This is a genomic window from Micromonospora sp. LHW51205 (assembly GCF_003315815.1).
In the GTDB taxonomy this organism is placed as follows: domain Bacteria; phylum Actinomycetota; class Actinomycetes; order Mycobacteriales; family Micromonosporaceae; genus Micromonospora; species Micromonospora chalcea.
The window spans coordinates 855,445-897,206 of sequence record NZ_QMEZ01000003.1 but is presented as its reverse complement, the minus strand read 5'-3'; the positions used below and the strand labels follow the sequence as shown (position 1 = coordinate 897,206).

The following is a 41,762-nucleotide window of genomic DNA, read 5'->3' as shown; positions in this document are numbered from 1 at the left end:
GGACGATGGCGTCGGTGGACCTGTCGGCGGAGGCGGTGGCTGAGCGGCTGTCGGCGTTCCCGGGTGTCGGGGTGGCGGCGGTGAACGGTCCGTCGACGGTGGTGGTGTCGGGTCCGCCGCAGCCGGTCGCCGACCTGGTGGAGGCGTGTCAGGCCGACGGGGTGCGGGCGCGGTTGATCCCGGTGGACTACGCGTCGCACTCCGTGGCGGTGCAGGAGGTGGCGGAGCGGTTGCGCGCCGACCTGGCCGACGTGACGCCGCGACAGGGCAACGTCCGGCTCGTCTCCACCCTCACCGGGGAGTGGGTGGACCCGTCCTCGATGTCGGCGGACTACTGGTACGACAACCTGCGGCAGACCGTCCAGTTCGAGGCCGCCGTCCGGGTGGCCGTCGAGGCGGGTCACACGACGTTCGTCGAGATCTCACCGCATCCGGTGCTGACGATGCCGGTCACGGCGATCCTGGACGACGCCGGCGTGACCGGGCACACGCTGGGCAGCCTGCGGCGCGGTGACGACGACGCGACGCGGCTGCTGACCAACCTGGCTACCGCCCACGCGATCGGCCTGCCCGTCGACCTGACGGCCGTCCTCGCCGAGACCGACGTGGTGGCACTGCCCACCTACGCCTTCGACCGCAGCCGCTTCTGGCCCACCGCCGTGACCGGGCAGGACGGCGCCGAGGAGACCCCGAGCGGCGTCGACGCCGCGTTCTGGGCGGCCGTCGAACGCGAGGACCTGGCCGCGCTCGCGGAACTCACCGAGCAGGACGCGACGGAATCCCTGGAACGGCTGGGCGGGGCCCTGCCCGTGCTCGCCTCCTGGCGACGCCGGCAGCGCAGCCGGTCCGCCCTGGACGACCTGCGCTACCGCAGCGTCTGGCAGCCGTACACCGGCACGCCCGTCAGCTTCCTCCCCGGCGCCTGGTGGGTGATCGCCGACGCGCGGCACCGGGAGGAGGGCGAGGCCGCCGTCGCCGAACTGTCCCGCCGGGGCGCCGACGTCCGGCTGGTGTCGCTGCCGGAGAACCTGACCGACCGGGCCGCCCTCACCGCGCACCTGAGCGGTGTCACCCGTACCTCCGACGGCGGAACGGCCCCGGTCGACGGGGTGCTGTCCCTGCTCGCCCTCGCCGACGGCGCGGTCGACGACACCCAGCCGGTGCCGCCGTTCCTCGCCCGGTCGCTGGCGCTGATCCAGGCGCTCGGGGACCTCGACGTCGCCGCGCCGCTGTGGTGCGTCACCCGGGGCGCCGCCGGCACCACCCGGGGCGGCACCGCCGGCCGCCCGGAGCAGTCGCTGCTCTGGGGCCTCGGCCGGGTCGTTGCCCTCGAACACCCCGAGCGGTGGGGCGGCCTGGTCGACGTACCGGCCACCCTGGACGACCACGGCTGGGACCTGCTCTGCGCCGCCCTCGCCGGCCTCGACGGCGAGGACCAGCTCGCGGTCGACGGCGCCACCATCCTGGTACGCCGGCTGGTGCGGGCACCGGGCGGCGAGGCGCCCACCGACGAGGCCGGCTACCCGGGCACGACGCTGGTCACCGGCGGCACCGGCGCGCTCGGCGCGGAGGTGGCCCGCTGGCTGGCCGCCCGGGGCGCCGAGCACCTGATGCTCGTCAGCCGCCGCGGCGCGGACGCCCCCGGCGCCACGGCACTCGTCCGTGAGCTGACCGGGGCGGGCACCCGGGTGACCGTCGCGGCCTGCGACGTGGCCGACCGGGCCGCGCTGGCCAAGCTGCTCGACGAGGTGCCCGCCGACGCGCCGCTGACCACCGTCGTGCACGCCGCCGGCGTGCTGGAGGACGGGGTGCTCGACGGGCTCACCCCCGACCGGCTCGCCACCGTCCTGCGACCCAAGGTGCTCGGCGCCCTGCACCTGCACGAGCTCACCCTCGGGCGGGAACTGCGCGCGTTCGTGCTGTTCTCCGCGATGGCCGGCCAGCTCGGCGCCGCCGGTCAGGGCAGCTACGCCGCCGCCAACGCCTACCTCGACGCGCTCGCCGAGCAGCGGCACCGCCAGGGCCTGCCGGCCACCTCGGTCGCCTGGGGCCCCTGGGCGGCCGGCGGGATGGCCGCCACCGACCAGGCCGTCGAGGAGCGCCGCCGGCGTACCGGCGTGGCCCGCCTCGACACCGCGCTCGCGCTCACGGCGCTCGCCCAGTGCGTCGCGCGGGGCGAGCCGACGACGATGGTGACCGAGATCGACTGGGCCCGCTACGTGCCCGGCTTCGTGGCCGTGCGGCCCAGCCCGCTCATCGCGGGTGTGGCCGAGGCACGGCGGGCCGTCGCCGAGCGGGCCGAGGACACCGGCGTCTCCGCGGAGTCCCTCGCCGCCCTGCTCGCCGGGCAGACCGACGCCGAACGACGCAAGACCCTGCTGGAGCTGGTACGCGGGCAGGCCGCCGCGGTGCTCGGGCACGCCTCGATGGACGCCGTCGAGCCGGACCGGGCGTTCCGCGAACTCGGCTTCGACTCGCTGACCGCCGTGGAGCTGCGTAACCGGCTCGCCGCGGCGACCGGCGTGCGGCTGCCCGCCACCGTGGTCTTCGACTACCCGACCGCCGCCGGGCTGGCCGAATACGTGCGGGCCGCGATCGTCGACGGCGGCGTGGCCGGGGTCGCACCGGTCTTCGGTGAGCTGGACAGGTTGGAAGCGGCACTCTCCGGCTCGGCGCCGGACCGCAGCGCCCGAATTCGGATCACCGAACGGCTGCGGGCGCTGCTGGCCTCCCTCAACGAGGCCGACGCCCCGGCGGACGGCGACACCGTCGCCGAGAAGCTCCAGGACGCGACGCCGGACGAGGTCTTCGACTTCATCGACCGCGAGCTGGGGATGTCCTGACGTGATCGCTGCTGCGACGACGGGTCAACACAAGGAGTGCGCGGTCCATGGCTGACGAGGCGAAGCTTCTCGACTACCTCAAGCGGGTCACCGCTGACCTGCACCAGGTGCGCCAGCGCCTGCGCGAGGTGGAGGCCGGTGAACAGGAACCGGTCGCCATCGTCTCCATGAGCTGCCGCTTCCCCGGCGGGGTGCGCTCTCCCGAGGACCTGTGGGAGGTGGTCGCGTCCGGCCGGGACGTGGTCACCGACTTCCCCGAGGACCGCGGCTGGGACCTCGGGTCGCTCTACGACAGCGACCCTGAACAGAGCGGCACGTCGTACACGCGGCAGGGCGGCTTCGTCCACGACCTGGCCGACTTCGACCCGGGCTTCTTCGCGATCTCCCCCCGCGAGGCGCTGGCGATGGACCCGCAGCAGCGCTGGCTGCTGGAGACATCGTGGGAGGCCCTGGAGCGGGCCGGCATCGACCCGCACTCGCTGCGCGGCAGCCGCACCGGCGTCTTCGCCGGCAGCACCGGCCAGGACTACGGCACCGTGCTGATGGGCGCCGCGCAGGGCCTGGAGGGGCACCTGATGACCGGCAACGCCGGCAGCGTGGTCTCCGGCCGGATCGCCTACACCTTCGGGCTGGAGGGCCCGGCGGTCACCATCGACACGGCCTGCTCGTCCTCGCTGGTCGCCCTGCACCTGGCGGGGCAGGCGCTGCGGCAGCGGGAGTGCACCCTGGCGATCGTCGCCGGGGTCACCGCCATGTGCACCCCGGCCGCCTTCGTCGAGTTCTCCCGGCAGCGCGGCCTCGCCGCCGACGGCCGCTGCAAGGCGTTCGCCGCCGCCGCCGACGGGACCGGCTGGTCCGAGGGCGTCGGCGTCCTGGTGCTGGAGCGGCTGTCGGACGCGCAGCGCAACGGCCACCCCGTCCTCGCCGTGGTGCGGGGCAGCGCCGTCAACCAGGACGGCGCCTCCAACGGCCTGAGCGCCCCGAACGGGCCGTCGCAGCAGCGGGTGATCCAGCAGGCGCTGGCCAACGCCGGCCTCGCCACCGGCGGCGTGGACGTGGTGGAGGCGCACGGCACCGGCACCCGGCTCGGCGACCCGATCGAGGCGCAGGCGCTGCTCGCCACGTACGGGCAGGACCGGGGGGACTCGGCGCCGCTGCTGCTCGGGTCGGTCAAGTCGAACATCGGTCACGCCCAGGCCGCCGCCGGTGTCGCCGGTGTGATCAAGATGGTGATGGCGATGCGGCACGGCGTCGTACCGCCCACCCTGCACGTGGACGAGCCGACGCCCGAGGTCGACTGGTCGGCCGGCGAGGTGTCGCTGGTGACCGAGGCGACGCCGTGGCCGGCGGTGAGCCGGCCGCGCCGCTCGGCCGTCTCCTCGTTCGGGGTGTCCGGCACGAACGCCCACACCATCCTGGAGCAGGCTCCGGAGCCCCAGCAGTCCCCGTCGGCCGCCGCCGCGTTGCCGGTCGAGCGGCCGGTCGTGCCGGTGCCGGTGTCGGCCCGGGACGCGGCCGGCCTCGCCGCGCAGGCGGGCCGCTGGGCGGCCCGGATCGCCGCCGACGAGACCCTGCGGCCCCTGGACGTGGCCTTCTCGTCGGTCACCTCACGCTCCACCCTGGAGCACCGGGCCGTGGTCTCCGCGACCGGCCGCGACGACCTGCTGGCCGGGTTGCGTGCCCTGGCCGCCGGGCAGCCGTCGGGTGCGGTTGTCGTGGGCCAGGCCGGCGGCCGGGGTCCGTTGGCGGTGCTGTTCTCCGGCCAGGGTGCGCAGCGCGCCGGCATGGGCCGGGAGTTGTACGCCGAGTTCCCGGTGTTCGCCGCCGCGTTCGACGAGGCGTGCGGGCACCTGGACAGGGCCCTGCCGCGCCCGCTGCGCGAGGTGCTCTTCGCCGAGCCGGGTTCGGCTGAGGCGGAGCTGCTGGATCAGACGGTGTTCACGCAGGCGGGGTTGTTCGCCGTCGAGGTGGCGCTGTTCCGTCTCGTCGAGTCCTTCGGCGTCGCCCCCGACCTGGTCGGCGGCCACTCGATCGGTGAGGTCACGGCTGCGTACGTGGCGGGGGTGCTGTCGCTGGAGCACGCCTGTGCGTTGGTGGCGGCGCGGGGCCGGTTGATGCAGGCGCTGCCGACGGGTGGCGGGATGCTGGCGGTCGCGGCGGCCGAGGCCGATGTGGCGGCGGCGCTGGACGGGTTGGCCGGTGTGGGGGTCGCGGCGGTCAACGGTCCGCAGGCTGTTGTGGTCTCCGGTGCCGTTGAGGCCCTCGACGAGGTGGAGCGGGTCTGGAAGGACCGGGGTGTGCGGACGCGTCGGCTCGCGGTCAGCCACGCGTTCCACAGTCCGTTGATGGAGCCGATGCTCGCTGATTTCCGGGCCGTTCTCGACGGGTTGGAGTTCGCCGCGCCGGTGCTGCCGGTCGTGTCGAACGTGACCGGTGCCCTGGCCGGCGATGAGATCCGCACGCCGGAGTACTGGGTGCGGCACGTGCGCGAGGCGGTGCGGTTCGCCGATGGGGTGACGGCGCTGCGGGCGGCGGGTGTGGATACGTTCCTGGAGGTCGGCCCGCGTAGCGTGCTGACCGCGATGGCGGCCGACATCCTGCCCGCCGACGACGCCGTGCTCGCCGTGCCGGCGCAGCGCGCGGACCGGCCCGAGGTGCACGGGCTGCTGGCCGGGCTGGCCGAGTTGCACGTGCACGGGGTGGCGGTCGACTGGCGGCAGTGGTTCGCCGACACCGGCGCGCGGCGCGTGGACCTGCCCACGTACGCCTTCCAGCACCAGCGCTACTGGCCCGAGGCGGGCGCCGGGTGGACCGGCGACGTCACCGCCGTCGGCCTGCGCCCCGCGCAACACCCCCTGCTCGGGGCCGCCGTCGGCGTCGCGCACGCCGAGGGATTCCTGTTCACCGGCCGGCTGGCCCGGCGTACCCACCCGTGGATCTGTGACCACGTCGTCTTCGACACCGTGCTGCTGCCCGGCACGGGCTTCGTCGAACTCGCCCTCCAGGCCGGCGCGCACGTCGGCGCGGACCACGTCCGCGAACTCACCCTGGAGTCGCCGCTGATCCTGCCGGAGACCGGGGGCGTCGACATCCAGCTCTGGATCGGCCCGGCCGACGAGACCGGCTGCCGGTCCGTGTCGCTGCACTCCGCCCAGGACGGCGAGCCGGCCGAGGGCGCGGGCGAGCGGACCTGGACCCGCAACGCCAGCGGCGTGCTGGCCAGCGGCCCCGCCGCCCCGAGCGGCCCCGCCGGCTGGTCCGACCTGACCACCTGGCCGCCGCCGGGCGCCACCGAGGTCGGCACCGACGACCTCTACCTGAACCTCTCCGCCCAGGGCTACGACTACGGTCCGTCCTTCATCGCCCTGCGCTCCGCGTGGCGGCGCGGCGACGACCTCTTCGCCGAGCTGGCGCTGCCCGAGGCCCCCGCCGCCGAGGCCGGCGGATACGGCCTGCACCCGGCCCTGCTCGACGCGGCGCTGCACACCCTCGGCCTGACCACGCCGGCCGGAGAGCCTTCAGGGGCGGGCATGCCCCCGGGGTACGGCCGGCTGCCGTTCTCCTGGAACGACGTCGCCCTGCACGGCGCCGGGGCCGCGGCGGCCCGCGTCCGGGTCTCGCACACCGGCCCCGACAGCATCTCGCTGCTGCTCACCGACGTCACCGGTGCGCCCGTCATCTCCGTCGGCTCCCTGGTCCTGCGGCCGGTCTCCGCCGACCAGCTCCGCACCGCCTCCGGCGGCGGCACCGAGTCGCTCTTCCAGGTCGATTGGGCGCCGCTCGCGCTGCCCGCCGGCCCGTCCACTGTCGACTGGGCGGTCATCGGCGACGCCGCGGCGCTCACCGACGCGGTCGCGGCCACCGGCACGGCCGTGGCGGCGTACCCCGACCTGACGGCCCTGGCCACGGCGATGGACGACGGGACGGACGCGCCCGGCGTGCTGGTCCTGCCGTTGCTCGACCCGCCCGCGTCGGCGGACGTGCCGCGCGCCGTCGCCGAGGCGACCCACCGGGTGCTTGCCGTGCTCCAGCAGTTCCTCGCCGAGGAGCGCTACGCGGTGTCCCGGCTGGTGGTGCTGACCTCGGGCGCGGTCGCCACCGACCGGGACGCCGACCTGACCGACCTGGCCGGCGCCGCCGTGATCGGCCTGCTCCGTTCCGCCCAGTCGGAGAACCCCGACCGGTTCGTGCTTGTCGACGTCGACGACGTGGCCGGCTGTGCCGCCGTGCTCGTCCCGGCCGTCGCGACCGACGAACCGCAGGTCGTGATCCGCGCGGGTGTCGCCGCCGGCGCCCGGCTCACCCGGGTTCCCGCCCCGGCCGAGCCGCCGGCCGCCCCGTTCGACTCCGACGGCACCGTCCTGATCACCGGCGCCACCGGCACCCTCGGCCAGCTGATGAGCCGGCACCTGGTCAGCACGTACGGCGTCCGGCACCTCATCCTCACCAGCCGGCGCGGCCGCGCCGCCGGGGGCGTCGCGGAGCTCTGCGCCGAGCTGGAGGCGCTCGGCGTGAGCGTCACCGTCGCCGCCTGCGACGTCGCCGACCGCGCCGCCGTGGCCGAGCTGCTGGCCGGCATCCCGGCGGAGCACCCCCTCACCGCTGTCGTCCACGCCGCCGGCGTCCGCGACGACGGCGTCATCTCCTCGCTCACCCCCGAGCGGATGGACGGCGTGCTGCGGCCCAAGGTCGACGCCGCGTGGCACCTGCACGAGCTGACCGCCGACCTCGGCCTGAAGGCGTTCGTCTCGTACTCCTCGCTGGCCGCCACCGCAGGCGGCCCGGGCCAGGGCAACTACGCCGCCGCCAACGCGTTCCTCGACGGGCTGGCCCACCACCGCAAGGCGCGCGGCCTCGCCGCGCTCACCCTCGCCTGGGGCCTCTGGGCCGACCGCAGCGGCATGACCACCGAGCTGGACGACGTCCACCTCAACCGGATCTCCCGCTCCGGGGTCGCCGCCATGGAGGCCGAGGAGGGGCTCGCGCTCTTCGACGTGGCCTGCCGCACCACCGACGCCGCGCTCGTCCCGGCCCGGCTGGACCTCGCCGCGATGAAGGTGCAGTTCGCCGGCGGGAGCATCCCGCCGCTGTACCGGGCGCTGATCCGCACGCCCGCGCGCGCCGCCGCGGCCACCACCGGCGCGTCACTGGTGCAGCAGCTCGCCGGGCTGGGCGACGCCGAGCGGGCCGCCGCGCTGGTCGAGATCGTCCGCGGGCAGGCCGCCGCCGTGCTCGGCTACCCCGACCCGGCGGCCATCGAGCCGCGCCGGGCGTTCAGCGAGTTCGGCTTCGACTCGCTGACCGCCGTCGAGATGCGCAACCGGCTCAACAACGCCTTCGGGATGCGGCTGCCGGCCACCCTCGTCTTCGACTATCCGACCCCGCACGACCTGGCGGGCTTCCTGGGTACGGAGATCGCCGGCACCCCGGTCCCCGTGCGACACGCGACGACCACCGTGCCGGTCGGCGACGACGAGCCCCTCGCGATCATCGGCATGGCCTGCCGGCTGCCCGGCGGCGTGTGGTCGCCCGACGACCTGTGGCGGCTGGTGGTCGACGGCGTCGACGCGATCAGCGACCTGCCGACCGACCGTGGCTGGGACCTCGACAGCCTCTACAGCCCCGACCCCGACGCCCCCGGCACCTTCTACGCCCGCGGCGGCGGCTTCCTCAGCGGCGTGGACCGGTTCGACCCCGGCTTCTTCGGCATCTCGCCCCGCGAGGCCCTGGCCATGGACCCGCAGCAGCGGCTGCTGCTGGAAACCACCTGGGAGTCCTTCGAGTCCGCCGGCATCGACCCGGCCGACGTACGGGGCAGCAGCACCGGCGTCTTCGTCGGCACCAGCGGCCAGGACTACGGCTCGCTGCTCGCGTACTCGCCGGAGGCCGCCGAGGGCTACATGCTGACCGGGATGACCAGCAGCGTCATCTCCGGCCGGGTGGCGTACACGTTCGGGCTGGAGGGGCCGGCGGTGTCGCTGGACACGGCCTGCTCCTCGTCGCTGGTGGCCCTGCACTGGGCCGGTCAGGCGCTGCGGCGCGGCGAGTGCGACATGGCCCTCGCCGGTGGCGTGATGGTGATGGCCACCCCGACCGCCTTCGTCGAGTTCTCCCGGCAGCGCGGCCTGGCCGCCGACGGCCGGTGCAAGTCGTTCGCCGCGTCGGCCGACGGCACCGGCTGGTCCGAGGGCGTGGGCATGCTGCTCGTGCAGCGGCTCTCCGACGCGCGCCGACAGGGCCGCACCGTGTACGCGGTGGTGCGCGGCTCGGCGATCAACCAGGACGGCGCCTCCAACGGGCTGACCGCCCCGAACGGTCCGTCGCAGCAGCGGGTGATCCGCCAGGCGCTGGCGTCGGCCCGCCTTACCACGGCCGACGTGGACGTGGTCGAGGCGCACGGCACCGGCACCACGCTCGGTGACCCGATCGAGGCGCAGGCCCTGCTGGCCACGTACGGGCGGGAGCGGCCCGCCGACCGGCCGCTGCTGCTCGGCTCGATCAAGTCGAACATCGGCCACGCCCAGGCCGCCGCCGGGGTGGCCGGTGTGATCAAGATGGTGCAGGCCATCCGGCACGGCCTCGTCCCGGCGACGCTGCACGTGGACGAGCCGTCCCCGCACATCGACTGGACCTCCGGCGCCGTCGAGCTGGCCACGGAGTCGCGGCCGTGGCCGGTGGTGGACCGGCCGCGCCGGGCGGCGGTGTCGTCGTTCGGCATCTCCGGCACGAACGCCCACGTGATCATCGAGCAGGGTGACGAGCCGGTCGACGCCGCACGCGTGGACACCCGGCCCGGCCTCGTGGATTCCGGCGTCGTGGCATGGCCGCTGTCGGGGCGGTCGAGGGAAGCCCTGACCGGCCAGGCGGCCCGGCTGGCCCGGCACGTACGCGAGCACGGCGAGGTCGATGCGGCGGCGGTGGGCTGGTCCCTGACGACGACCCGGTCGACGTTCGACCACCGGGCGGCAGTGGTCGGGTCGAGCACGGAGGAGTTGCTGGCGGGGCTGGACGCTCTGGCGTCGGGGTCGCCGGCCGGCAACGTGGTCGCGGCGACGTCGTCGTCGCACGGTGCGGGCCCGGTGTTCGTGTTCCCGGGTCAGGGTGCGCAGTCGGCGCGGATGGCGGCCGGTCTGGTGGGTCGTACGCCGGTCTTCGACGCGCGGTTGGCGGAGTGCCAGCGGGCGTTGGCGCCGTATCTGGACGTGGACCTCGTGTCGGTGCTCACCGGTGACGACGAGTCGTGGCTGGCGCGGGTCGAGGTCGTGCAGCCGGTGCTGTGGGCCGTCGGCGTCGCCCTCGCCGCCGTGTGGCAGCACGCGGGTGTGGTTCCGGCGGCGGTGATCGGCCACTCGCAGGGCGAGATCGGCGCGGCGTGCGTGGCCGGGATCCTCTCCCTGGAGGACGCGGCGAAGGCGGTGGCGTTGCGCTCCCGGGCCCTGACCGCGCTGCGCGGCACCGGGACGATGGCGTCGGTCGACCTCCGCGCGGACGCGGTGACGGAGCGGCTGCCGGGCTTCCCCGGGGTGGGCGTCGCGGCGGTGAACGGCCCGTCGACGGTGGTGGTGTCGGGTCCGCCGCAGCCGGTTGCCGACCTGGTGGAGGCGTGTCAGGCCGACGGAGTGCGGGCGCGGTTGATCCCGGTGGACTACGCGTCGCACTCGGCGGCGGTGCAGGACGTCGCGGAGCGGTTGCGCGCGGACCTGGCCGACGTGAGCCCGCAGCCGGGGCACACTCGGCTCGTCTCGACGTTGACGGGGGACTGGGTCGATCCGTCCTCGATGAACGCCGGCTACTGGTACGACAACCTGCGGCAGACCGTGCAGTTCGACGCCGCCGTGCGCGTCGCTGTCGCCGCCGGGCACACCACGTTCGTCGAGATCAGCCCCCACCCGGTGCTGACGATGCCGGTGACGGCGATCCTGGACGACGCCGGCGTCACCGGGCACACGCTGGGCAGCCTGCGCCGCGGTGACGACGATCCGACGCGGCTGCTGACCAACCTGGCTACCGCCCACGCGATCGGCCTGCCCGTCGACCTGACGGCCGTCCTGGCCGGGACCGACCCTGTCGCCCTGCCCACGTACGCCTTCGACCACCAGCGGTACTGGGTCGAGCCGCCGGCGCACCGGGCGCAGGACGTCAGCTCCGCCGGTCTCCAGGACGCCGGGCACCCGCTGCTCAGCGCCACGCTGACGTTCCCCGACAGCGAGCGGATGGTCTTCACCGGGCGGCTGTCGGTGCGTACCCACCCGTGGCTCGGCGAGCACCGGGTGATGGACAACATCCTGCTGCCCGGCACCGCCTTCGTGGAACTCGCCACATACGCCGGTGCGCAGGCCGGCTGCCCGACGGTGGAGGAGCTGACGCTGCTCGCCCCGCTCGTCCTGCCCGAACTCGGCGCGCTCCAGGTGCAGCTGACGGTCGGCGACCGCGACGACGACGGGCGGCGCACCGTCCAGCTCCACTCCCGGCCCTACCGGGACGGCTCCGACGAGATCCTCGCCGACGTCGCCTGGACCTGCCACGCCACCGGCCTGCTCGGCCCGCAGCCGGCCGACGCCGCGCCCGCCTTCGACCTGGGGGTGTGGCCGCCGCCCGGCGCGACGCGCGTCGAGTCCGACGACTTCTACTCCGGCATCGAGGCGACCGTCTTCGGATACGGGCCGGCGTTCCGGGGTCTGCGTGCCGCGTGGATCCGCGACGACGAGGTCTTCGCCGAGGTCGAGCTGCCCGCCGGCCACCACGCCGAGGCCGGCCGCTTCGGCGTGCACCCGGCGCTGCTCGACGGCGCGCTGCAGGCCATGTCGATCGGCGGCTTCCTCGGCCGGATGGGCGACGGCGCCGACGCCGGCGTGCCCCGCCTGCCGTTCGCCTGGACCGGGGTCTCCCTGCTCGCCGCCGGGGCCACCGCCCTGCGCGTGCGCGTCGCCGCGGCCGGCGAGGTCGGCGTCTCCTTCCAGGTGGCCGACGCCACCGGCGCCCCGGTGCTGCACGTCGACTCGCTGATCATGCGCCGTGTCTCCGGGGACTCCCTCGGCGCGGCCCGCTCCGGCCGGCACGAGTCGCTGTTCCAGGTGGACTGGCCCGTGCTGCCGGTGCCCACCGGCCCCGTGCCGGCGGCCATCCGCTGGGTGGCGCTCGGCGACGACCTGGTGCTCAGCGCGGCCTGCGAGGCGGCCGGTGCCCGGGTGCGTACCGACGTCGGGCTCGACACCCTCGGCGACCTGCTCGCCGGGGGTGAGCCGGCGCCCGAGCTGGTGATCGTCCCGGTCGGCGACGCCGGGAACCCGTCGGACCCGGAGCTCGCCGCGCAGGCGCGCGCCGCCACGCACCGTACGCTCGCCGCGTTGCGGACCTGGCTCGCCGACGACCGGTTCGCCGACTCGCGGCTGGTGCTCGTCACCCGGGACGCGGTCGCGGCGGGGGAGCAGGAGCAGGTGAACCTGTGCCAGGCCCCGGTCTGGGGCCTGCTGCGTGCCGCCCAGCTCGAACACCCGGGCCGGTGCCAGCTCGTCGACCTCGACGACGCCCCGGACAGCGCCGCCGCGCTGGCCGCCGCCATCGCCTCCGGCGAGCCGCAGCTCGCCGTGCGCGACGGGCAGGTCCGCACCCCACGGCTCGGCCGGGTTCCGGCCGGTGTCGAGCCGCTGCCCGGCGGGATCGACCCGGCCGGCACCGTGCTGATCACCGGCGGCACGGGCGTGCTGGGCCGCATCCTGGCCCGCCACCTCGCCACCAGCCACGGCGTACGGCACCTGCTGCTGGCCGGGCGGCGCGGCGCGGCGGCCGAGGGGATCGGCGACCTGGTCGACGAACTCGCCGGCACCGGTACGGAGGTGACCGTCGCGGCCTGCGACGCCGCCGACCCCGAGGCCCTGTCGGCGCTGCTGGCCGGGGTGCCTGCAGCGCACCCGCTCACCGCCGTGGTGCACGCCGCCGGCGTCCTCGACGACGGCGTGCTGGAGTCGATGACCCCCGAACGGGTGGACGCGGTCGCCGTGCCGAAGATCGACGCCGCCTGGCACCTGCACCGCCTCACGGCCGACGCGAACCTTGCGGCCTTCGTCCTGTTCTCGTCGGCGGCGGCCACGCTGGGCAGCGCCGGCCAGTCCAACTACGCGGCGTCGAACGCCTTCCTCGACGCCCTCGCGGCGCACCGCCGGGCACGCGGGCTCGCCGGCATCTCGCTCGCCTGGGGCCTGTGGGCGCAGGCCAGCGGCATGACGGGCCACCTCGGCGGCGACGACGTGCGGCGGATGGCCGAGCAGGGCGCCACCGGCCTGGCCACCGAGCAGGCGCTGGATCTCTTCGACGCCGCGTGGCGGCTCGACGCGGCAACCGTCCTGCCGATGCGCCTGGACGTCGGGACGCTGCGCGGGCAGGCGGAGACCGGCACCCTCGCGCCCATGCTCCGGGCCCTGGTCCGGGTGCCGCTGCGACGCTCCATGGACGCCACCGGTGCCCGCTCCGGCGGGGTGCAACTCGGTCGGCGGCTCGCCGGACTGGCCGCCCCGGAGCGGCTCAAGGTGGTGCTCGACGTGGTACGCGCGAACATCGCCGCCGTCCTCGGCCACGCCGGCTCGGACGCGGTCGACCCGAACCGGCTCTTCACCGACCTGGGCTTCGACTCGCTCACCGCCGTCGATCTGCGCAACCGGCTCAACAGCCTGTCCGGCCTGCGGCTGCCGGCGACGCTCGTGTTCGACTACCCGACGCCGACGGCGCTCGCCGAGAAGCTGACGAGCGAGATCGCCGCCGACGCGGCGCCCTCCACCCAGCCGCTCTTCCAGGGCATCGACACGGTGGAGAGCCTGCTCACCGCCATCCCGCTCGACCCGGCGGCCCGCGCCCGGTTCACCGCCCGGATGCAGGACCTGCTCGCCAAGGCGTCCGACCTGGCGGCCGGGCCCACCGTCGAACCGGACCGGCCAGACCTCGACTCGGCCAGCGACGACGAGATCTTCGACTTCATCAGCAAAGAGTTTGGAATCTCCTGAGATGACCAACCTTCGGACCGAGGCAGGGGCCACCCGATGAGCGACGACAAGCTGCGGTACTTCCTGAAGCGGGTGACAGCCGACCTGCACGACACCAAGCGCAAGCTGCAGACCGTCGAGGCCCGCGACCAGGAGCCGCTGGCCATCGTCTCGATGAGCTGCCGCTTCCCGGGTGGCGTGCGGTCGCCGGAGGACCTGTGGGAGCTTGTCGCCGACGGCCGGGACGCGCTCACCGAGTTCCCGGACGACCGGGGCTGGGACCTGGAGGCGCTCTACGACCCCGACCCGAACAAGCCGGGCAAGAGCTACACCCGCATCGGCGGGTTCCTCGACGGCGCCGGTGACTTCGACCCGTCCCTGTTCGGGATCTCGCCGCGTGAGGCCCTCGCCATGGACCCACAGCAGCGGCTGCTGCTGGAGACGTCCTGGGAGGCAGTCGAGCGGGCCGGCATCGACCCGCTGTCGCTGCGCGGCAGCTCCACCGGTGTCTTCGTCGGGCTGAGCACCTCGAACTACGGCATGGGTCTGCCGAACGTGCCCGAGGGCGTCGACATGTACATCGGCACCGGCAACACCACAAGCGTGGCGTCCGGCCGGATCTCGTTCACCCTCGGCCTCAACGGCCCGGCCGTCACCGTGGACACCGCCTGCTCCTCCTCGCTGGTGGCCCTGCACCTCGCCGTGAACGCCCTGCGCCGCGGCGAGTGCGACCTGGCCATCGCCGGTGGCGTCACCGTCATGGTCACCCCCGGCGTGTTCGTCGTCTTCTCCCGGCAGCGCGGCATGTCCGTCGACGGCCGGTGCCGGGCCTTCGCGGCCGGCGCGGACGGCACCGGCTGGGGCGAGGGCGGCGGCGTGCTCGTCGTGGAGCGGCTGGCCGACGCCGAACGCAACGGCCACCCGGTCCTCGCCGTGATCCGGGGCAGCGCCCTCAACCAGGACGGCGCCTCCAACGGGCTCACCGCCCCCAACGGCCCCTCTCAGCAGCGGGTCATCCGCCAGGCCCTCGCCAACGCCCGGCTCGGCTCCGCCGACGTCGACATGGTCGAGGCGCACGGCACCGGCACCACCCTCGGCGACCCGATCGAGGCGCAGGCGCTCATCGCCACGTACGGGCAGGACCGCCCGGCCGACCGTCCGCTGTGGCTGGGCTCGGTGAAGTCGAACATCGGCCACACCCAGAGCGCCGCCGGCGTCGCCGGGCTGGTCAAGATGGTGATGGCGCTGCGTAACGGCGTCATGCCGGAGACCCTGCACATCGACGAGCCGTCCCCGCACGTGGACTGGACGGCCGGGGCGGTTTCCCTGCTCACCGAGTCCAAGCCGTGGCCGGAACTGGACCGCCCCCGCCGCGGCGGCGTCTCCTCCTTCGGGGTCAGCGGCACCAACGCCCACGTCATCCTGGAGGAGTACCGCCCGCGCGTCGCCGAGGCGGCGACCGTCGACGGCGGGCAGGCGGACGGGACCGGCGCCGTCGAGCCCGCGCGCCGGCCGGGCCTGGTCGCGTCGGACGTGACCCTCTGGCCGGTGTCGGCCCGGTCGAGGACCGCCCTGGGCGGGCAGGCGGCCCGGCTCGCGGACTTCCTGCGCAGGCGCGGCGAGATCGATCCGGCGGCGGTCGGCTGGTCGCTGGCCACCACCCGCTCGACGTTCGACCACCGTGCCGCCGTCGTCGGGTCGACCGCCGACGAGCTGCTGGCCGGGCTGGACGCCCTCGCCGCCGGCCAGCCGGCGGGGAACCTCGTCACCGGTACGGTCACCAGCGCCGGCGCAGGTCCCGTGTTCGTGTTCCCGGGTCAGGGGGCGCAGTCGGCGCGGATGGCGGCCGGGCTCGTCGGTCGTACGCCGGTGTTCGACGCGAAGCTGGCCGAGTGCCAGCGGGCCCTGGCGCCGTACCTCGACGTGGACCTCGTCGCGGTGTTGACCGGTGACGACGAGTCGTGGCTGGAGCGGGTCGAGGTCGTGCAGCCGGTGCTGTGGGCCGTCGGCATCGCCCTGGCGGCCGTGTGGCGCGCGGCGGGCGTCGTCCCGGACGCGGTGATCGGTCACTCCCAGGGCGAGATCGGCGCGGCCTGTGTCGCCGGGATCCTGAGCCTGGAGGACGCCGCGAAGGCAGTGGCGTTGCGGTCGCGGGCGCTGACGGTGCTGCGGGGGACCGGGACGATGGCGTCGATCGACCTGTCCGCCGACGCGGTCACCGAGCGCCTGGGGGAGTTCCCGGGCGTCGGAGTCGCGGCCGTCAACGGGCCGTCCACCGTCGTGGTGTCCGGCCCGCCGCAGCCCGTGGCCGACCTCGTGCAGGCGTGCCAGGCGCAGGGCGTCCGCGCCCGGCTGATCCCCGTGGACTACGCGTCGCACTCCGAGGCCGTGCGGCAGGTGGCCGAGCAGCTCCGCGCGGACCTGGCCGGCGTCACCCCGCGGGCCGGCCACACCCGGCTGGTCTCCACCCTCACGGGCGAGTGGGCCGACCCGCTCACCATGGGCGCGGAGCACTGGTACGACAACCTGCGGCAGACCGTGCAGTTCGACGCCGCGGTCCGTACGGCGGTCGCCGCCGGGCACACCACGTTCGTCGAGATCAGCCCGCACCCGGTGCTGACGATGCCGGTCACCGCGATCCTCGACGACACCGGCGCGAGCGGGCACACCCTGGGCAGCCTGCGCCGGGGCGACGACGACGCGACCCGGCTGCTGACCAACCTCGCCACCGCGTACGCCGTCGGCCTGCCCGTCGACCTGGCGGGCGTCCTCGCCGAGACCGAGGTCGCGCCGCTGCCCACGTACGCCTTCGACCACCAGCGGTTCTGGCTCGACGGCAGCGGCGGGCCCGACCTGGAGACCCTGCTGTCGGGCATGAGCGGCGACCCGGGCGACGCGGGCTTCTGGGCCGCCGTCGAGAGCGGGGACGTCACGGCGCTCGCCGAGACCATCGCCACCGAGGAGACCCCGGCACACGAGGTTCTCGACGCGCTGCTGCCGGCCCTGCCGATGCTCACCTCCTGGCGCCGGCAGCGGCGCCGGCAGGCCGACATCGACAGTTGGCGCTACCAGGACACCTGGAAGCCCCTGACCGGCGTCGCCAACCGGGGCATGGACGGCACCTGGGTCGTGGTCATGCCGACCGGCGACATCATCGAGCCCTGGCAGGACGCCTGCGTCGAGGCGATCGCGGCGGCCGGCGCGACGCTCGTGCCGGTGGCCGTCTCCACGCCCGACGTCGACCGCGACCAGTTCGGCAAGCTGCTGCAGGAGGCGCTCGCCGCCGGACCGGGCGGCGACGCCACCGCCGACGTCGCCGGCGTGGTCTCGCTGCTCGCCTTCGACGAGCTGGCCCACCCGCTGTACCCCTCCGTGCCCGGCGGCTTCGCCGCCACCGTCGCGCTCTTCCAGGCCCTCGGCGACATCGGCCTGCGCGCGCCGATGTGGAGCGTCACCTCCGGCGCCGCGTCGGTAGGCATGGCCGACCTGCTGCGCGCCCCGGCGCAGTCGCTGGTCTGGGGCTTCGGCCGGGTCGCCGCGCTGGAGCACCCGCAGCGCTGGGGCGGCCTCGTGGACCTGCCCGAGGCCGTGGAGGACCGCTGTGCCGACCTGCTGGTCGCGGCCCTCACCACCGCCGGGGACGAGGACCAGATCGCGGTACGCCCGAGCGGCCTGCTCGCCCGCCGGCTCACCCGCGTCCCGCTCGGCGACAGTCAGCCCGCCAACCCGTGGCAGCCGTACGGCACGGGGCTCGTCACCGGCGGCACCGGCGCGCTCGGTGGGCACGCCGCCCGCTGGCTGGCCCGCAGCGGTGTGGAGAACATCGTCGTCGTCAGCCGGCGGGGCATGGCCGCGCCCGGCGCGCAGCAGCTCGTCGACGACCTCACCGCGCTGGGCGCCCAGGCCACAGTGGTCGAGTGCGACGCCTCCGACCGCGACGCCCTGGCCGAGCTGATCGAGGCGATCCCCGCCGAGTACCCGCTCACCGCGGTCGTGCACGCCTCCGCGGTCCTCGACGACGCCATGATCAACGACATCCGGCCCGAGCAGATCGAACGGGTGCTGCGGGCCAAGGTCGACGTCGCGTACAACCTGCACGAGCTGACCCTCGACCACGAGCTGTCCGCGTTCGTCATGTTCTCGTCCTTCGCCGGCAGCGTGGCCAGCTCCGGCGTCGGCAACTACGCCCCGAGCAACGCGTTCCTCGACGCGCTCGCCCAGCACCGCCGGGGCCTCGGCCTCACCGCCACCTCCGTCGCCTGGGGGGCGTGGGCCGGCGGCGGCATGGCCGACGGGCCGCTCGGCGAGCTGCTGCACCGCCACGGCGTACCCGAGATGACCCCGGAGGCGGCGATCACCGCGCTGCACCAGGCCGTGGACCACGGCGAGGCGTTCCTCACCATCGCCGACATCGCCTGGGAACGGTTCTCCGTCGCGTTCACCGCCACCCGGCCCGGTCCGCTGATCAGCGACCTGCCGGACGTGCGGCGGCTCGCCGCCGCCGAGGCGATGGACAGCGTGGAGGTCGGCGACGGCCCGGAGTCGTTGCGGGAGCGGCTCGCCGGGCTGCCCGCCGCCGAGCGGTTCGCCGTGCTGCTCGGCCTGGTCCGTGGCCAGGTCGCCGCCGTGCTCAACTACCCGTCCGCCGACTCCGTGGACGAGCATCGGGCGTTCCGGGAGCTGGGCTTCGACTCCGTCACCGCCGTCGAGCTGCGTAACCGGCTCGGCGCGGCCACCGCCGTGGCCCTCCCGGTCACCCTGGTCTTCGACTACCCGACCCCGACGACCCTGGCGGAGTACCTCTACGCCGAGGTCGCCCACGACGACGTGGTCACCCCGAACGCGCTCCTCGACGATCTGGACCGGATCGCCGAGGGCCTCGACGTGGTCGCCCGGGACGAGGCGGCCCGGGTGCGGGCCACCGTACGCCTGCAGGCGATGCTCTCCCGGCTCGGCCAGGACAGCGGTGGCGCCGACATCGGCCGGCACCTCGACGACGCCACCGACGACGAACTGTTCGCGATGGTGGACAAGGACCTCGGCATCTCCTGACCCAGCTCCAGCTCTCTCCCGTCTCTTTCGAGGAAGCGGCACTCCGATGGCCAACGAAGACAAGCTCCGCGACTACCTCAAGCGGGTCATGGCTGATCTCCACGACACCCGCCGCCGACTCAGCGAGGCCCAGTCCCAGGAACTGGAGCCGGTGGCGATCGTGGCGATGAGCTGCCGGTTGCCGGGCGGGGTGCGCAACCCCGACGACCTGTGGGAGCTGTTGCGGGACGGCCGGGACGCCGTCGCGCCCTTCCCCGACGACCGGGGCTGGGACCTGGAGCGCCTCTACCACCCCGACCCCGACCACCCGGGCACCTCGTACGCCCGGGAGGGCGGGTTCGTCGACGGGGCCGGCGACTTCGACTCCGCCTTCTTCGGCATCTCGCCGCGCGAGGCGCTGACCATGGACCCCCAGCAGCGGCTGCTGCTGGAGACCTCCTGGGAGGCGGTCGAGGCCGCCGGCATCGACCCCGCCTCGCTGCGCGGCAGCCGGACCGGGGTGTTCGTCGGCACCAACGGGCAGGACTACGGCACCCTGCTGATGATGTCGCCCGACGGCGACGAAGGGCACTCGATGACCGGGGGCGCGGCGGCCGTCGCGTCGGGCCGGGTGTCGTACGCCCTCGGGCTCGAAGGACCGGCCGTATCCATCGACACGGCCTGCTCGTCGTCGCTGGTGGCGCTGCACCTCGCCGTACAGGCGCTGCGGGCGGGGGAGTGCGACCTGGCGCTGGCCGGCGGGGTGACCGTGATGGCCACCCCGGGCCTCTACATCGGATCCAGCCGGCAGCGCGCACTCTCCACCGACGGGCGCTGCCGGTCGTTCGCCGCCGCCGCCGACGGCGCCGGGTTCTCCGAGGGGGTCGGCTGGCTGCTGGTCGAGCGGCTGTCGGACGCCCGCCGCAACGGCCACCGCGTCCTGGCTGTGGTCCGCGGCACCGCCGTCAACCAGGACGGCGCGTCGAACGGGCTGACCGCGCCCAACGGGCCGGCCCAGCAGCGGGTCATCAGCCAGGCCCTCACCTCCGCCCGGCTCTCCACCGCCGACGTCGACGTGGTGGAGGCGCACGGCACCGGCACCAGGCTGGGCGACCCGATCGAGGCGCAGGCGCTCATCGCCACGTACGGGCAGGACCGTGACGAGGCACCGCCACTGCTGCTCGGCTCGGTGAAGTCGAACATCGGCCATGCCCAGGCCGCCGCGGGCGTGGCCGGCGTGATCAAGCTGGTGCTCGCCATCCGGCACGGCCTCGTGCCGGCGACGCTGCACGTCGACGCGCCGTCGCCGCACGTCGACTGGACGGCCGGCGCGGTGGAACTGGTGACGCAGGCCCGCCCGTGGCCCGAGACGGGCCGGGTACGCCGGGGCGCCGTCTCCTCGTTCGGCATCTCCGGCACCAACGCTCACGTGATCATCGAGCAGTCGGCTGAGCCGGTCGAGTCGGATGCGGGTGGGCGTGGGGCGGGGTTGGTCGCTTCGGATGTGGTGGCCTGGCCGGTGTCGGCGCGGTCGGGGACGGCGTTGGCCGGTCAGGTTGCCCGGCTTGCGCGGCACGTGCGTGAGCGGGGTGGGATCGATCCGGTGGAGGTGGGCTGGTCGTTGGCGGCTACCCGGTCGGCGTTCGACCATCGCGTCGTTGTCGTCGGGTCGTCCGTCGAGGGGTTGCTTGCCGGGCTGGATGCCTTCGCTGCCGGTCAGCCGGCGGGGAACGTGGTCACGGGGGTGGCGTCGAGTCCGGGTGCGGGTCCGGTCTTCGTGTTTCCGGGTCAGGGCGCGCAGTCGGCGCGGATGGCGGCGGGGCTGGTGGGTCGTACGCCGGTGTTCGACGAGTGTCTGGCGGAGTGCCGGCGGGCGTTGGCGCCGTATCTCGATGTGGATCTCGTGTCGGTGCTCACGGGCGAGGACGAGTCGTGGCTGGACCGGGTCGAGGTGGTGCAGCCGGTGCTGTGGGCCGTCGGTGTCGCTCTGGCGGCGGTGTGGCGTGCGGCGGGTGTGGTTCCGGACGCGGTGATCGGTCACTCGCAGGGTGAGATCGGCGCGGCGTGTGTGGCGGGCATTCTGAGCCTGGAGGACGCGGCGCGGACGGTGGCGTTGCGGTCGCGTGCGCTGGCGGTGCTGCGGGGTACCGGGACGATGGCGTCGGTGGACCTGTCGGCCGAGGCGGTGGCCGAGCGGCTGCCGGCGTTTCCGGGTGTCGGGGTCGCGGCGGTCAACGGCCCGTCCACCGTCGTGGTGTCGGGTCCGCCGGAGCACGTCGCCGGCCTTGTCCAGGCGTGCGGGGCCGAGGGTGTTCGTGCCCGGCTGATCCCCGTGGACTACGCGTCGCATTCGCCCGCGGTGCAGGAGGTCGCCGAGCAGCTTCGGGCGGACCTGGCCGGTGTCGGTCCGCGGGCCGGTCACACCCGGCTCGTGTCCACTCTCACCGGGGACTGGGTGGATCCGGCGGTGATGACCGCTGACTACTGGTACGACAACCTGCGGCAGACTGTGCTCTTCGACGCGGCCGTGCGGACGGCTGTTGCTGCCGGGCACACCACGTTCGTCGAGATCAGCCCGCACCCGGTGCTGACGATGCCGGTCACCGCGATCCTCGACGACGCCGGTGTGAGCGGGCACACCATCGGCAGTCTGCGTCGTGGTGACGACGACGCGACCCGGCTGCTGACCAACCTCGCCACCGCGTACGCCGTCGGCCTGCCCGTCGACCTGACGAGGGTGCTGCCCGCCGCGGCCACCGTCGACCTGCCCACGTACGCCTTCGACCACCACCGGTACTGGCCCGCGCCGCCGCTCTTCCTCACCGCGGCCGACGCCGCCCCGGACATCGACCGCTGGCGCTACCGGGTCACCTGGCGGGCCCTGCCCGACCTGCCGCTGACCTGGCTCGCCGGCACCTGGCTCGTGCCGGTGCCCGCGGCGCTGGGCGACGACCCGCTGGTCACCGACGTGCTGTCGGCCCTCGGCAACTTCGGCGCGGACGTCGTCCCGGTGGAGCTGGACGTCACACACGACCCGGCGGCGCTGGCCGAGCGGCTGAGCGCCGCGCTCACCGGCCCGGACGGACCCGTCGCCGTGCTCTCGCTGCTGGGTCTGGACGAGCGGGCGCACCCGGAGCACCCGGCCACCTCGCTGGCCGTCTCGGGCACCGCCCTGCTGGTGCAGGCGCTCGGGCTGCTCGGCGTCGAGGCGCCGCTGTGGTGCGCCACCCGGGGAGCCGTCGTGGCCTGCGCCGACGACCCGGCGCCGCGCCCCGCCGCCGCCTCCGTCTGGGGGCTCGGCCGCGCCGTCGCCCTGGAACACCCCGCCCGCTGGGGCGGCCTGCTCGACCTGCCCGACGTGCTCGACGCGCAGGCCGGCGCGCTGCTCTGCGCGGCGCTCGGCGCCAGCGGTGGCGAAGACGCCTTCGGCGACGACGGCGCGGAGCAGTCCGGCCGGGGCGAGGACCAGCTCGCCGTCCGCGCCTCCGGCGTCTTCGTCCGCCGCCTCACCCGGATCACCGAACCCGAGCCGGTCGACTCCGGCGACGCGGACGACACCCGGCGGATGCGCGGCACCGTGCTGATCACCGGTGGCACCGGCGGACTGGGCGGGCATCTGGCCCGCTGGGCGGGCCGCTCCGGCGCCGCGCACGTCCTGCTGGCCAGCCGGCGCGGCCCGGACGCCCCGGGCGCCGCCGAGCTGGAGGCGGAGCTGACCGGTCTCGGCGTACGGGTCACAGTGGCCCGCTGCGACGTCGCCGACCGGGCACAGGTGGCCGACCTGCTCGCCGCCGTCCCCGCCGACGCCCCGCTGAGCGCCGTGCTGCACACCGCCGCCGTCCTCGACGACGGCATCGTCGACACCGTCACCGCGCAGCGCCTGCACACCGTCGCCGCGTCGAAGTGCGTCGCCGCGCTGCACCTGGACGAGCTGACCCGCGACCTCGACCTGGACGCCTTCGTGCTCTTCTCCTCGGTGGCCGGAACCACCGGCAACGCCGGGCAGGGCGCGTACGGGGCGGCCAACGCCTTCCTCGACGCCCTCGCCGAGCGGCGCCGGGCCGAGGGACTGCCGGCCCTCTCGGTGGCCTGGGGCGCCTGGCGCGGGGCCGGCCTGCCCGCCGAGAACGAACGCGCCCAGGAACGGCTGCGCCGGGGCGGCATGATCGGCATGGACCCGGAACTGGCCGTCGAGGCCCTCGCCCGGGCCCTGCGCCGCGACGAGCCCACCACAGTCGTCGCCGACATCGACTGGGCCCGTTTCGCCCCCGCGTTCACCCTGGTACGGCCCAGCCCGCTGATCGGCGACCTCGCCGAGGCCCAGGAGGCGACGCAGCCGGCCGGGCAGCAGGAGGCCGCCGAGGAGGAGACGGGCGTACCGTCGGCCCTCGCCCGGCGGCTCGCCGCGCTCGCGCCGGGGGAGCGCACCGCGACACTGCTGGAGCTGGTGCGGCAGTGCGCGGCGACGGCCCTCGGCTACGGCGCCGCCGACGACATCCCGGCCACCCAGCCCTTCCGCGACCTCGGCCTGGATTCGCTGACGGCAGTCGACATGCGCAACTTCCTGGCCGCCGCCACCGACCTGCGGCTGCCCGCGACGCTCGCCTTCGACTATCCGAACCCGACGGTGCTCGCCGCGCACCTCGGCGAACTGCTCACCGGGATCGTCCCCGACGCGACCACCCCCGCCCCGGCCGCCGCGGCCGAGGACGACGACCCGATCGCCATCGTGGCGATGAGCTGCCGCCTGCCCGGTGGGGCGGACACCCCGGAGCAACTGTGGCAGCTCCTCGCCGCCGGCGGCGACGCCATCGGGGAGTTCCCCACCGACCGGGGCTGGGACCTGGACCGGCTCTTCGACTCCGACCCGGAGAAGGAGGGCACCAGCTACGCCCGTGAGGGCGGCTTCGTCACCGGCGCCACCGACTTCGACGCCGGCTTCTTCGGCATCAGCCCCCGCGAGGCCCTCGCCATGGACCCGCAGCAGCGGCTGCTGCTGGAGGCGTCCTGGGAGGCGGTCGAGCGGGCCGGGATCGACCCGCACACGCTGCGTGGCAGCGCCACCGGCGTATTCGTCGGCACCAACTACCAGGACTACCGCAACCTGATGTTCAGCGCCGAGGGCGCCGAGGGGCACCTGATGACCGGCAACGCCGGCAGCGTCCTGTCGGGCCGGGTGTCGTACACCCTCGGGCTGGAGGGGCCCGCCGTCTCGGTCGACACCGCCTGCTCGTCGTCGCTGGTCGCGCTGCACTGGGCCTGCCAGGCGCTGCGCCGCTCGGAGTGCTCACTCGCCCTGGTCGGCGGCGTCACCGTCATGTCCACCCCCGGGGTGTTCGTCGGCTTCAGCCGGCAGCGGGGCCTCGCCCCGGACAGCCGGGTCAAGGCGTTCGCCTCCGCCGCCGACGGCACCGGCTGGGGCGAGGGCCTCGGCCTGCTGCTCGTCGAGCGGCTCTCCGACGCCCGCCGCAACGGTCACCCGGTGCTCGCGGTCATCCGGGGCAGCGCCGTCAACCAGGACGGCGCTTCCAACGGCCTCACCGCCCCGAACGGGCCGTCGCAGCAGCGGGTGATCCGGCAGGCGCTCGCCAACGCCGGCCTCGCCCCGGCCGACGTGGACGCCGTCGAGGCGCACGGCACCGGCACGAAGCTCGGCGACCCGATCGAGGCGCAGGCCCTGCTCGCCACGTACGGCCGGGAGCGGCCCGCCGAGCAGCCGCTCTGGCTCGGCTCGATCAAGTCGAACATCGGTCACACCCAGGCCGCCGCCGGTGTCGCCGGGATCATCAAGATGGTGCTGGCGCTGCGGCACGGCTACCTGCCGCAGACCCTGCACGTGGACGAGCCGACCGACCAGGTGGACTGGAGCGTCGGTGCGGTCGAACTGCTCCGCGAGGGCCGCCCCTGGCCGGTCACCGACCACCCGCGCCGCGCCGCCGTCTCCTCGTTCGGCATCAGCGGCACCAACGCGCACACCATCCTGGAGCAGGCCCCGGAGCCGGTCGAAGCCGAGCAGCCGACCGGTGACCCGGCGCGGCTGCCGGTGGTGCCGGTGCTGCTGTCGGGCCGTTCGGGGCTCGCGCTGGCCGCCCAGGCGCAGCGCTGGTCCGAGCAGCTCACCGGGCTGGAGGCGCCACGTACGGTCGACGTCGGCTGGTCGTCGGCCGTCGCCCGGGCCGCCCTGGAACACCGGGCCGTCGTGCTGGCCACCGACCGGATCGCGCTGGGCGCCGGGCTGCGCGCCCTCGGCGCCGGCGAGGACGCGCCGCTGGTGGTCACCGGCGTGGCGGTGCCCCGGCCGAAGGTGGCGTACCTGTTCTCGGGGCAGGGCGCCCAGCGGGCCGGGATGGGTCGCGAGCTGGCCGAGGCGTTCCCCGTCTTCGCCGCCGCCCTGGACGAGGCCTGCGCCGCCCTCGACGCGCACCTGCCCCGCCCGCTCAGGCCACTGCTCTTCGCCGAGCCCGGCACGCATGAGGCCGAGGCGCTGGACCGCACCGAATTCACCCAGCCGGCGCTGTTCGCCGTGGAGGTGGCGCTGTTCCGGCTGTTCGAGGCGTGGGGGGTCCGCCCCGACGCCGTCGCCGGGCACTCGATCGGCGAGATCGCGGCCGCCCACGCCGCCGGTGTGCTCTCCCTGGCCGACGCCGCCGAGCTGGTCGCCGCCCGGGGCCGGCTGATGCAGGCGCTGCCGGCCGGGGGCGCGATGCTCGCCGTCGCCGCCACCGAGGCCGAGGTGACCGCCACGCTCGGTGAGCGGGCCGACCGGGTCTCCGTCGCGGCCGTCAACGGCCCCGCCGCGGTCGTGGTCTCCGGGGCCGGCGACGCCGTCGAGGAACTGGCCGCCCAGTGGGCCGCCCGGGGTGTCCGGGTCCGGCGCCTGGCGGTCAGCCACGCGTTCCACAGTCCGCTGATGGATCCGGTGCTCGACGACCTCGCCGCCGTCGCCGGACGGCTACGGTACGCGGCTCCGAGCATCCCGATGGTCTCCACCGTCACCGGCGCGCCGGTCGACGCGGCGGAGATCGGCGCGCCCGGCTACTGGGTGCGCCACGCCCGCGAGGCGGTACGCTTCGCCGACGCCGTCGTGGCACTGCGCGAGCGCAACGTCACCGGCTACGTCGAGATCGGCCCGGACGGGGTGCTCACCGCCCTCGCCCAGGCCGTCCTGGCCGAGGCCCCGGCCGGCGGCCGGGCCCCACTGGTGGTGCCCGCCCTGCGCCGGGACCGCGCCGAGCCGAGCACCCTGCTGCGCGCGCTCGCCGCGCTGCACACCCACGGCGTCTCCCCGGACTGGTCCGCCGTCTACGCCGGTACCGGCGCCCAGCGGGTCGAGCTGCCCACCTACGCGTTCGACCGGCAGCGCTACTGGCCGGAGCCGCCGCCGTGGGCCGCCCTGGTGGCCGCCGACGAGGCCACCGAGGTCGAGCGCCGCTTCTGGGCCGCGGTCGAGGCCGAGGACCTGGAGTCGCTGGCCCGCGACCTCGACGTGCACCGCGACCAGCCGTTCGGCACCGTGCTGCCCGCCCTGTCGGCGTGGCGCCGGCGCGGCCGGGAGCAGGCCCTGGTCGACGGCACCCGCTACCGGGCGGTCTGGGAGCCCATCGCGGAGACCTCGCAGGAGCAGGACCCCGGCCGGTGGCTGGTGCTGCTGCCCGCCGACCGGGCCGACGACCCCGACCTGCACTCCTGCACCTGGGCCCTGGGTGCCGAGGTGAGCATCGTGCCCGTGGACACCGCCGCCGACTCCGAGGAGCTGTGCGGCGGGTTCGCCGACGTGCTCACCGAGGCGCTCGGCGCGGGCGACGGGCCGCTGTCGGTCCTGTCCTTCCTCGGCCTGGACGACGCCCCGCACGCCGAGCACCCGGCGCTGCCGCGCGGCCTCGCCGCGACCGTGCACCTGCTCCAGCAGCTCGTCGACCTCGACGCCTCGGTCCGGCTCTGGTGCGTCACCCAGGGCGCCGTCGGCCTCGGCGACGGCGACGCCCCGGCCAACCCGCGGCAGGCGATGCTGTGGGGCCTGGGCCGGGTGGCCGCGCTGGAGCAGCCCGCCCGCTGGGCCGGCCTGGTCGACCTGCCCACTGACCTGGAGCCGTGGACGGCGATGCGTCTCGGCGGCATCCTCACCGGCGGCGGCGTGGAGGACCAGCTCGCCGTCCGCGAGTCCGGGGTGCTGGTGCGGCGGCTCGTACCGGCCACCACCACCGACGGGGAACTCACGCCGTGGCAGCCCCGGGGCACGGTGCTGATCACCGGCGGCGCCGGTGCGCTCGGTGGGCACGTGGCCCGCTGGGTGGCCGCCGAGGGCGCGCAACGGGTGGTGCTGACCAGCCGGCGGGGGACCGGCACCCCGGGCGCCGCCGAGCTGATCTCCGAGCTGGCCGGGCTCGGCGTGGACTGCCGGGTGGTCCGCTGCGACGCCGCCGACCGCGCCGCCGTGACCGACCTCCTGGCCGATCTCCGGCGGGAGGGGCCGCCGCTGCGCGCGGTGGTGCACGCCGCGGGGGTCAGCGAGGTGGTGCCGCTGGCCGACACCACCCTGGAGGACCTGGCGTACGTCATCGCCCCGAAGGTCTGCGGCGCCGAACACCTCGACGAGCTGCTCGGCGACGCCGAACTGGACGCGTTCGTGCTCTTCTCGTCCATCTCGGCGGTGTGGGGCAGCGGCGGACAGGGCGCGTACGCGGCCGGTAACGCCTACCTGGACGCGCTCGCCGAGCGGCGACGCGGCCAGGGCCGGGCGGCCACCTCCATCGCCTGGGGACCGTGGACCGAGTCGGGCATGTACACCGAGGGTGCGGCGGAGCAACTGCGCCGCCGCGGCCTCCAGGTGATGCCGCCCGGCGTGGCGATGGCCGGGCTGCGGCACGCCCTGGCGGTCGGCGACAGCTGCGTCACCGTCGCCGACGTCGACTGGGCCACCTTCCAGCCGCTGTTCACCTCGCTGCGGCCCAGTCCGCTGCTGGCCGACCTGCCGGCCGTACGCGGGCTGGCCGCCGCCCCCGCCGAGGCGCCGGAGGCGGTCGCGCCCGGCACCCGGGACCTGCTCGCCGGGCTGCGGGCGCTGCCGGACGACGAGCGGCGGGCCGCACTGCTGGAGATGGTGCGGGTCGACGCGGCGAAGGTGCTCGGCCACCCCTCCGCCGACGCGATCGAGACCGACCGGGGCTTCCTGGACCTCGGCTTCGACTCGCTCACCGCCGTGGAACTGCGCAACCTGCTCACCGCGGCGACCGGGCACGACCTGCCCACCACCGTCGTCTTCGACTACCCCACCCCGGACGGCCTGGCCGGCCACCTGTACGAGCAGCTCTTCGCGGGCGCTGCGGGGGACGACGGCGACGGCGGCGACGAGGAGTCCGTGCGCCGGGCCCTCGCCGCGATCCCGCTCGACGAGCTGCGGCAGGCGGGCCTGCTCGACCAGCTGCTCCAGCTGGCCCGTACGAGTGCCGGCACGCCGGCCGTGGCGTCCGCTGCCCCGGTCACGCCGTCCGCACCCGAGACCCAGATCCGCGAACTCGACGTCGCCGGCCTGGTCCGGATGGCCCTGGAAGGCTCCGACTCGTGACCCGGCCGGCCCTGAGGAGCGCCCGATGAATGTTTCCCTGGACGAGGTCGTCGGCGCGCTGCGTGCGTCCCTGCTCGACAACCAGAAGCTCAAGCAGCAGAACCAGCAGCTCACCGCCGCGCTCAGCGAACCGGTGGCGATCATCGGCATGAGCTGCCGGTTCCCCGGCGGTGTCGGGTCACCCGAGCAACTGTGGGACCTGGTGGCCGCCGGCGGCGACGCGATGTCGGCGTTCCCGGACGACCGGGGCTGGAACCTGGGCGCGCTCTACGACCCGGACCCCGACCCCGACAGCCGGGGCACGTCGTACGTGCGTGAGGGCGGGTTCCTCTACTCCGCCGGGGACTTCGACCCGGCGTTCTTCGGCATCAGTCCCCGCGAGGCCCTCGCCATGGACCCGCAGCAGCGGCTGCTGCTGGAGACCGCCTGGGAGGCGTTCGAGCGGGCCGGCATCGACCCCACCCGGCTGCGCGGCGCGCCCACCGGTGTCTACGCGGCCACCAGCAGCCAGGGTGACTACGCGGCCCTGCTCACCGGGGTCACCGGCGGCGTCGAGGGCTACCTCGGCACCGGCAGCGCCGCAGCCGTGGCGAGCGGCCGGATCTCCTACGCTCTCGGGCTGGAGGGGCCGGCGGTCACCGTGGACACCGCGTGCAGCTCGTCGCTGGTCGCGCTGCACCTCGCCTGCCAGGCGCTGCGGCTGGGCGAATGCACGATGGCGCTGGTCGGCGGGGTGTCGGTGATGGCCACCCCGACCGTCTTCGTGGAGTTCTCCCGGCAGCGGGGCCTGTCCACCGACGGCCGGTGCAAGTCGTTCGCCGCCGCCGCCGACGGCACCGGCTGGTCCGAGGGGGCCGGCATGCTGCTCGTCGAGCGGCTCTCCGACGCCCGCCGCAACGGCCACCCGGTCCTCGCCGTGCTGCGCGGCAGCGCCGTCAACCAGGACGGTGCGAGCAGCGGGCTGACCGCTCCGAACGGCCCGTCGCAGCGCCGGGTGATCCGGCAGGCTCTGGCGAACGCGGGGCTGGGTGCCGACCAGGTCGATGTCGTCGAGGCGCACGGTACGGGCACCACGTTGGGTGATCCGATCGAGGCGCAGGCGCTGATCGCGACGTATGGGCAGGGTCGGTCCGCGGATCGGCCGTTGTGGCTCGGCTCGGTGAAGTCGAACATCGGGCACACCCAGGCGGCGGCGGGTGTGGCCGGGGTGATGAAGATGGTGCTGGCGATGCGGCACGGGGTGCTGCCGCCCACGCTGCACGTGGACGAGCCCACCCCGCACGTCGACTGGTCGGCCGGGGCGGTGTCCCTGCTGACCGGCCCGCAGCCATGGCCGGAGACCGGGCAGCCACGCCGGGCCGCGGTCTCCGCGTTCGGCATCAGCGGCACCAACGCACACGTCGTCATCGAGCAGGCCGCCGCGACGGACACCGACGACGTCCGGCCGGCCGGTACGCCCGCCCCGCCGGTACCGTGGATCGTCTCGGCCCGCTCCGCACCGGCCCTGGCCGGGCAGGCGCGGCGGCTGCTGGCGCATCTGGCCGATCACCCCGATCTGACCCCCGCCGACGTGGCGTACTCGCTGGTCACCACCCGGGCGGCCCTGCCGTACCGGGCAGCGGTGATCGGCGGGGACCGCGACGCGCTGCGGGCCGGCCTGCACGCGGTCGCCGAGGAGCGCGACACCCCCGGCGTGGTGCGAGGCGTGGCCCGCCCGGCCGGCAAGGTCGCGTTCCTCTTCACCGGGCAGGGTGCCCAGCGCCTCGGCATGGGCGCCGAGCTGTGCCGCCGGTTCCCGGTCTTCGCCGCCGCCTTCGACGAGGTGGCCGGGGAGCTGAACCGGCACTTGAGCCGGCCGCTGCGGGAGGTGGTCTTCGCCGAGGCCGACTCGCCCGGCGCGGATCTGCTGGACCGTACCGAGTTCACCCAGCCGGCGCTGTTCGCCTACGAGGTCGCCGCATACCGGCTGGTCACGGCCTGGGGGCTACGCCCGCAGTTCCTGCTCGGCCACTCGGTCGGCGAGCTGGCCGCGGCACACGTCGCCGGGGTGCTGTCGCTGGCCGACGCGGCGACCCTGGTGGCCGCCCGGGCCCGGCTCATGCAGCAGTTGCCGCCCGGCGGGGCGATGCTGGCGGTGCAGGCGTCCGAGGCGGAGGTGGTCCCGCTGCTCGACGAGCGGGTGTCCCTGGCCGCCGTGAACGGCCCCCGGTCGGTGGTGCTCTCCGGCGACGAGGAGGCCGTGCTCGCGGCCGGGCGGCGGCTGTCCGCCGAGGACCGGCGGTCCCGTCGGCTGCGGGTCAGCCACGCGTTCCACTCCGCCCGGATGGACGCCATGCTGGCCGACTTCCGGATCGTCGCGGAGAAGGTCGCGTGGCACCCGCCGAACCTTCCGATCGTCTCCGACCGCACCGGCGAGCCGCTCACCGCCGCCCAGGCCACGGACCCGGGCTACTGGGTCGACCACGTCCGGGACACCGTCCGTTTCCACGCGGGCGTCGCCACCCTCGCCGCCGGCGGCGTCGGAACCTTCGTGGAACTCGGCCCCGACAGCGCCCTGACCGTGCTGGCCCGGGAGTGCCTGCCCGACATGGAACCGGCGGCCTTCGTGCCGCTCGCCCGCCGGGACCAGCCGGAGGCGACCACGCTGCTCGGCGCGCTGGCCGCGGTCGACCTGCGCGGTGCCGGGGTCGACTGGGCGGCTCCCTTCGACGGCAGCGACGCCGCGCGCGTCGAGCTGCCCACCTACGCCTTCCACCGCGAGCGTTTCTGGCCGGACCCGCCCACAGTGGATCTCGTCCCGTCCGCCGCGACCGGAGAGGACGAGGAGTTCTGGGCGGCCGTGGCGCAGGGACGACCGGCCGAGCTGGCCGCCGAGCTCGGCCTGCCCGCCGACCGGCAGGACGCGCTCGCCGACGTGCTGCCCGCCCTCGCCTCCTACCGGGACCGGCGGCGTCGCGGATCGGAGCTGGACGGGCTGCGCTACCGCGCCGACTGGGAACGCGTCGACCTGTCCCCGGCCCGTACCACGCCGACCGGCCGATGCCTGCTGGTGGCCGGGGCCGGCACCGACGCCACCGCGGTGCTCACCGTGCTGCGCGCCGAGGGCCTGGAGCCGACGCTGGTCACGGTCGGAGACGACCTGGACGCCGTCGCCCGGGCCTCGCTCGCCGACGGCACCTGGTCGGTCGTGGTCTCGCTGCTGGCGGCGGAGGACCCGGCGGCCGGCGCGGGAACCGGCGCGCTCGCCGGGACGGCCGCGCTGGTGCGGGCCCTCGCCGCTGCGGGGAACGGCACGCCGATGTGGACCGTGACCCGGGGCGCGGTGGCCGTCGACGCGCACGACGCCGCTCCCGGCGTGGCCGGGGCGTACCTCTGGGGCCTGGGCCGGGTGCTGGCGCTGGAGCAGCCGCGCGTGTGGGGCGGGCTGGTCGACCTGCCGGCGGAGCCGGACGACGTCGCGCTCGCCGCGCTCGCCCGGGTCGTCGCGTCCGGCGGCGACGAGGACCAGGTGGCGGTACGCGCCGGCGGGGTGTATGTCCGGCGGCTCCGCCGGGCCCCGGCCGGCGCCACCGATACGGACTGGCGGCCCCGCGGCGCGGTCCTGGTGCACGGGTCCGCGCAGGTGCGTACCCCGCACCTGCTGCGCTGGCTCGCCGAGCGCGGCGCGTCGCACCTCGTCCTCGTGGGGCCGGTGGCGGATGCCGACCCGCCCGGCCCGGACGTCACAGTCACCGCCGTCGGCGACCTGGACGGGCTGCCCGAGGTGCTGGACCGGCTGGCCGCCACCGGCAGCGAGATCCGCACCGTCCTGCACATCGCCGACTCCGACGGGGCCGGCGACCCGGTGGCGGTGCTGGACCCGCACGAGCTGGCCGACGCCGTGGCCGCCCGTACCGCCGCCGTGGAACTGCTCGGGCGGGCCTGCGCCGGCCTGCCGGTCGACGAGTTCGTCGTCTTCGCCTCGACGGCCGCCGTCTGGGGCAGCGGGGGAGCGGCGGTCGCCGCCGCCGTGGGCGCAGGGCTGGCGGCGCTGGCCGCGGGCTGGCGTGCCGCCGGCCGCCCGGCCACCGTCGTCGCGTGGGTGCCCTGGGCGGACGAGATCACCGACGCGGCGCAGTTGCGCCGCCGGGGGGTCCGGCCGCTGCCCGCCGACGTGGCCCTGTCCGCGCTGGGGCAGGCTCTGGTCCGCGGCGACGACCAACTGGCCGTGGCCGACCTCGACTGGCCCGCGTTCGTGCCGGCCTTCACCGCCGTACGGCCCAGCGCGCTACTGCGCGGCGTGCCCGAGGCGACGGCCGGCGCGGAGCCGGGGGCCGGCGACGCCGCGACCGATCCCGCCCGCGCGCTGCGCGAGCGGCTGGCCGGCGTTCCGGCCGGCGACCGGCACCGGATCCTGCTGGACCTGGTCCGGGCGCGGGCGGCCACCGTCCTCGGGCACGCCTCGCCCAACGCGGTCGAGGCCGACCGGGACTTCCTGGAACTCGGCTTCGACTCGCTGACCGCACTGGAACTGCGCGACGCGCTGCGCCAGGAGACCGCGGTGGAGCTGTCGGCGACCCTGCTCTTCGACCACCCCACCCCTACGGCGCTGGCCGTTCACCTGCTCGGCCAGCTCCTCGGCGCGGACGACGCCGGTGGACCTGCCGGGGAGAGTGCCGGCGGCGGACTGCTCGGCGGGTTGTTCAACCAGCCGAAGGCGCGCGAGGACCCGGCCGGGTATGCCGAACTGCTGGTCAAACTCGCCCAGTTCCGCCCCCGCTTCCGCGAGCCTGCGCAGCTCACCCGCCCGGCCGGCATCCTCCGGCTGGCCGAGGGCGGCGCCCGGGCGCAGTTGGTGTGCTGCTGCACGATGTCGCTGCTCTCCGGCGCGCACGAGTACGCCCGGCTGGCCGCCGGCTTCCGGGGCGTACGTGACGTGTGGGCCCTGCCCAACCCCGGGTTCGGCGTGGGCGAGGAGCTTCCCGCCGACCTCGACGCGCTGCTGCGGGTGCACGCCGACACGGTGCTGCGTACCGTCGGTGCCGGCCCGTTCGTGGTGGCCGGTCACTCCGGTGGTGCGATGGTGGCCAACCTGCTCGCCGGGGAACTGGAACGCCAGGGCCGCCCGCCGGACGCGGTGGTGCTCATGGACACCTACCCGGCCGACAGCGAGGTGCTCGGCGGGTGGGTGCCGCAGCTTCTCGACGGGATGATCGACCGGGACACCGCGTACACGCCGATGGACGACTGGCGGACGACGGCGTGGGCGGGCTACCTGCCGCTGTTCCTGGACTGGCAGCCGACCGAGATGGCGGCGGCGACCCTGCTGGTGCGGGCCACCGAGCCGCTGGGGGAGTGGGACGGCGAACCGGACGGCTGGCGGTCGCGCTGGCCCTACCCGCACGAGGCTGTCGACGCGGCCGGCGACCACTTCAGCATGGTCGCCGACCGGGGGCCGGAACTCGCCGGCACGGTCCAGCGCTGGCTGGCCGCGCGGGGTCTGTGACCGGTTCCGCCCCTGGCGTGCCCCTAGCGCCCCCTATCGGCACACATACATCTATCGGACCGACGTTCCAGGACGGAGCATGACGACGTGGACGAGGCAGTGGTGGTCACGGAGCTGGTCAAGCGGTACCAGCCCAACATGCCACCGGCGGTGGACGGGCTGAGTTTCTCCGTCGCCGCCGGTGAGGTCTTCGGCCTGCTCGGGCCGAACGGTGCGGGCAAGACGACGACGATCGGGGTGCTGACCACACGGGTGCGGGCCACCTCGGGCCGGGCCCGGGTGTGCGGCGCGGACGTGATCGGCTCGCCCGCCGCCGCCCGGCAGTTGCTGGCGGTCGTACCGCAGCGGGTGAACCTGGACCGGGCGCTGACCGTCCGGCAGAACCTGTTGTTCCACGCGGCCTACCACCGGGTGCCCCGGGCGCAGCGCATCCGGCGGGCGGACGAGCTGCTGGACCAGATGGGGCTCAAGGACTTCGCGAACCACCGCACCGACTTCCTGTCGGGCGGCCTCGCCCAGCGGACGATGATCGCCCGCGCGCTGATGCACTCGCCCCGGGTGCTCTTCCTCGACGAGCCGTCGGCGGGCCTCGACCCGCAGTCCCGGCTCTTCGTGCACGACCGGATCGCCGAGCTGAAACGGGACGGCGTGACAGTGGTGGTCACCACGCACGACATGGACGAGGCGGAGAAGCTCTGCGACCGGGTCGGCATCGTCGACCACGGCAAGCTGCTCACCATGGACACGCCGTCCGCGCTGACCCGTACGCTGCCGGGCAGCAGCACCCTGACCCTCGTGGTGACCCCCGGCGCCTCCGCCGAGGAGGTGCGGGCCGCGCTCGACGCGATCCCCGACGTGGAGCAGGTGGAACACTTCAAGATGACCGCGAAGGTGCCCGTCGCCGCGCCGGCGTTTCCCGGCATGCCGGCGATGCCGATGCCCGCCCCGGTCCCGGACGCGCCCGCCGACTCGGACGCCCCCCTGTCCTTCCGGGTCTACACCAGCGGTCAGCCGGCCAACGCCATCCCGATGGCGATGAAGATCCTCGCCGACCTGGGTTGCGAGGTTCGTGACCTCAACATCGGCCAGCCCAGTCTGGAAGATGTCTTCATCCACCTGACCGGAAGGGAACTTCGGTGAGCGTCACCGCCCCCGCCCCCCCGTCCGCGCCGTCACCGCCCGCGGCGCCGCCGCCGGTGCGCGCGCTGGACCAGCTCGCCACCTTCCGCGCGGTGCTCTCGCGGGACCTGTTCGTCACCGGCCGGGAGCTGATCGGCTTCCTGCTCCAGGTCTTCATCCAGCCGCTGTTCATGCTGCTGATCTTCGGCAAGGTGCTCAGCGACCTGGGCTACGCCAGCGACGACTTCTCCAACGTGCTGCTGCCCGGCGTCATCGCGCTGAACGCCTTCCTGATCGGCCTGGAGAACACCGCGCTGCCGATGATGATGGACTTCTCCTTCACCCGGGAGATCGAGGACCGCCTCCTGGCGCCCATGGCGACCCCGCTGGTGGCGCTGGAGAAGATCGTTTTCGGGGGCATCCGTGGCCTGATCGCCGGTGTGGTGCTGATCCCGGTCGGCATGCTCATGCTCGGCGTCACCTGGCCCTGGGCGGTGGTGCTCAAGGTGGTCGGGGTGTTGGCGATCGGCGCGCTGGTCGGCGCGGCGGTCGGTCTCGCCTTCGGCACCCTGGTGCCCACGCAGCACATCCAAATCATGTTCACCGTGGTGATGACCCCGATCATGTTCACCGGCGCCACCCAGTTCCCGCTGCTCGGCCTGGACTCGCTGCGCTGGTATCAGGTGATCTGTTCGCTGAACCCGCTGACCTACATCAGCGAGGCGACCCGGTCGCTCGTCGGCCCGCCGGGGGTCGAGTCGCTGCCGCTCTGGCTGTGCATGTGTGTCCTCACCGGGGTCTTCGTGGTGTTCTCGGCGATCGGCATGCGTGGCTTCATGCGCCGCGCCATGGACTGACCGCCCGGACGCGATCCGCCGAGGGCCCGAACCGCACCTGCGGTTCGGGCCCTCGCTTTCGCCCCGTGTCGCAGGGGGCCGGTGGTCACCGCGCCCCTGCGACAGCCGTCAGGACGTGGCGCTCTGTGCCTCGTCGGCCAGCGTCTCGGCATACACGACGAGCCGGGACGGCAGGTCGGTCCGGCGCTTCACGTCGAGCTTGCGGTAGACCCGGGTCAGGTGCTGCTCGACAGTGCTCACCGTGATGAAGAGCTTGCTGGAGATCTGGCGGTTGGTGTGGCCGTGTGCGGCCAGCGCGGCAACGCGCCGCTCGGCGTCGCTCAGCCCGTCGTCCGGTTCCTGGAGTTCGGCGGCGGCCGGGTACGCCGGCAGTCCACTGCCCGGCTCCCGGCGGATCAGCCGCTGAGCCAGCACCGACGCCCCGCAGTCCTGCGCGAGCTGGTAGGCGCGGCGGACGAGCAGCCGGGCGCGGGCGGAGTCTCCGGCGCGCTGCAGCGTCTGACCGGTGTCGCCGAGGGCACGGACGAGCTCCAACCGGTCGCCGCTGGACTGGAGCAGGTTGACCGCTTCGGAGAGCAGCTTGCGCCGGTGGTCCTGGGCGGCGGTGGTGGCGAGCAGGCGCAGCGTACGGCCCCGGGTCCGGTCGTCGACCCCGTGCGGCACCCGCAGTTGCTCCTGCAGGAGCTGCATGGCCTGCGTCTTGTTGCCGACGCTGAGCTGCACCCGGGCCAGCTCCAGCCGCCACGGCACCAGTCCGGCCGCGTCGATCCCCCACGTGCGCATCAGCTCGCCGCAGCGCCGCAGGTCGGTGGTGGCGGCGTGCGGCCGGCGTACGGCCAGGTGGTGCCGGCCGCGTGCGGCCAGGTAGTGCAGGCCCAATGGGGTGCGGAAGATGCCGGGCGGGGTCGGGTGGGCCAGCCACCGGTCGGCCTCGGCGAACCGGCCCGACTCCGTCGCGGACGCGATCAGGGTGGACAGCGGTCCGGCGATCGCCACTCCCCAGGCGGGGGCTGGCATGTCCTCCAGGGCCGCGCGGGCGTGGTGCTCGGCACCGGGCAGATCGCCGACGCGCAGGGCCGCCTCCGCCCGGATCGCCCGGATCACCGCCCGCCAGCCCGGCGCGTGCTGAACCACCGGCCGGTCGAGCAGCACGTCGCCCCAGACCACGGCCCGGTCCGACCGGCCGGCCCAGAGCAGCGCCAGCAGGGGCGCGGTCAGCAGGCCGAGGGCGCCGTCGTCCGTGTGGTGGCGCTGCAGGATCTGCTCGGCGGTCGGCGCCGTGTCGTTGTCGGCGGTCGGCGTCAGCGCGGTGCCGAGCACCGTGACCGCCTGCAGGAGCGGGCTGACGGTGGTCGGGGCGCCGGCCGCGCGGCTCCAGGTGGCCGGCGTCTGCCGTACGCTCGCCAGGTGGTCCGGGTGGGAGAGGGAGACCAGAAGCTGCATGATCCGCAGGCGGCCGGGCGGGGTGGCCGGAGCCTGCTCCTCGTCCGCCGAGAAGCCGCTGACGGCCTCGGCAGCCTCGTCGACGCGGCCCTGCCAGAGCAGGTACGGCACGGCGGAGAGGCTCGCATCGGTGGACCAGCCGGCGGCGCGCGCCGTCTGCACCAGCTCCGTCAGCTGCCCGTTCACCGTCAACGGGTTTAGCTGCCAGCGGGCATTCACCAGCATCTCGGTGGTGGCGGTGCGTTGCCGCTCGTCCACCGGCGCGCTGGCGAGCAGCCGCAGGCAGGCCGCCGCGACGTCGGGCCGGCCGGACGAGAGCGCGTGACCGGCGGCGTCCTGGAGCACCGGCACCCGCCAGCCGGCCACCGTCGCACCGGCGGCCACGAGGTGCTCGGCTACCACGCTCGCCTCGGCGCCGCGGTCGTGCAGCACCTCGGCGGCCCGCTGGTGCAGGGCGCGCCGCTCGTCGGCCGACATGTCAGCGAGGATCGAGTGCAGGATACGCGAGTGGCGTAGCTGGTCGGACTCCATCAGACCCGAGGTACGCAACACCCGCACCGCCGGGACCGTGGTCGCGGGCATCACGTCGAGGAGGTGGCCGAGCAGTTCGGCCGACGCGGGCCGGTCGAGCACGGCGAGCGCCTGGGCCACTCGGCGTACCCCGGGCTCGTGGCGGTAGAGGCACCCGAGCACGGCCTGGTCGAACGCGTCACCGACGGACGGAAGGTCGTGGTCGCTGCCCCCGCCACCGGCCCGTTCGTCGAGCAGCGCCCGGGTGAGCAGTGGATTGCCTCCGGTCATCCGTACGTAGTGTTCCGCGGTCCTGCGGGTGTCGGCGTCGTCGACGGCGCCCTCGACCAGCCGGGCGACGGCGTCGACGGTCAGTGGTGGCAGGCCGATCCGGGAGAAGTGCGGCTGGCTGAGCAGCTCGGCGCGGAACAGCTGGTGCGGCGGGCGCAGCGTCGACGCCTCCGCGAACACGACCATGATCCGGGCGTGGCGCAGCCGCCGGGTCACGTAGAGCAGGCAGTGCAGCGAGGCCGGGTCCGCGTGGTGCACGTCGTCGACGAGGAGGACCAGGGGCCCGTTGGCCGTCAGGTCGATCAGGGTGGTGAAGAGGCCGTGCAGCAGGGGTGCCCAGGCCCGGTCTACGTCAGACGCCTCGCCGCCGACTTCGGGCAACGGCACCGCGGAGGTGGCGTCGCGCAGCAGCTTCCCGACGTGGGCGGCGGCCTCCGGGGCGAGTCGTGCACTGTGGAACAGCTGCCCGACGACTCCCAGGTGGAGACCGCGCTCCGCCCGCGAGCCGGTCGCGCTCATCACCTGCCCGCGGGAGCCGGCCGTCCACTCGCCGAACGACTCCAGCAGGCTGGTCTTGCCGCTGCCCACGGCACCGGTGACCAGCGCGACGTGTCCGCGCTGCTGCTCTTCGCACGCGTGGAACACGCGCCGCAGACGGGTGATCTGTTCCTCTTGCTGAACCAACACCTGCGCGTAAGCCCTCCTTGTACGCGGCGCGGGCCTGGAAACGCCGGTGCGGCCCGACACCGCCACCCCTGCCGGAGACAGCCGCCCCTCCGCCCGCGTCTCGACGGGTAGGGGTGGAGCGCGCCGGGCGGCCACGCCGGGTGGACCTGAAATCCTTCGTCGGACCGGTCTTCTCGCCGTACGGTCCGCGTGTCGAGGCGAGTCTGGCACCGGCATGATGGTGCGACAACGGGCGTGAGACCCCATCGTTTCGCATCCAAACCTGCGGGCCCCGGAAGGCATTTAGGGGTTGCGCGGTTCGGGGTGATGGGTGTTGGAGCCGATCGGCCCGGGAGAGGCGACACGCCGGTGAGCGGCTGGTGCCGGGGCGTACGGCTCGATGGTGCCACACCGCGACTCCCGGCGCACGCCGATGGTACCCACAGTGGTGGTGAGCGAACTCTTCGCGACGGTCGGCGAGGGTGACGGTCGCGTGACGCCCGTCGGCTGTTCCGTGCGGAAGCCCGACCGGGATCAGCGCGGCCGAGGGCCGGACGGACGGCCGCCCGGGGGGTCCGTGCCCCGCGTCAGCGGATCCAGCACCGTCGTGCCGGAGCGGTCGAACCGCAGCCGTCCGGCGAGTTCGCCGCGCGAGTTGACGTCCAGCTTCCGGTAGATGCGCGTCATCCGCTGTTCGATCGCGCTGACCGTCAGGAAGAGCTTCTCGGCGATCTCACGATTGGTGTGACCCTGGGCGGCCAGGGTGGCCATCCTGGATTCGGTGTCCGTCAGGCCCTGGACCAGGACCGCCGCATCCGCCCGGCTGCCGGTGGCGCCGTCCCTGGTGGACAGGGCGCTGGGCCACAACGTCGGGATGCCGCACTCCTCGGCGAGAGCCCGGGCCGACCGGGTCGCGGCGCGGGCCTGCCGCCGGTCGCCGGCCTGCTCGTAGGCGTGACCGAGGTCGGCAAGGTTGTGCGCCAGTTCCATCCGGTCGCCGCACTGCCGCAGCAGCCGTACGGCGCTGCGCAGGTGCGGGATCCGTTCCTGTCCCTCCTCGGTCGCGGCCAGAACCCGCAGGGCCGCGGCCCGGTACCGGACATGGACGGGCCGCAGCCGGGCCAACTCGTCGCGCACCAGCTTGCGCGCCTGCAGACGGCGGCCCATCCGGAGCAGTGCCCGAGCCGACTCGGTACGCCACGGCACCAGGCCCGAGAAGTCCAGCTGCCACCGCTGCATCAGCTGCCCGCAGAGCTGGAAGTCGGCCAGCGCGGCCTCGGGGCTTCCCGCGGCGAGGGCGTGCGTCCCGCGGGCGTGCAGGTAGTGCAGCCCGAGCGGGGTCTCGAAGATCGCCGGCGGCACCGGCACCTGAAGGCAGGCGGCCGCCGTGTCGAGCTGGTCCATATAGGTCAGCGCCCGTATCCGGACGGCGAGAGGTATCCCGATCACCACCCCCCAGCCTTTCGGCGAGAGCTGCCCCAGTGCCTCGTCGGCCAGCTTGCCGGCGCGGGGGAGGTCGCCGAGCCGGCCGGCGACGGCGGCCCGCAGGGCGGTGAGCGTGGCCGAGGGGGTGGGGTGGTGCGGGGTGGCGAGGTGGCGGTCCAGCCGGTCGCACCAGTCGTCGGCCAGGTCGAGCTGGTCGGCGTAGATCATGGCGATGAGGGCGCAGATGACCCTCCACATGTGCGGTTCGTCGTCCGGCCCGGTGGTCGACAGTGTCCGCTCGGCCTGCTCGACCACGCCCGCGTCACCCCGGGCCAGCACGCCGGACAGCAGGATGACTCCGCTGAGCCCGTGCTTGACCCGGGCCAGCGTGAGCGGATCCCGCGCGGCCACGGCGGGCGCGGGCCGGTCGACCATGACCCCGGGATAGAGCGTCGAGATCCAGCCGGTGATGATGAGCAGCTCGGCCACGGACTGCGGATCTGCGGGATCCGACCGCTCGCTGAGGTGCCTGACCAGGTCGACGGCCTTGTCGATCTCACCGTGCCAGAGGAGGTACTGGATGGGACCGGCGGCCTGTTGGCTGCCGAGGTGCCCGGCCCGGATGGCGGTGGCGACGCTGACCAGGTGGGGGATCGTGGCCTGCGGGTCGAGTCGCCACTCGGCGCGCGCCAGCGCGGAGCGGATCCGCGCCCGCAGACACTCGCCGACGCCACTGCGGTGCGCCCGGCGCAGGTACCGCAGGGCGGTCTCCACCTCGCCGTCGAGCAGCGCCTGCTCGCCGGCGTCCAGCAGGGTCTGCGCCATCCAGGGTTCGGCCAGCTCGCCGATGTCCACCAGGTGCGGCGCGATGCGGGCCGGGGGCGCGCCGTCGTCGTGCAGCAGGCGGGCTGCTCCCAGATGCAGCCGTACGCGTTCCTCGGCGGTCATCCCGTCGATCACGGCCTGGGTCACCGCCGGATGGCGCAACCCCTGTTCGTCGATCAGCCCCGCGCTGGTCGACTTGTCGACAGCGCCCAGCGCGGGGTGCAACCGGGCGTCGACGAGATGCGGCAGCAGGCTGCCGTGCAGCGGCTCGCCGGTCACGGCGAGCACCCGGGCGGCGTTGAGCACCAGGCGGTCGCAGCGGTACAGGCAGCTCAGCACGGCCTCCCGGAACGACTCGCCGACCGCCGGGGCGCCGGCGGACCGTGGCGCGGCTGCCTGGTCATCGGCGAGCGCGTGCACCAGGAGCGGATTCCCGCCGCTGATCCGGTGGCTCTCCTCGGCGATGCTGCGGGCGAGCGGGATGTCGAGCCGCTGGGCGAGCAGCTGGAACGTCCCCTCGGCGGTGAGCAGCGGCAGGCGGATGCGGTGCAGCTTCGCCGGTTGCAGCATCTCGGCGTGCACGTCCGCCTGCCACGGCCGGGTGCGTGGCGCCTCCGTCAGGACCATCAGCACGGATAGGCCGGAGAGCCGCCGGGCCACGTAATCGAGACAGCGCAGCGACGGCACGTCCGCGTGGTGGATGTCGTCCACCACGATGACCAGCGG

Annotated in this window: 9 protein-coding genes (1 of these 9 running past the window's edge); 7 read left to right on the top strand and 2 right to left on the bottom strand. The window is 74.9% G+C overall.

Going from position 1 to position 41,762, the window contains the following annotated elements; all coding sequences use genetic code 11:
* From DQE82_RS15955 to DQE82_RS15925, 7 genes are all read left to right on the top strand, one after another.
* A partial coding sequence (locus tag DQE82_RS15955) for an SDR family NAD(P)-dependent oxidoreductase (RefSeq protein WP_113973122.1) occupies positions 1 to 2,843 on the top strand: 2,843 nt, incomplete at its 5' end.
* 47 nt (positions 2,844 to 2,890) lie between these two features.
* Positions 2,891 to 13,840 (top strand): type I polyketide synthase, encoded by a 10,950-nt coding sequence (locus tag DQE82_RS15950; RefSeq protein WP_113973088.1) that lies wholly within the window; start codon positions 2,891 to 2,893, stop codon positions 13,838 to 13,840.
* A gap of 36 nt (positions 13,841 to 13,876) precedes the next feature.
* Complete coding sequence (locus DQE82_RS15945) at positions 13,877 to 18,871, top strand: type I polyketide synthase (RefSeq protein WP_113973087.1); 4,995 nt, start codon at positions 13,877 to 13,879, stop codon at positions 18,869 to 18,871.
* A 46-nt stretch (positions 18,872 to 18,917) separates the two neighbouring features.
* Complete coding sequence (locus DQE82_RS15940; RefSeq protein WP_113973086.1) at positions 18,918 to 28,415, top strand: type I polyketide synthase; 9,498 nt, start codon at positions 18,918 to 18,920, stop codon at positions 28,413 to 28,415.
* Between the two features lie 25 nt (positions 28,416 to 28,440).
* Entirely contained in the window at positions 28,441 to 33,900 is a 5,460-nt protein-coding gene (locus tag DQE82_RS15935; protein WP_113973085.1) for a type I polyketide synthase, read from the top strand.
* An 87-nt stretch (positions 33,901 to 33,987) separates the two neighbouring features.
* A complete protein-coding gene (locus tag DQE82_RS15930) occupies positions 33,988 to 35,040 on the top strand; it encodes an ABC transporter ATP-binding protein (protein ID WP_030498869.1) in 1,053 nt (350 codons plus the stop codon).
* Positions 35,037 to 35,876: an ABC transporter permease gene (locus DQE82_RS15925; protein WP_043322806.1), complete on the top strand. Its 840-nt coding sequence runs from the start codon at positions 35,037 to 35,039 to the stop codon at positions 35,874 to 35,876. Before DQE82_RS15930 ends, DQE82_RS15925 begins: the two co-directional genes overlap by 4 nt.
* A 108-nt stretch (positions 35,877 to 35,984) precedes the next feature.
* Here DQE82_RS15925 and DQE82_RS31380 read toward each other — a convergent pair whose 3' ends face one another.
* Both DQE82_RS31380 and DQE82_RS15915 read right to left on the bottom strand, forming a co-directional pair.
* Positions 35,985 to 38,807, bottom strand: coding sequence for a LuxR family transcriptional regulator (locus DQE82_RS31380; protein ID WP_043322809.1), 2,823 nt, complete (start codon positions 38,805 to 38,807; stop codon positions 35,985 to 35,987).
* A 513-nt stretch (positions 38,808 to 39,320) separates the two neighbouring features.
* Positions 39,321 to 41,762, bottom strand: the 3' portion of a protein-coding gene (locus DQE82_RS15915; protein WP_113973084.1) for an AAA family ATPase. 414 nt of this gene lie beyond the right edge of the window; only the last 2,442 of its 2,856 coding nucleotides appear in the window; its start codon lies beyond the right edge, outside the window; it ends in the stop codon at positions 39,321 to 39,323.

Coding starts and splice junctions, on each gene's coding strand:
- DQE82_RS15950 (WP_113973088.1), top strand. CDS start 2,891: ATGGCTGACGAGGCGAAGCTTCTCGACTACCTCAAGCGGGTCACCGCT.
- DQE82_RS15935 (WP_113973085.1), top strand. CDS start 28,441: ATGAATGTTTCCCTGGACGAGGTCGTCGGCGCGCTGCGTGCGTCCCTG.
- DQE82_RS15940 (WP_113973086.1), top strand. CDS start 18,918: ATGGCCAACGAAGACAAGCTCCGCGACTACCTCAAGCGGGTCATGGCT.
- DQE82_RS15945 (WP_113973087.1), top strand. CDS start 13,877: ATGAGCGACGACAAGCTGCGGTACTTCCTGAAGCGGGTGACAGCCGAC.